A 57671-nucleotide genomic window follows, 5' to 3' on the forward strand; every position below is an offset into this window, starting at 1 on the left:
TTTGATGTTTGATACCATTAAAGATGCTGATAATCTGACCATTGACATGCAAAATCCTTCTCAATGGTTGATCCGTGTTGGTGGACGTTTAACAAAAGCCATTTCCACTGAAAACAGCCGTCCTATGTCTTTCTATGGAAAAGTAAATTTGATCAAAACCTTTGGTGATGATCAAGCAATCCATATTGATAAGGATTATAAACGAGACCCCTCAGGAACCTCTCTTGAAGGTGGCGTTGGTATCAATGCGCAATTGTCCGCTAACCTCTCCCTTCACGGTGATGTCAGCTATCAACAAAAGCTTCAAAAAACCGGTATAAGTGGTGCAAGTTTTTCAGGCGGAATACGCTATCAGTTTTAAATCAAGATTGTAAAAAACAGCCTATGCAATTTAATAAAAAGGCAGCAATATGCTGCCTTTTTGGCTTATTATAAGCTGTTTTTTTAAGCATTCTTTTAAAGAGAAACAAAAAAACACTTAAAGACTGTTATTGACAGGTGAAAAAGTTTTACAAAAAGTTTTTTATAAAGAGTAAAACTCAGAATTTTTTGATGAATAATACCTAACACTGTAAAAAAGAGAACAACTAAAAACAACATGGTATTGTAAAATAATAAGAAACTTTTCTAGAAAATACAGCATTACTCTCTTTTGTTATTTCTCACGAATTTAATGCTTAAAGTCCCAAAATAAAACTTTTGAATATAAAATGATAAGCAAAAAATAGTGCAACAATATCAAGAAAGGCTGTATGTTATAAATCACTCGTATATTTCACAAAGGGAGTTCTAATAGGATTTAAAATACTATAGCTCAAACACTGCTCAGCAAATTCATGACTAAAAAAAATCCTATTATTCCTTCCCCTTTTAACAATGCTGCCAAATATCTCCAGAAACTTCAAAACAAATAAAATTTCATTTTTTCTTTTGTAAAACTGATCACGCTCTTTGTTCTCTATGGACGATAGGCTCAATACTGGCTTCAAAAAACTCCTTTGTATACTCGTGTTGGGCATGGAGATTACGCAATTCATCATTGCTAAGCTCTTCAAGAATAATCCCTTTATGCATAATTCCAACACGTTCACAAATATGTGCAACAACAGCAAGATCATGGGATACCATCAAATAAGTAAGCTTTTTTCTCTCACGCAATGATTTCAACAAGTTTAAAATTTCAGCCTGTACCGATACATCCAATGCAGATGTTGGCTCATCAAGTAACAAAACTTCTGGCTCGATAATTAAAGCACGTGCAAGAGCAATACGCTGACGTTGTCCTCCAGACAACTCATGAGGATAACGATAAAGAAATGAAGAATCTAAACCAACGGAATCTAAAGCATCCTCCACCCGCTCTCTTTGATTATCCATACCATGGATTTTGAGCGATTCAGAAAGAACCGTATGGACCATTTTTCTTGGATGCAGCGAAGCATAAGGATCTTGAAAAACCATTTGAATACAACGTAAAAAATTCTTATTTCTTTTTTTCTCGACTTCTTGTCCATCAAAAAGAAACTTCCCACTATACTCTGGAATAAGCCCTACCAATGTATTCAAAATCGTTGATTTTCCGCATCCGGATTCACCAATCAAACCATAAGCTTCACCATGCTTAATATGAAAATTAACATTTTTAACAACGGTGACAGCCTTATGCCTATGGCCAAACGTTACAGATAAATTAGAAACATCAATAATATTCTCACAATTTGTCATGGAGAAACCTCCTCAACACCATTAACAATCGTAGGATTATACAACCAATCAGGATCACGCTTAGGAACAGCCAAAACATCAACAGGATTATCAAGCCGTGGCAAACTCGCCAGCAAAGCCTTTGTATAAGGATGACACGCGTGAGATAAGTCAGAAGCAGGTAACTCTTCTAAAACACGTCCCGCATACATCACCAAAATACGATCACAAAAATCAGCAATCATATTCAAATCATGACTAATGAAAATAAGCCCCGTTCCAGACTTTGTAACAAGTTCATCTAATACGGATAAAACTTGTCGTCTGACCGTAATATCAAGGGCAGATGTTGGTTCATCGGCAATAATCAAATCAGGTTTTGGAATGAGCATCATTGCAATCATCACACGCTGCCCCATCCCTCCAGATATTTCATGAGGAAAGAGACGCATCACATGTTCAGGATCGCGAATATGAACAGATTCTAACATAGATATGGTACGCTCCCGCGCTTCAGCTTTTGAAACACGATAATGAATACGGTAAGCCTCCATAATCTGTTCCCCAATCCGTATGAGTGGATTAAGTGAATATTTAGGATCCTGTAAAATCATTGAAATACGCTTACCGCGAATTTTTCTCATCTGAGGTTCACTTGCGGACAATAAATCGACATCCTCAAAACGCATTTTTTTAGCTTTAACAATAGCTGATTTTGGGCTCAGCTTTAGTATTGCGCGTCCAGTCATCGATTTACCAGATCCGGATTCACCAACAATGCCAATTTTTTCTTTTCCGACAGAAAAGCTAACACCGCGCACAACTTCTGAAATGCCGCGCGTTGTAGGAAAAGAAATACGTAAATCTTCTACTTCTAATAATTTATTACCCATTGCGTGGATCCAATACATCACGAAGACCATCACCTAAAAGGTTGAAAGCAAGGCTTGCAAATAATATTGCACAGCCTGGTATCGCCGCCAACCACCAATTTGTCATCATAAATTCCCGTCCTGAGGAAAGCATCGCCCCCCATTCAGGACTTGGAAGTTGTGCTCCCAACCCCAAAAATCCAAGACCAGCAGCTGTTAAAATAATTCCAGACATATCTAAAGTTAATCGTACAATCACTGAAGGAATACACATGGGCGCAACATGAAACAAAATAATCCGCAAAGGAGAAGCCCCCTGTAAGCGAACCACAGAAACATAATCTGAAGAACGTATTGTCAAAGTCTCAGCACGCGCTAAACGTGCGATTGGTGGCCATGCAGCAATTGAAATTGCAATAGAAGCATTTTCAATTCCTGGTCCCAATGCAGCTGAAAAGGCAAGAGCTAAAATTAACCCTGGGAAAGCAAGAAAAATATCGACAATGCGCATGAGCACAGTATCAACCCATCCCCCCATATAACCAGATACAGTTCCAACGATAAGCCCTATTGGACCTACAATAACTGTTGTGAGAAAAACAACATAAAGAGTAATACGAGAACCAAAAACAAGGCGACTAAAAATGTCACGTCCTAATTCATCTGTCCCAAAATAATGTGCCATAGAGGGGGGCTGTAACCGATTCCCTAGGTCATTGCTAAGAAAATCGTGCGTTGCAATCCAAGGAGCAAAAAGTGCACATATGATAATAATACAAATAATAAACAGACCGAATACAGCTGAAAAGTTATGAAAAAACTTCACCAGTGCATGATAAATTCTTTGTATGTTTGCTTGAATGATGGACCGTGGAACAGGGTCGTTTAACCAAAAGCTCAAAGAAGATGATGATTGCGATTTGTGATGATTACTGACTGTCATATTCAACGTGTCCTTGGATCAAAAATGCGATAAAGCAAATCAGAAAATAAATTAATGGCAACAAAGATAAATCCTACAAGTAAAGTACATCCTACAACTGCATTCATATCTCCAGCGAGAAGAGCATTTGTCAAATAATGCCCAAAACCAGGCCAAGCAAAAACTGTCTCCGTCAAAACAGCCCCTTCTAATAAAAAAGCATAAGAAAGTGCAACAACGGTAATAACCTGAACAGCAGCATTCCGAAAGGCATGCCCCCAAACGGTTCGCGCCCACGATAATCCCTTTACACGTGCCGTAATGATATATTCTTGATTAAGCTGCTCAATCATAAACCCCCGAGTCATACGACTAATATAAGCCATAGCACCGAAAGCTAAGATCAAAGCAGGCATAATAATGTGACTAAAGACATTCCCAAAAGCCTCCCATTGTCCTTGGCTCGCGGTATCCCAAAGAAAAAATCCTGTTTTGGGTTCAAAAGAATATTCATAAAGAAAATCGAGGCGCCCTGGACCACCAACCCAGCTAAGTTTAGCATAAAATATTAACAACGCCATGAGTCCAAGCCAAAATGTCGGTGTAGAATAACTCAAGAGTGTAAAAACACGAACAACATAATCAATAAATGAATCGCGGTACATTGCTGCAAAAACACCAAAGGGAATTCCAAGAGTTGTGCCAATAACAATAGCAACAGTTGCAAGCTCTAATGTTGCGGGAAAAACACGCATAATATCATCTAAAACAGGACGCCCAGACGTTAAAGAATCTCCAAAGTCAAATAAAAATACATTATGAAGATACTTCCAATATTGAACAATCAACGGCTTATCAAGACCCAGCTTATAATACATGGCATCATAAGCCTCCTGACTGATGTTATCACCAAGAATAGAGAGAACAGGATCGAGAGGAAGAAGATGACCAAGAAAAAAAGTAATTGTCACCAATCCAAGCAGTGTGATAAAAACTGAAATAAGAAGTTTTGATCCCTTGAACAAAAAATCCCACAAAAATAATTTTTTCTGCTTTTCTGATACAGCTCTTTCAGTCTCTGAAAGTGACAAAACCATTATAAAAATCCCCTCTGTAGCGATAAAACATAAAGCGAATACCTTTTTTTTATAAAACAAAACAACTTCTTATTAAGCATGTTCTGCAAGCCTTTTCCATAACATGCTTCTTTTTATTTTTCTGCTTCATTGTAGTAAAGTCTGTAACTATTCCAAACCCATTTTTTGACTGCAGGTCCCATACCAACGGTATAATATGTCTGAAATAAATAAACCATAGGACCATGCTCTAGCACATAATGCTGTAAAGTCCGATATTGCATAATACGCTTATTAGGGTCTTGCTCAAACAAAGCATCCATCACCATTTTATTAATATTTTCATCATAATATCCAGCACGCCAAGCCAAATACATATTATGTTTTTTTGTAAATGTTGGGTCAGGATTAAACACGTGATTCAATGAAGCAGGATGTCCATCAGGATCAGCGCTTCCCCACCCCATAAGTGCAGTATCATAATTTCCACCCCGTACACGACTTAACAGTTGATTTTGTGCCATTTTTTCAATTGTGAGCTCCACACCAATTTTGCGTGCATTGGCTTGAATAGACTGCGCAACAGATGACATATAACTAAGACTTCCAACGAGAAGGTTCGCTTTAAAACCGTTCGGATAACCAGCTTCAGTCATTAACTGTTTTGCTTTTTCAAAATCTAACTTAAAAGGCAGACCTTCTTTTTCATCCAAAGCACCTGGAACACCTAAAGACATATAAGTTGCCCGCGGAATAGCAATTCCCTTCAAAACAGTTTTTCCAAGACTTTCATAATCAACCAAATAACGAAGTGCTAATCTGACCTTTTCGTTCGCAAAAATTACGTTCTTATTGTTTAACGATAAATAAATAATCTGCGGACGCAAAACACGACTAATTTTGACTGGACCATCTTTTTTCTCAAGGTCTAAAATATCCTCTGAAGAAAGATCTCGCGCTATATCCACATCACCTTTTTCCAAAAGAAATCTTTGACTTGCTGAATCCGCCACATGACGCACAACGATTTGCTTAATTTTAGGCACCTTTCCCCAATAATGCTGTGTAGCCTCTAACACAACTTTATCCCCTGGAGACCAGCTTGCCAATTTATAAGGTCCAACACAAGCCGAATGTGTTGCTAAATATTTATTCCCCATATCACCATTGATACTCTGCGCTTCAATTGTTTTCCGATCAAGCAGAGCAGAAGCATAAGATTGTCCAATAACGGTCAAGATGAGCTGAATAGGATAGGGTCTATCTAATTTTAATTGTAAAGTCTTATCATCAAGAGCCTGAATATTTGTTTCAACATTCTCTTTGGTAAAACCATAATCCATTAAAGATTGAGCATAGCTCAAACCTAATTTAATAATCCGTTGCATCGACCATACGAGATCTTGCGCCGTTGCTGTTCTTCCATCATCAAACTTTAAATCATCACGAAGATGAAAAACTATTCTTTTACCATCATCTAAAACATCCCAAGATTGCGCCATAGCCGGACGAATTTTTGTAGGATCATGCTCATCATATTGTACGAGCGCACTGCAAATATTCGTCAATAACTCACTTGTTACAACCTCAACGGTTTGCGCTGGATCAAAACTACTCATTGAATCAATATTCCATGCCATCACCAATATATCTTTAGATGAAGCACTAAACGCTGATACGATAGCCCCGTTTAAAAAAAACATTGTACTTAATAAAACATAAATTCTTTTCAACATTCTTTTCTCCCCTATTTTATCTCTTTCTTTTGTATTCTTGTACCTTTTCACACAAAGTGATCGTAACTTTTGTCTTTCATCTTTTAAACAGCATGGTATCAAACATCAATCTCATTGAATTAAACTAAGCATCTATAAAGCAATTCTCTCATATATCAATTTATTATTTATCAATTTATTATTCATGATACTGAGAATCTGTAAGCATAAGCAAAAACCATCCCCAATATAACTTCCCATATTCATCCCCCCTTATAAATGACCTCAATCATATATGGCACACTCCCCCCACAATTTTATTCTCCTTTAAAAAACTGAAGATTTTCTATGTGGGAGAATATTTTCATCATGCAATAATGATCAAGCTCTTTTCATCTTTGACGATACGAAAAGACACGCTTATTTTTCAATTTCACTATAAAAAATACGCGGGGCACTATTCCAAACCCATTTTTTAACATCAGGTGTCATCGCGACAACGCTATATTGTTGATAGATAAACGCATAAGGTCCTTTCTGCATCAGTTCACGTTGTAAATCAACATAGAGTTGTGCCCGTTTTTTTGAATCTTTTTGAAACAACGCCTCTTCAACTTTTTGATTCATCTTGGCATCAAAATACCCATTTTTCCAACTAGGATAGGCTGTATTTTTTGCCTCAAACCGATTATCCGGATTATAAACAAGACGTGAAGCCATGGTATGAGGATCCGTAGACCCACTACTCCACCCAATAAAAGACGTATCAAAAGCTCGGGCATCCACCTTTGAAAACAATTGCATTCCTGCCATACGTTCAATTTTAAGATGCACCCCCGCCTGTGCAGCACTATCTTGGAGGGACTGAGCAAGAGCTGAAATATAAGGGGTATTTGCAACAAGAAAATTTGCCTCAAATCCGTTCGGATAACCCGCCTCTGCTAAAAGCTGTTTGGCTTTTTGAATATCAAGCCTAAAGGGCTGCCCTGCTTTTTCATCTAAAGCTCCAAAATTGCCAAGAGGAATAAAACTTGCCCGTGTTACACCGATATCTTTGAGAATCTTCTTGCCAAGACCTTCATAGTCTATGAGATAGCGCATCGCCAAGCGTACTTTTTCCTTAGCAAAAATGGGATTTGTCATGTTGAATCCCCAATACATCATGGTTGGTACCAACACCTTTTCAACTTTAATATTTATTTTTTTTTGTAGATCTAAGAGATCTTCATGGGTCAAATTACGAGCCACATCAATATCGTGCTTTTGCAACAACAAACGTTGTGTTCCAGGCTCTGCAACATGGCGAATGAGAATCTGCTTCAGTTTCGGAGCTTCTCCCCAATAATGCGAGCTTGCACGCAACAAAAGAGCTTCTCCAGGGCGCCAACTTTTCAACTGATAAGGACCAACACAAGCAGCATGCGTTTTTAAATACTGATTTCCTAGATCGCCATTTTTTTCATGCTTCATAATTATCTTACGATCAAGCAAAGCTGTCACGCGCGTTGCAACAATATTATTAAGAAGAAGCTTTGCTGGATAAGGCTTATCAAATTTCATCACCACCGTTTTTTCGTCAACGGCTTGCAAAGCATCATCAACATTTTGCTCTGTAATTCCATATTCATTAAACGTTGCCGCATCGGCCATTTTTAATTTGATAACCCGCCTCATCCCCCAAACAAGATCATTGGCGTTGGCTTCTCTACCATCATTAAACTTCAAACCATCACGCAAATGAAAAGTAATCACGGTACTGTGATCATCTCCAGAAACATCCCAATGCGTTGCTAATGCCGGAACTATTTTTGTTGGATCCTCTGCTGCTGTACTGACCAAATTATCACAAACATTGTAAATAATTTCAGTTGAATAAATATCATTGCTTTGTGCAGGATCAAAGATCCTGATGGCATCGAGATTCCAAGCCATGACAAGAGTATCGGTAGGTGTTTTTGCTGAAGCCTGTTGTGCAACCACTCCAAGTGCCATAAGAAAAGAAATAGGAAAGCTACTCCTTTTCAATCTTTTTTTCTTCAAGGTCATAAACTTTCCCCTTTATATTTTTTATCAATTAATAACACTGAAGTGACTTGGAAAATTTATAATCATAAAGGGCAAATCTATAATCATAAAGATTGAACAAAGACCTTCTCATCACCTATACAAAGTCGTCTACTTTTAAATTCATCCATTTTATCAATTCATTGTCTTACAGCTCAATCAAACCATAGCGAACAATAGAATATGTGTTTGCTCATCAGTATGACTTTCTTTTCATAGATATTTCTTTACACACGACAATAAACCCTATCCCCCCCAATTAATCATCAAAATGACAAGCTTTATAGCCCGTAAAAAAACAAACGTGTTAACAAAGATAAAGAGGAAAAATGAGAAGAACTATTCCTTCTAAATTCTATCTTTTGAGAGATAAAGTTTGTAATGAAAAAATACATACTAAAAGGCTCTTTCTCATTCATCAAAACAAAATTCATTATACAATTTTCCCTAAAGACATAACGAATATAAATCCTTCTAAACTTTAATTTGCATCATTGCTTTGCCGCTATAAAAATAAAACGGCAAACAACATGCTGTAACAAAATGTTTGGTTTCAAACAGCAACATACAGAGACTTAACGAAGCAATATAGTGAATACCCGTCTGTCTGAGCTTAAATATCTCCCCAAAACTGGAGCTCACACGCAGTAAACTTCCTCTCTAATGAAAGAAGGCTATCAGATAATAAAACTTAACACAAGCAGCTTGAGTTATTTAACGTCAATTTTCCTTGCTGCATTTTGTTTTGTATTCCTTAGGCATGTCTTGAACAATCGACCACCACACAAATAAACCAACGATCATACAGCCCAAGCAAAATATAACAATGCAACAAAAGCCCCCATCTAACAACCACTTTGCATTCATCAATAAACATGAATAGAATAATGATGACATTCATGTCATGAACAGAAATAAAAATACCTCTTCTAAACCATTTCAAATGCCAAGCGCTGTCGCAATATTTTAGAGCGGGCCGTGTGTGTGATAATATCGGCTCATTCCTTCATAAACGCCCATTCCTTCATAAACACAAGACGGTGATGCTCAATAACTTCCATCGTTATTCCATTTACGAGCCTCAATGCGAAATGGGCTTAAGAGCATTAAGAAATATTTTTTTAAGCAAGCCCGTGAATTGGCAACAGGGCGGCTTTCTATTTTACATACAAGATATCATCACTATCTAACGCTAGATACATGATAGTTAAGATATTACTCTTTTTTGCATTTGTTTTTTCATTCTCAAAAGTATACTTGTGTTGTTTTAATGACCAACAATAATAAAAAATCATCACTATTGGATCGTTTGTATGCTTTAATTATCTTATACAATAAAGTTGTATGACCTGCACGTTAACGAAACAATTCAATGACTTAATCATTGCCCTTATGACAGACATTTTACCAATTTACCGACAAAAACACCCTTCAAGATGATCATTAACAATCCCTACAGACTGCATAAAAGCATAACAAATCGTGGGACCAACAAACGTCCAGCCGCGCTTCTTTAAATCTTGAGAAAGACGAAGAGAAGCTGGAGTTATAGGATTTGCCAACAGTGTTTGAAAATCTATCTTTTCATAACGCTCCGATTGTGGTGGTTGAAAAGACCAAAAATAGTGAGACAAACTCCCCCACTCTGTTATAACTTCCTGTGCTCTCAGTGCATTATTAAGCACTGATCGAATTTTCCCCTGATGACGAACAATACCTTTATTCTGCATCAACATTTGCATCTTTAGCGCATCATAATGAGCGATCTTTTCAAAGTCAAAATCATCAAATGCAACACGAAAAGAAGAGCGTTTTTTTAAAATCGTAAACCAAGAAAGCCCAGCTTGGAAACCTTCAAGACAAATTTTTTCAAACAAAGGGATATCCTCCAAAATAGGTTTTCCCCATTCGTTATCATGATAAGCACAATAAAGTGGCTCCGTTCCAGCCCATGCACAACGAACTTTTCCATCCGCCCCCTTAAGAAGCCCCTGAGCAAGCATAATCTTCACCGTATTAAAAGAGAGTTCCTTGATCATCGCTTGGCGACTTTATCTTCTTGTGTTTTGAACGGATCGTGGAAACAGATTCTTGTGTTGCAACACGGATATCACCATCAAAAAAACGTAAATTTATTTGTCCACTTTCAGGAAACTGTGCCAACCGTTTAATAGGTTTATGATCTTGCCCCAAAGCCAAAACAAAACCTCGCTCTAAAATATTCTGATAAGAAGTACTTTTTAAAAGCCTACATGCCAACTCTAACGCTGCACGTTGTTTTTCTACACTGCGCATAAAAGCACGGTGAAGGCGCGCTGTATATTCCTTTGTATGGCGTTGTGCTTTTTCACTCTTTAACAAACGGGGCGAAAGACGGAGATGAAGAGCATGAAAAGAAAAACGTTTTTTATCATAACTCACACAAAGAGCACGCTGTAATCGGCTTGAAATTTCATCAAAACCACGCCGCGGTAGAGAAAAAAGTTGATCAGCAGTAGGCAGACCGCGTCTGGCTGCACGCAACTTTTGTTGGTGAGAATCAAAAGAACGTGCAAGTCCTTTACGCAAACGTGCCCCAAGTGACGCGACACTCACTTCAAGATCAAGCTTGACGGGAACAGCCTTTTCTGCGGCTCCCGTAGGGGTTGGGGCACGCCAATCAGCAACATAATCAATCAAAGTCCAATCTGTTTCATGCCCAACAGCAGAAATAATGGGCAGATCAGAAGCATAAACAGCACGAACAACAGCTTCGTCATTAAACCCCCACAAATCTTCTAAACTTCCTCCTCCCCGTGCAACAATAAGGAGATCAGGTTTTGGAATGGTCCCTCCTGAAGCAAGAGCATTAAAGCCTTCAACAGCAGCAGCCACTTCGCTCCCGCTTGTTTCCCCCTGAACACGGACAGGCCAAACCAAAACATGCAACGGAAAACGATCAGATATACGATGAATAATATCGCGAATAACGGCTCCCGTTGGTGATGTTACAACACCTATAATTCGAGGCATATAAGGCAAAGGCTTTTTCTTTGCTTCATCAAATAAGCCTTCTTCTGCAAACTTTTTCTTACGATTTTCAAGAAGAGTCATCAAAGCACCAACTCCTGTTGGCTCAAGAGCCTCAATGACAATTTGATATTTCGACGAGCCTGGATAAGTCGTAAGCTTACCGACAGCAACCACTTCCATCCCTTCTTCAGGAGGAAATTTGAGCTTTTCCATCACACCACGCCAAATAACAGCTTCCAACCGTGCCTTATCATCTTTTAAAGCAAAATAAGCATGTCCCGAAGCATGAGCTCCACGATAACCTGAGATCTCCCCACGCACCCGCACGTAGCCAAACTTTTCCTCAACAACACGCTTTAAAGCGCCTGCTATTTCGGAAACAGTAAATTCTGCAACATTCGTTGCACTTGTTTTTTCACTCAATAAATTGACCATTTTTCAATTCACGGAAGTTGAAATATTCAGTCTTAACATTCACACATCTTTAATGAAAATAACAGATCTCTTTAAAAAAGAATGTTTTAAAAGCACATTCTCTCTATAAGATATTCCTACATTTATCCATGATATCCACGCATTCCCTATGCGCTTCGACGTCTTGCAAAATCTTTAAATCCTTTGCAATACGTTGAAGATATCATGATTGCACTCTTTATTTTACAAGTAAAAAATTATTTTTCAATTTCACTATAAAAAACGTGGGGAGCGCTACTCCACACCCATTTTTTGACATCAGGTGTCATTGCTATCACATTATATTTCTGAAAGATAAACGCATAAGGACCTTTTTGCATCAGTTCACGTTGTAAATCAACATAGAGTTGTGCCCGTTTTTGTGAATCTTTTTGAAACAATGCCTCTTCAACTTTTTGATTCATTTTGGCATCAAAATACCCATGCTGCCAACTAGGATAAGCTGTATTTTTTGCCTCAAACCGATTATCCGGATTATAAACAAGACGTGAAGCCATGGTATGAGGATCCGTAGAGCCACTATTCCACCCGATAAAAGTCGTATCAAAAGCTCGGGCATCTACCTTTGAAAATAACTGTGTACCCGCCACACGTTCAATTTTAAGACGCACCCCCGCCTGAGCAGCATTATCTTGAAGGGATTGGGCAAGAGCTAAAGTAGAAGGGGCATTTGCAACAAGAAAACTCGCCTCAAAGCCATTCGGATAACCAGCTTCCGCTAAAAGTTGCTTGGCTTTTTGAATATCAAGCTTAAAGGGTTGCCCTTCTTTTTCATCCAAAGCTCCAAAATTGCCAAGAGGAATAAAACTTGCCCGTGGAACACCAATACCTTTGAGAAGTTTATTGCCAAAGCCTTCATAGTCTATGAGATAACGCATTGCCAAACGTACTTTTTCCTTAGCAAAAATGGGATTTGTCATATTAAATCCCCAATACATCATGCTTGGCACCAACACCTTTTCAACTTTAACATCTGTTGTTTTTTGCAAATCTGCAAGATCTTCAGGTGTCAAATCACGCGCAACATCAATATCATGCTTTTGCAACAACAAACGTTGTGTTCCAGGCTCTGCAACATGGCGAATGAGGATCTGCTTCAGTTTCGGGGCTTTTCCCCAATAATGGGCGCTTGCACGCAACAAAAGAGCTTCTCCAGGGCGCCAGCTTTTTAATTGATAAGGACCAACACAAGCAGCATGCGTTTTCAAATATTGATTTCCCAAATCACCATTTTTTTCGTGCTTCATAATTGTCTTACGATCAAGCAAAGCAGTGACATGATTTGCAACAATATTATTAAGAATAAGCTCCGCTGGATAAGGCTTATCAAATTTCATCACCACCGTTTTTTCATCAGGGGCTTGCAAAGCATTATCAACATTTTGTTCTGTAATCCCATATTCATTAAAAGTTGCCGCATCGGCCATTTTTAATTTGATAACCCGCTTCATCCCCCAAACAAGATCATTGGCGTTGGCTTCTCTACCATCATTAAACTTCAAACCATCACGCAAATGAAAAGTAATCACGGTACTGTGATCATCACCAGAAACATCCCAATGCGTTGCTAATGCTGGAACTATTTTTGTTGGATCCTCTGCTGCTGTACTGACCAAATTGTCACAAACATTTTCAATAATTTCACTTGCATAAACATCATTGCTTTGTGCAGGATCAAAACTACTGATGGCATCGAGATTCCAAGCCATCACAAGGGTATCAGCTGGTGTTTTTGCTGAAGCCTGTTGTGCAACCACTCCAAGTGCTATAAGAACACAAACAAGAGAGCTGCTCCTTTTTAATATTTTTCTTTTCAAATTCATAGATTTCTCCCTCTCAAGTTTATTGTGTAAATTTTCCATGCAGCAAAAATGTGCAAAATAATAAAACTAAGTAAATCACAGGTTTTGAAAGACAAAGTTCTAAATCTTCAAGAATAGCATCATTTGCCGACCATTTCTTCCGCTCCCCGCCTATAGACTTCCCCAAAACATACAAAGAAAAATAATCTGATAGACAATGAATAATCACCAATAACAAAAGCCACTTCATGATATCTTAATGCCTTTGATTGAAGACCATAAAAAGTTTCGTCTTTGCTTTGTTGGACAAGTTTATCTCTTCTTTCTTTGGACATTGGTTCTCTTCTAGCGTTTTTTAATGTCATCACAGCACTCTCCCCTATTGGTTTAAGGACACTAATAACAAAGAGCCTTCATAAGAATTTGATGTTTCGATAAAGTAGAAAAATTCGTCACCTTGCCAAGTGTAACAGCTTTTATCTCTTCTTCAAGAAAGGACTTTAATTTTTTCATTACTCTGTGAAACAGTACCCTCCCATTGCACCTTATCATCTTTCAAAGCAAAAGGAAACATGGGCATAAGCCCCCTAAAAATCTGATATTCCTCATATCCCCCATAAAAAAATTTTTCTTGCATAGTGCAAAATTTTTTCTTCTTTAGCAAGGCTCAATGATGCAACAGTTGTTGCACAGATTTTTTCAACCAATAAATTGACCTCCTTTCCATTCAGCGAAGTTGAAATGTTCAATTTTAACATCCATAAAGACCATCTTTAATGAGAATGAAAAACCTCTTTTAACAGATGTCTTGAAAAAGCATTCAACAATATATCCCCTTTATTCACGACCTTCATATCCCCTTTATTCACGACCTTCGACGTATTGCAAAGCTTGAAAACTTATACAATACGTTGAAGATATCATGATTGCACTTTTTATCTATTTAACAGCATTGAAGACACACTTATTTTTCAATGGCGGCATAAAAAATACGTGGTGCATCATTCCACACCCATTTTTTTACATCAGGTGTCATAGCGATAATATTATATGTCTGATAGATAAAAGCATAGGGGCCTTTTTTCATAAAATCACGCTGTAAATCAGCATACATTTTGGCCCGTTTCTGTGGATCTTTTTGAAACAAGGCATCTTTCACCTTCTTATTCATATCTTCATCCAAATAGCCATGGCACCAACTAGGATAACCTGTGTTTTTAGCCTCAAACCGATTATCCGGATTTAAAATAAAACGTGCAGCCATGGTATGAGGATCCGCAGAAGCATTATTCCACCCTATAAAAATTGTATCAAAGCTCCGTGCATAAAGTTTTGAAAACAACTGCGTGCCGATAAAATGTTCAATCTTAAAGTGCACACCTATCTTTTTTGCATTGTCTTGGATAGACTGAGCAATAGGCAAAGCAAAAGGATAAGGAGATTTTCCTGCAAAAATATTAGCCTCAAAACCGTTTGGATAACCTGCTTCTGTTAAAAGCTGCTTAGCTTTTTCAAGATCAAGTTTAAAGGGTTGCCCTTCTTTTTCATCCAAAGCCCCAAAATTACCAAGAGGAATAAAGCTTGACCGTGGAATGCCAACATCTTTAAGAAGAGTCTTTCCCAAAGTGTCATAATCGATCAAATAGCGCATTGCCAAACGCACCTTTTCATTGGCAAAAATAGGATTCGTTGTATTGAACCCCCATAATATCATGGATGGAACTAATACTTTTTCAATCTTAATATCTGTTGTTGCTTGGAGATCTGTTACATCTTCAGGCATCAAATTACGGGCCACATCAATATCGTGTTTTTCCAACAACAAACGTTGTGTTCCAGGCTCTGCAATATGACGAATTAAGATCTTCTTCAATTTAGGTGCCTCTCCCCAATAATTGGAACTTGCACGCAACAAAATCCCTTCTCCAGGACGCCAACTTTCTAACTGATAAGGACCAACACAAGCAGCGTGACTTGCCAAATAGCGATTTCCCATATCACCATCTTGTTCGTGTTTTATAAGTGTCTCACGATCAAGCAGAGCAACAGTACGATTCCTAGAAATATTGCTCAGAATAAGTTCTGCTGGATAAGGTTTATCAAATTTCATCACCACTGTTTTCTCATCAGGTGCTTGAAAAGCCTCATCAACATTTTGTTCTGTGATACCATATTCATTAAAAGTTGCCGCATTAGATAGCTTCAATTTGACAACCCGCCTCATCCCCCAAACAAGATCATGAGCACCAGCATGCCGACCATCGTTAAACTTCAAATCATCGCGCAAATGAAAAGTAATCACCGTACTCTGGTCATCGCTTGCAACATCCCAACTTTTTGCTAAAGAAGGAACGATTTTAGCTCCATCATTTTTAGCAGAATCAACCAAATTATCGCAAATATTGACAACAATTTCAGCTCCATACCGGTCATTGAGCTGCGCAGGATCAAAATTACTGATCGCATCAAGATCCCAAGCCATCACGAGGGTATCGGCAGGTGTTTTTGCTGAAACTTGTTGCACAAACATCCCAAAAGCAATAAGAGCATAAACAAAAGAACTGCTCCCTTTTAATATCTTTCTTTTTAAGTTCATAGATTTCTCCCTTTAACGTTTATTGTATAAATTTTCCTTGCAACAGGAATGTACAAAAATAAAAAGATCAGGCTTTTAAAACACACCACCTAAAGATAAAATACCAAACCTTTCCAATAGCGGGAGCAATCCCTTGGGCGATATTGGTCAACTAAAGCAAAAGAGGCAACGAAAAATGATCTAATAAACAATGAGCGATACCACAATGACAGCGCCTGTTGGTAATGTCACAGCACCTATAACTTTGACCATACAAACCAAAGATTTTCTTTATCGCATCAAACTAGGACTTCTTCTCTAAAAACCTTGTTGCGATTTTCTCAAAAGATTTCTCAAAGCAGCAACTTCAGTTACTTTAAAAGCCTCAATCATCCTTTGATATTTTGTCAATCCTTATAAGCATAGTATTTCTAGCCATAGTCACTCCTCTCCTTCCTCACAAGGAAATTTGAGCATTTCCATGAACCCAAGCCAAAGGACAATCCCAGCATCTCATCATTTTTTAAAGAAAAGTGGTGTAATTTGAAGCATCAGCTCCACAATAACCCCCCATTCCCCCAACGCACCTGCATATACTCAAATTTCTTCTCAATAGCACATTTTAAGATCCCCCGCTTTTTCTACAAAATACTAAACTCTGCTCATATTCATTATGCCCGTTTCTTTAACCGACAAATTTATTATTTTTTAACCTCACTTAAGATTGAAATCTCTAATCTTAATATCTAAGCATATGCGTTTTATAAAAATGCATAGTTCCTCTCTAAAGAAGAGTATCTTCGAGTGACTCTATAATGCATTTTACCGATAAACTTCGATATTTTGCAAAGCTTTTAAAGCCTATGCAAAACACCGAAGGTATCATTATTACATTAACTGTTGTATATTACAACATTTAAAAAGTGCTTATTTTTCAATGGCATTATAAAAAATACGTGGTGCACTATTCCACACCCATTTTTTTACATCAGGTGTCATAGCAATAATACTATATGTCTGATAGATAAAAGCATAAGGTCCTTTCTGCATAAAATCACGCTGTAAATCAGCATACATTTTGGCCCGTTTCTGTGGATCTTTTTGAAACAAGGCATCTTTCACCTTTTTATTCATATCTTCATCCAAATAGCCATGGCACCAACTAGGATAGCCTGTATTTTTAGCCTCAAACCGATTATCCGGATTATAAACAAGACGTGAAGCCATTGTATAAGGATCTGCAGAATCGTTATTCCATCCCATAAAAATTGTATCAAAGCTCCGTGCATAAAGTTTTGAAAACAACTGTGTCCCTACAAAATTTTCAATCTTAAAGTGTACACCTATTTTTTTTGCATTGTCTTGGATAGACTGAGCAATAGGCAAAGCAAAAGGATAAGGAGATTTTCCTGCAAAAATATTGGCTTCAAAACCGTTTGGATAACCTGCTTCTGTTAAAAGCTGCTTGGCTTTTTCAAGATCAAGTTTAAAGGGTTGCCCTTCTTTTTCATCCAAAGCCCCAAGATTACCAAGAGGAATAAAGCTTGATCGTAGAATACCAACATTTTTAAGAAGAGTCTTTCCCAAAGTGTCATAATCGATCAGATAGCGCATTGCCAAACGCACCTTTTCATTGGCAAAAATAGGATTTGTCGTATTGAACCCCCACATTATCACAGATGGAGCCAACACTTTTTCAATCTTAATATCTGTTGTTGCTTGAAGATCTGTTATATCTTCAGGCATCAAATTACGGGCCACATCAATATCGTGCCTTTCCAACAACAAACGTTGTGTTCCAGGCTCAGCAATATGGCGAATGAGAATCTGCTTCAATTTGGGTGCCTCTCCCCAATGATGGGAACTTGCACGCAACAAAATTGCTTCTCCAGAACGCCAACTTTCTAACTGATAAGGTCCAACACAAGCAGCGTGACTTGCCAAATAGCGATTTCCCATATCACCATCTTGTTCGTGTTTCATAATGGTCTCACGATCAAGTAAAGCAGCAACACGAGTCGTAAGAATATGCCCAAGGATGATCTCTGCTGGATAAAGCTTGTCAAATTTCATCACCACTGTTTTCTCATCGGGGGCTTGAAGAGTAGAATCAATATTTTGTTCTGTAATTCCATATTCGTTAAATATAGCCGCTGCAGACAACTTCAATTTGACAACCCGCTTCATCCCCCAAACAAGATCATGAGCACCAGCAGGCCGACCATCATTAAATTTCAAATCATCACGCAAATGAAAAGTAATAACTGTACCCCCGCCCTCATTTGAAACGTCCCAACTCTTTGCCAAAGAAGGCGCTATTTTAGCTGCATCATCTGTAGCGGAATCAATTAAGTTATCACAAATATTAGCAATAATTTCATTGCCATAACGTTCATTGATCTGCGCAGGATCAAAAGTCTCGATTGAATCAATATTCAATGCCATTACAAGGGTATCGGCAGGTGTTTTTGCAGCAACTTGTTGCACAAACATCCCAAAAGCCATAAGAGCAGCAACAAAAGAGCTGCTCCCTTTTAATATTTTTCTTTTTAAATTCATAGATTTCTCCCTTTAAAGTTTATTGTATAAATTCTCTATGCTGCAAAAACGGACAAAATAATAAAATAGGGCGAACCATAAGTTCCAAGAGATAAGTTATTAAAACCTTCACCCCCAAAACCTCTTGTCAATCATCCCTCCTGTCCACACTTATAAACCAAACCATACAAAGGAAAACACGCTGATATACGATAAACAACCACCAATAACAGAGCCATTCATGATATCTTAATGCCTAACTATTGAAGACTATAAGACTAAGTTTTCTTTTTTGCTGAGCAAGCTTGTCTCTTGTTTCTTCTAACATTTTTTGAATGTTATCAAAGGCTCCCTGTTGGCTCAAGTACCTTAATAAAAAAGAGCCTTCATAATAATTTGATGATTTGATAAAACAGGAAAATTCGTTGATTTGCCAAATGCAACGGCTTTTATTCCTTCTTCAAATTTTTTGCATCACTCCCTGTAAAACAATACCCCCTTGGCATCTCATCATTTTTTAAAGCAAAAGAAGACACGGGCACCATAAAAAAACTGAGATCCTTCACCGCCCCCAATATCCCCCTATGAAAAATTTTTCTTCAATATTGCAAAGTCTTTTATCCTTTAGCAATACTAACTTACGCTACGTTGTTGCACTCATTTTTTCAGAAAGTAAATTACCCCTTTTCAATTCAGAAAAGTTGAAATGTTCATTTTAATATCCACGCAAACACATCTTCAATGAGAATAAAAAATCTCTCTTAACAGAATATCTTGAAAAGACATTCAACAACACACGTATCGCTCACCTATAAATTCGACGCACTATAAAGCTCGAAAACTCATGCAAAACGTCGAATATATCATGGCTATGCTTTTTATCTATTTGACAGCTTTGAAGACACGCTATTTTTCAATTTTATTATAAAAAATCTGCGGCATACTATTCCAAACCCATTTTTTGACATCAGGTGTCATCGCGATAACAGTATATTTCTGATAGACAAACGCATAAGGACCTTTTTGCATCAATTCACGTTGTAAATCAGCATAGAGTTGTGCCCGTTTTTCTGAATCTTTTTGAAACAACGCCTCTTCAACTTTTTGATTCATCTTGGCATCAAAATACCCATGCTGCCAACTAGGATAAGCTGTATTTTTTGCCTCAAACCGATTATCCGGATTATAAACAAGACGTGAAGCCATGGTATGAGGATCCGCAGAATCATTATTCCATCCGACAAAAATCGTATCAAAAGCTCGTGCATACAGTTTGGAAAACAACTGTGTACCTGCCAAACGCTCAATTTTAAGATGCACCCCTGCCTGTGCAGCATTATCTTGAATGGACTGAGCAAGCAACAAAGTATAGGGGGAGGAACTTGAGACAAGAAAATTCGCCTCAAAGCCATTCGGATAACCAGCCTCCGCTAAAAGCTGCTTGGCTTTTTGAATATCAAGCTTAAAGGGTTGCCCTTCTTTTTCATCTAAAGCCCCAAGATTGCCAAGAGGAATAAAACTTGCCCGTGGAATACCAACACCTTTGAGAAGTTTCTTGCCAAGACCTTCATAATCTATGAGATAGCGCATCGCCAAGCGTACTTTTTCCTTAGCAAAAATGGGGTTTGTCATGTTGAAGCCCCAATACATCATGGAGGGTTCTAAGACTTCTTCGATTTTAACATCTGTTGTTTTTTTGAGATCCGCAAGATCTTCAGGGGTCAAATTACGCGCAACATCAACATCGTGCTTTTGCAATAATAAACGTTGTGTTCCAGGCTCTGCAACATGGCGAATGAGAATCTGCTTCAATTTTGGGGCTTCTCCCCAATAATGAGCGCTTGCACGCAACAAAAGAGCATCTCCAGGGCGCCAACTTTTCAACTGATAAGGACCAACACAAGCAGCATGCGTTTTTAAATATTGATTTCCCAAATCGCCATTTTTTTCGTGCTTCATAATTGTCTTACGATCAAGCAAAGCTGTCGCAGGGCTTGCAACAATATTATTGAGAATAAGCTCTGCTGGATAAGGCTTATCAAATTTCATCACCATCGTTTTTTCATCAACGGCTTGCAAAGCATCATCAACATTTTTCTCTGTAATTCCATATTCATTAAAAATGGCGGCATTCCCCATTTTTAACTTGACAACTCGCTTCATCCCCCAAACAAGGTCATTGGCATTGGCTGCTCTGCCATCATTAAATTTCAAACCATCACGCAAATGAAAAGTAATGACCGTACTGTGATCATCCCCTGAAATATCCCAATGTATTGCCAAAGATGGAACCATTTTAGCAGGATTATCTGTAGCTCCAATCACCAAATTATCACAAACATTGCGAACAATTTCACTTCCATAAACATCCGTAAGCTGTGCGGGATCAAATGTAGCAATTCCATCAATATTCCAAGCCATCACAAGGGTATCAGCGGGTGTTTTTGCTGAAGCCTGTTGTGCCACAACTCCAAGTACCATAAGAACAGAAACAAGAGAGCCGCTACTTTTCAATATTTTTCTTTTCAAGTTCATAGACTTTTCCTTTTAACGTTTATTGTATAAATTCCCCACGCAACAAGAACGTGCAAAATAACAAGTTTAGATGAACCATAGGCTCCAAGAGATAAAGGTTTAAAACCTTCAAACAACACGACTTACCAACCACTCCTCCTACCCTACTTATAAACTACCGCTCCAATATGCACAGAAAAACAATTTAATATATCATAAATGGTATAACCGATAACAAAATCTACCGATAATATCACAACGTCTATCATTGAAGACTATAGGACAAAGATTTTATCTCTCTCGTCGAGTAAGGTTGTCGAGTAAAGTTACTCCTTCTTTCTTCTAGCATTTTTAACATTATCAAAGGCCCCCGTTAGCACAAGCGCCTTAATAACCCTTAAAAACAAAAAGCCTTAACAATGGTTTGAGCTTTCAACAAAACAAGAAATTTATCCATTTTCCGGCACCAACCACCTCTCCCCCTTGCAAAGAGAGTTTTGAATTTTTCTATACTTTCTCACTAAATAATAAGCCTCTCATGACATCTTATTTCAAAACAAAAAGAGCATGAGCACCACACCACCTTGATATGCGCTTACGTATTCGTACAGAACAACACTTTTTGCAACATCCTATTTTAATACCTTTGCTCCTTTAACAACACTCAATTCATTGCTTGCATTTTTCAGCAAAAAATATCTTTTCAATTCACTAAGGTTGAAATATCTAAATATATTGCCTATATAAGCATACCCTTATTAGAATAGATAGTCTTTTTTTAAGTAAACGGCCTTGAAATATTATTTTTATACATGAGACAATAATAAATCCATTATGAAATCTTTAACGGCCAAGAACTTTCATCGTGATGGAGAAGATTAAAACGTTATAAAAATTTTCTTATAACCTCTTAGAAAAAAAAGAAAAATCTTCACTTCAATAAAAAGAAATGCCATGAAAATATTGCAAAAAACACAATAGAATACGCGTATATTTAAATAACCATCTCTGATGTTACACCAGTAATAAAGTGGTGAAAAAATAAGAAAATGTTTTTTCTTTAAGATAATAACAACCACTGCACGACGATAATGCATAAAAAACACAAGAGATTCGAAAGTTTATTAAAATGAACAGAAAGAAAAAATTGTCAAATTCTTATCATACATTTCTTGGAGGAACATCCATTCGTGTCAGTTTAAAATTGCTCATCCTTTCATTCTTCATCGGTGTCGTAATGAATTTTTTTGGATGGACACCTCGAAATCTTATACAAAAAATAATAAATTTTCTTCACTCTTTATGGGAAACAGGATTTATAACGCTGAAAAACTTCTTCCATATAACCATGATGGGCGCTATTATTGTTGTACCTATTTTTCTTGTCTTACGCATTTTGCATAAAAAATAAATGCCTTAAATATTTTTCTTGCGCTAATCTTTTCGAAAAATAAAACGACATAAAAACCCTGTGGTAACAGCAATAATCACCGCAACAATACCATATAGAAAACGATATTTATGTGCTGCGTAAAAGATTGTATAAGCGATATGTGCTTTAACAATTTCAAGAGTCGTTGTTGCACTATCGATAAACTGCCCATCACGAAAAAGATAAGCACGGACCTTATAGTGTCCAACAGGAATATTGGCCGGTAAACGAAAATGTGCTGTGAAAAGTTTATCAGAACCAAAACGAACACCGCCTACTTCTTCATAATAAAGACTTTTAGCTTTTTGCAGTTTTATAAGTTCATCATGAAAGATTTGTATTTTTTTCTGATCTTTCTCATCCGTCTGCAATGGCAAATAGAGTAATCCTAATCCCAAACGTTTATAATCCTCAATGCAGGTAATATCATCGATTTCACGCGTTGTAACCATAGAGTAAAAAAGAGGGACATTTTTAAAAATAAGGGAATCTGTATTAACCCATACACCAGCATTGCGTTTTTTTTCCCGCATGACCATTGTCCGGTTTTGTCCTTCCAAACTTACAACAACATCATAACGGTTCTGTCGAGAATATAATGGATCAACATTTTCCAAGACACCAGCAATATAAAGATCACGACCAGCAAAATTTGTATCCACGGTAATGATATTCGTTGTGACGATAATTTGGACAGTTTCGTGATCAACTTGATCAATGAATGTTTCTGTCGTCCCAACATGCGACCATGTAGAAAAAGAAATAAAATAAAAGCACCCTGCAATGAGGCATAAAGAAAATAATCTACCCATTTTTATCTCATAAGAATATCCAGAGAGAAAAGATTATCAGGGCGTACAAATAATTGAAAAGCAAGGCGCATACACACAATCAACACCAAACATGCAAGTGCCATACGCAATTGTTCAGCCTTTAACTTCCGTCCCGCTCGTGTTCCATATTGTGCGCCAATACTTCCTCCAAGCATTAACAAAAAAGCCAAGACAATATCAACAGACTGATGAGTCATACTTTGCAAAACTGTCGTGAAAGAAGACACAAATGTAATCTGAAAAAGTGAAGTCCCTATCACGACATTGGTTGGAACACGCAGCAGATAAATCAATGCGGGAATCATAAAGAATCCCCCCCCAATTCCCATAATAGAAGACAACAACCCCACAATGAGACCAATTCCTAACACTGGAATAATGCTGACATAGATCATAGATGCTCGGAAACGCATTTTTAACGGTAAGCGATGAATCCAGTTATGTTTATGTCGACCTGCAAGACGAACATGAGCTTTTTCTACCTTACGCTTGCGCATCATATCATACCAACTTTCAACAATCATCAAGCTTCCTATACTTCCCAGAAGAATCACATAAAGAAGCGAAATCATTAAGTCCAATTGGCCTAACTTTTTAAAAACAGAAAAAATCTGAATCCCGATTAACGAACCAGCCCCTCCTCCAATCGCCAAAAGAATACCAAGTTTAATATCAAGGGTACGTCGTCTAAAATGTGTAATCGCCCCCGTTACGGATGATGCAATCATCTGATTAGCACCTGTTCCAACAGCAATAGCAGGAGGAATATTATAAAAAATCAATAAAGGCGTGATGAGAAAACCACCACCAATGCCGAAAAGACCTGAAAAAAAACCAGCAACGACTCCCATACCAATCAAGATCAGCATATTGAGTGACATTTCAGCAATTGGTAAATAAATACTCACTGACAGAACCTTTAAGATAATTTGAGGCTTTTAAAACAATTGGAGAGCCTTTCTCCAACTATCCCCTTTTCCAATAATCTCTGTTGCGTATTTAAAAGGATAATTTTAATTGCACAGTCCCCGCACAACGACGCATGGCAATACATTTCATATCTATTAACATCAACATCATAAAAATTAAAAAAAACGAGCTCCTTTTAAAAAGCTATAAAAACATAACGTTATCGCGACCATAAATGCAACGGTTAAAAAATAAAGAAGACTTTTTTTTACAAAATAAGATAAAAATGAGACATGTCCCCGAGACTGCGCCTTTAAGGCAGGAAAAAAATCATCCTCAATGCCATGATGAGATATTGGGGAATGGTTAGATGTTGGTTTCCCCATCGCCTTTTCTTCTATCACTGTACGCTCCACGGCCTCTTCAGTCTTTTTTAAAGAAGATTTCAAAGCATCACTTGGCAAAAATGCATCCTTAGGCAAAAGTGTATCCTTACTATCCTTAGGCAAAAGTGTATCACTGGGCAAAGAGCTTTTATTTTCTCGCTGCAACGCATTTTCAACATTTGTTTGGAGCGGCATTATACTGTTTTGTCCTGAAAAATTTTGCACCTTTTGAAGGAATAAGCGTTCTTGATTTTCCTCACATTCCATATGAGCAAGTTTTTGCACAACGGAATCAGATAATTTTGGATGAGGTATCCGTCGTGCTGCCGCTGCTTCTTCTTTTAAGCTTCTTTTTTCACTCTGTAAATTTTGAACAAGTGATTTAATCTGCTCTAAAGACTCAAAAAGCCTTTTTTCTCTTTGACGACGGATATAATATTCAGCCAAAATAGCGCGACTAATATCATCCAAATAAGATTTAAAATGCTCTTCGACAGAATCCTGCTGATTCAAAGGACGAGGCAAACGCTTCATTTTCATTTGAGCATAAACAGTGCGTAATTTTTGAGCAATGTCTGACATTGTTACTTCCACAGGCGTCTCCATTCTCTCCTTTTGCTCAATAAAAGGAGAAAATTGATCACCCCGAACCTGATTGGTTGCCTGGTCGATCGTATGACCCTTCGTATTCACAAACGCCTACCCCTCATTAACCTTTTTGAAAAGAATCGTAAGAAATGATAAGAAAGTGTACTCTATTTTAGTAAATAGAGCTTTAAGAACGCCCAAAAACTTTTTTGTTAGAAATATTTTTCCCCAATCTTCATCTAAAATGTTTTTATATTCATTCCAGATATTTGAAAGAAAGATCTTTAATTTTTCTACCCTCAAGATTTGTAAGAGTACAATTATTCCCCGATTTTTATTTTTCACTTATTTTTCATTGCATAAAATCCCTATAGCCCCATCATAAACAGAGCATATAAAATGAAAAAAGGATATTATCGCAAGACAGTGTGATTTTTTTACTTTTTATTCAAGCAAATAAGGCAATTATGGCGATACAAAAAAATGAAGATTGAAAATAACGACAAGAAAGTACAAGTAAACATAAAAAAGCTTATATACAAGAAAACACAAGTTATAAATGAGAATCCATCCTAAACAATTTGGTTTCTTATGATTATTGCTATAAACTTGTGATCGTACAAACAAAGAGGATCATCATGAAGATAATTGTCGCTGTCAAACGTGTTGTTGATTATAACATCAAGATACGCGTCAAACCCGATAGCACAGGTGTTGATCTGTCTCACGTAAAAATGTCTATGAATCCTTTTGATGAAATAGCCGTTGAGGAAGCAATTCGCCAGAAAGAATCTGGTAAAATTTCAGAAGTTGTTCTTGTTTCGATTGGACCAGAAGCCGCCCAAGAAACTTTACGAACAGGACTTGCAATGGGGGCTGATCGCGCACTTCTTGTCACAACAGATCAAACGCTTGAACCCTTAAGCATCGCTAAAATTCTCAAAGCCATTGTTGATGAAGAAAAACCCGATATGGTCTTTTTAGGAAAACAAGCGATTGATGACGATAGCAACCAAACAGGACAGATGCTTGCGGCTCTTCTTGGTTGGGGACAGGCAACGTTTGCCTCACATCTTCATATAGAAAATGGGCATGCTACAGTTACCCGTGAAGTCGATAATGGAACACAAACCCTTCGCCTTCCTCTTCCCATGGTTATGACTGCCGATCTCCGGCTCAATGAACCGCGTTACACCTCTCTGCCCAATATCATGAAAGCAAAAAAGAAAAACATTGAACAAAAAGCGCTTGCTGATCTTGGTATTAATACAAAAGCACGCCTCACAATTTTAAGTGTTGAAGAGCCAAAACCCCGTCAATCTGGCATTAAAGTTTCTAATGTGGCAGAGCTTGTCAGTGCACTAAAACAAAAAAACTGCATTTAATATTCTCGAGAGTAAAAGCAATACGCATATAAAAGGGCAAAAAATTTATGGCAATTCTTTTATTGGCTGATCATAATACAGAAGAAACCGCAAAAGCACTCACGGCTGCGCGCGCACTCAGTAACGATATCGATATTTTAGTTTGCGGAGAAAAAATCGAAACAATAGCAGAACACAGTGCTAAACTTGATGGTGTGCGTCAAGTTCTTATTGCAAAAGCAGACTATTTAGCCCATCACCTCGCCGAACCTATCGCCGATACAATCATCACGTTAGCCAATGATTATGATGTGATCATGGCCCCATCCAGCAGCACTGGGAAAAATGTGATGCCGCGCGTAGCCGCTCTTCTTGATCTTATGCAAATTTCAGATATTACCGCCGTTCTTTCACCCGATACCTTTAAACGCCCCATTTATGCGGGTAATGCACTTGAAACTGTCCGCAGCAATGACCCCAAAAAAATTATAACCGTTCGCACCGCCTCTTTCACACCAACACCTTCCCGAAATAATTCAGCGCCCATCAAAACAATAACACCAGCTCTCAATCCTCATCTTTCTTCTTTCGTAAAAGCAGAAACCAACAAAAATGATCGTCCTGATCTTATCTCAGCACGTGTTATTATATCAGGCGGACGTGGTCTTGGTTCACAAGAACAATTTATGGCCCTTCTTCTTCCTCTTGCAAGCAAATTAAATGCGGCTTTAGGTGCGAGCCGCGCAGCAGTTGACGCAGGCTATGCGCCCAATGATTGGCAAATTGGACAAACAGGAAAAGTCGTTGCCCCTCAACTCTATATCGCCGTTGGCATTTCCGGTGCAATCCAACATTTAGCCGGTATAATGGACGCACAAATTATTGTTGCCATTAATAAAGATGAAGAAGCACCCATCATGCAAATTGCCGATTATGCCCTTGTCGGTGATCTCCACCAAATTATTCCAGAATTGGAGAAAGCTTTATAAGCGATGAAAGTACCTCTGCATCTTCAACACGAAAAGAAGAAATTTAACAAAATCTTTAACAAAGTCATTGTTAAAACAGAGCCAATACCAATAGAACTTTTCGCCATACAAATCGTTGTTTCACCTCTCGTGGGGAATCCACGTCAAACTGTTCCAGAATTGGAGAAAGCTTTATAAGCCATGAAAGCACCTCTGCATGATCAGCGTGAAAGTATGGAGTTTGACATCGTCATTGTCGGGGCGGGTCCCGCAGGGCTTTCTGCTGCCATTCGTCTCAAACAAATTAATCCTGAACTTTCTGTCACAATTGTTGAAAAAGGGACCGAAGTGGGGGCTCATATTCTTTCTGGTGCCGTTGTTGACCCTATCGGTATCGATACACTCTTACCAGAATGGAGAAACGACAACGACCATCCCTTCACAACCCCTGTTACCCGTGACCAGTTTTTTTTTCTAAAGCCTCAAAAAGCGACGCTATTGCCCAATATTTTACATCCCAAAATTTTATCCAATGACGGCTGTTATATCGTTTCACTTGGGAGCGTTTGCCGCTGGCTAAGCAAAAAAGCCGAAGCGCTAGGTGTTGAAATTTATCCCGGTTTTGCCGCAACAGAACCCATCCAGAATGAGAACGGAGCCATCATTGGTGTTCTCACCAGTGATATGGGACTTAACAAAGATGGAACTCCTGGAAAAAATTATGTGCCTGGTATGGCGTTATTGGCAAAATATACTCTGATTGCGGAAGGAGCACGCGGCTCAATCGCACAGCAACTGATACAAACTTTCAACCTCAGCAAAAATCGTGATCCCCAAAAATTTGGTCTTGGTCTCAAAGAACTCTGGGAAATTGAACCGCAAAAACACCAACGCGGTTTAGTGCAACATTTCACCGGTTGGCCCTTAGACAATTATACCGGTGGAGGCGGTTTTCTCTATCATCAAGAAAACAATGTCATTTCTGTCGGTTTTGTTGTGCACTTAGATTACAAAAATCCTTATCTTTCTCCCTTTGAAGAGTTTCAACGTTTTAAAACACATCCAAAACTCTATGAAATCTTCAAAGGAGCAAAGCGTCTTTCCTATGGCGCACGTGTTATCAGTGAAGGAGGGTGGCAATCTGTACCAAAACTCACCTTTCCTGGTGGCGCGCTTATTGGCTGTTCTGCTGGCTTTGTCAATGTTCCTCGTATCAAAGGATCACACAATGCCATCTTATCTGGCATCTTAGCCGCCGATAAAATTACTGCCGCTCTTGTGCAAGGTCGTGCCCATGATGAAGTCAAAGAAATCGAAGAACAATGGCGAAAAGGACCCATTGGCACAGATCTTTATAAAGTGCGAAATGCCAAACCACTTTGGGCAAAATATGGGACAAAATATGGAATTAAACTAGCCGGTTTTGATATATGGTGGCAACAATTGTTCGGATTTTCCTTATTTAAAACACTCTCCCATGGCAAGGAAGATTATGCCTGTCTTGAACCAGCAGAAAAATTTCAACCTATTTCTTACCCAAAACCCGATGGGGTTGTAACCTTTGATCGCCTTACAAGTGTTGCCCTTTCCAATACGCAGCATGAAGAAAATCAACCTTGTCATTTAAAAATAGCCTCGTTAGAAAAACAAAAAGACTCCGAATATGCAATCTATGGAGGACCTTCCACACGCTACTGCCCTGCCGCTGTCTACGAATGGCTAGAGTATAATGATCATCTGACTTATACGATCAACGCTTCAAATTGCATACATTGTAAAACGTGCGACATTAAAGATCCAAACCAAAACATCACTTGGATCTGTCCGCAAGGCAGCGAGGGGCCCTTCTATCCCAATATGTAAGGCTTCCCCTCATCACTGTTTGTTCTCCCAAAATTGGAATATATAAAACACCATGGATAAAAATATTTCCCTCAGATCAGAAATCTATCAATCACCTTCATACGGAAGCTCTTTCACGATATAAAAAGTTATCCAATTGTGAAGTGACCAACGATTTAAGCAAGCAAGCCTGAGTAAATAAGCCGTTGTAATGATAAAAATGTCCTGATAAAAATTAAGCAAAAATAGCCTATGAGTATGGATAAAATCTTGATAAGATCTTTAGATAAGGGGTGTTTGATGAAGAGAAAAAGGCATGTGTGAGAATGCATATTTTATAGGTGCGCATGCTTATTCAGCCCCCGTCATAGAGCCAGGGCTTTATCTTGTGGCAACACCGATCGGAAATCTTGCAGATATTACACTTCGTGCTTTGCAAGTGCTGGCAGGCGTTGATATTTTAGCGTGTGAGGATACACGGGTAACACGTGTTTTATTAGATCGTTACGGTATTCGAAAAAAAACTTTTCTCTATCATGAATATAATGCGCAAAAAGCAGGTCCGAAGCTCTTAGCGGCTTTGGCGGAAAACAAAACGGTAGCGCTTGTTTCAGATGCGGGAACCCCTCTTATTTCTGACCCTGGATTTCGACTAGTCGAAGAAGCCCGTAAGGAAGGTCATAAAATTGTTCCGATCCCCGGAGCATCAGCTCTTTTAGCAGCTCTGATACCAACAGGGCTTCCTACGGACAGCTTTTTCTTTGCAGGTTTTTTGAGTGCACGCAAGGCACAGCGTCAAAAACGATTAGAACAATTAAAAGAGATTCCAGCAACTTTGATTTTTTATGAATCACCACATCGTCTTGTTGAAACTTTACAGGATATGGTTACTCTTTTTTCGGCAAACCGACCTGCCGCAATTTGTCGTGAATTAACAAAAAAATTTGAAACCGTAGACGTTTCCAATTTGGGAAGTTTGTTGGAAAGTTATAGAAAACAGACACAGATTCGAGGGGAAATCGTTGTGCTTGTAGGAGAATCATCATCTTCTTCTTTATATGCCATGAGTGATCAAGAAGTTGATGAAATGTTATTAGAATGCGCACGGACATATTCCGCTGCTCAAGCAGCAGCTTTGGTTGCAAAAAAGACCGGTTTGAAAAAGCAAAAACTTTTCCAGCGGTTGATTTTTCTAAAAAATGTGGAAAAGAATGCATAAGACAATACAAAAAAAACGAAGACAAAAGTCTTTTTATCGAGGCGTTCGTGCAGAAAAATTGGCCGCTTGGTGGTTACGTTTCAAAGGGTTTCATATTGCTGAAATGCGTTTTAAAACAAAGTGTGGGGAAATTGATCTCATTGCACGGCGTGGAAATTTAGTGTTAATCGTTGAAGTTAAAGCACGTTCAACGTTGGCTGAAGCAATGGAAGCGGTTTCCCGAATAAATGAAAGACGAATTGAGGCAGCAGCCGATATTTGGCTCGCACGGCAAAAAGATTATGAACTTTTATCCGTACGATTTGATTTGATTGCAATTTTACCTTGGCGTTGGCCACAGCATATCCCTGCATTTTTTACCTCTGATCGATAAGAGGAAGCACCCATTTTAACCATTCTCAAGAAAAAACGTTTCGTTTTTATATGCATATGCGTTAAAAAGTCTATAACCGTTTAAGCGCTATAAGGAGCAAAATATGGATGATTATGAAAAATTTGCAACAGGTTTGCTCATTGTTTTTGGAGCGCTGATTATTGGTGGTTTAATGGCAATGCATATTGTACTGATGAATAAACCAGGTTTTTTATTTGCATTAGCCGCAGCGATTGTTGGTTGGTTTTCTGCTTTTGCCGTTCTGTTTGACAAACCAAAAATCTATTTGGGCTTGATTATTCTTGCTATTTTATGTGTTGCTTCCTCAATTAGCGCTTATGTTAGTTAAAACATCTAAGGTGTTGATTGAGATTCCTTTTAAAAAATAAAACTGAGGAATAGAAATGAAACTTGGCTTTTTGGGAACAGGCACAATCAGTGCTTCGATGGTGAATGGCATCATGACAAGCGCCTTTAATGTTTCTTCTATTATTGTTTCACCGCGTAATGCACAAACAGCAGAACATCTTTCACGCACTTATGATAAAGTTATAATTGCTGAAAATAATCAAGCGTTGCTTGATGTGAGTGATTGTGTTTTTCTTTGCCTGCCCAACCAAATTGCAGAAGGCATTTTGCGTTCTCTTCATTTTCGTCCAGAACAGCTGGTTATTTCCGTTCTTGCCATGGCAAAAGCAGCAGAAGTAGAAGCGTGGATCAACCATAAAGTTTATCGTGCTGTTCCATTACCTTTTGTCGCAGAATGCAAAAATTTGACCCCCATTTATCCCGATCATCCCTTTTTACGAACTTTATTTGATGCATTGGGGGGCACATTGGTGCTCGATAAGGAAGAACAGTTTAATCTTTTTATGACGGCGGGTTCTCTTATGGGCGTATATTTTAATTTTATCGAAACAGCCCATCAATGGTTTATAACACAAGGATTAAATAAACAGCAATCAGCAGAGTTTCTTACCATGATGTTTGGAAATCTTACGGATGAAATGCGTAAAATTATAGCAATGGATCATTCTACCTCTCTTAATTTTGCACTGCTTGAAAAAGAGTTTTCAACAAAGGGGGGAACAAATGAATTTTTGTCAAATTATTTTTCTCATCAAGGGGGAAGATGTGCTTTAACAACAGCTCTTGAGGCGACTTTACAAAAAATGAACGCTTCTAAAAAGACTTAAGCAACATTTTTTCTCATCTCAAGTAAGAGAGAATGATGGATCTATTGATTGAGCTCTTTATCAATATAGATTGATAATTGTCTGCTATAGATCTTTTAAAAGGAGGATAAACGGGCTTTTTAAATGCCTATCTCTTCAATTTGACATGAATAGAAATAAATCTTTCGATGAATCCTCAAGCTATTTTCATAGCACAAAATCATTTATAGGAAGATAATTTATCCTTTAATATTTGAAATAAGAATACTGACAAAATTTTTTCCCATTTTACATTCTCTTGTCACGAAATAAAAAATGTTTGTTTATCTATTAAAAAAGGAAACAACATTGAGATAAAATCGTTCAAAAAGAGCGTAAATAGACTGGCCAACTTTATGCAAAAAGAGAGAAAACTTTGAGAAAGCAAAGAGCATAATGAATACGGCTTATCTCTTTTTATTTAAGGAGAAATACTATGAAATCTATACACTTCATAGGCGTTTTTAGGTTGTATCCTTCACAGGTACTCTCGTGAAATGGATGAACCCCATTGAAAACTGTTCTCTTTTAAAACAAGCACTTGCATAATAAACATAAATGTATTCTTGAAATTTTTTTTGTTGTGTAAAAAGCATATACTCATAAAAACCGCGAAAAATAAAAACATGAAAGAATGCATCATCTCCATTTTTTTAAAGAGCTTTCTTTCAATGCTTTTGAACGTAGAAAAACCGAATGAAAAGATGGTGATAGAAAATTATTTTCTCCGGATTAGAATTCATATTCCCCTTCTAAAAAAGCAACTATTTTTAATATCTTTTATAAGTGTGTTTTAGCAAGAGCTCTCTTAAACAAACATACATTTAAAAGAGTTTATTTTTTATTTGATCAACAATTGTACGGTACAATTGAGCGTGCTCGCCATCAGGCTGAGAAACAAAAATGGGGTTCCCCTCATCTGAAGAACATCGTAAAGCTGCATCAAGCGGTATTTCTGCTAAGAAGGGGACCTCTCGACGTTCTGCTTCTTCCCGCGCACCACCATGACCAAAAATATCGTAGCGTTTTCCTGTATCAGGAGCAATGAAATAACTCATATTCTCAATCAGTCCTAAAATCGGAACATTGACTTTCATGAACATTTCTATCGCTTTCCGTGCATCAACTAAAGCAAGATCCTGAGGTGTAGAAACAACCAACGCGCCCGTTAATTGTACCTGTTGCGCAAGTGTTAATTGTGCATCCCCTGTACCCGGCGGCATATCCACGACTAAAACATCCAAAGGTCGCCATACAACATCTCGTAACAATTGCGTTACAGCAGCCATAACCATAGGACCACGCCATACCACCGGCTTTTCTTCTTCAACCAAAAATCCCATCGACATCAATTTAAGGTTGAATTTTTCAAGAGGCTGAATCTTTTTTCCGCCCATAAGTTGTGGTTTTTGGTTAACGAGTCCTGTCAAACGTGGCAAAGATGGACCATAAATATCTGCATCCATCAGCCCTGTTTTGAAACCAGCATCTTGTAAAGCTAAGGCAATATTGATCGCCATCGTCGATTTTCCCACCCCTCCTTTTCCAGAAGCAACAGCAATGACGTGCCTCACACCTTCTATAGGCATTTTCACAGGCAAGAGATGTGCTCTGCGTTGAGGCACTCCCCTTGTTGTTTTTTCTGCTGTAAGCGTGACAACAACAGATTCCACTCCCTCTAAAGCGCACACCAGCTCTTCAGCAGAACGACGCAATGATTCCCATTCTTGCACACGTCCATCGGGAACTGTAATGGAAAAGAAAACCTTACCATGAGCGATTAATATTTCTGAAAGAAGCCCCAACGATACAATATCGCTTTCAAGATCTGGTCCTTTGATTTGACGTAACACGTTGCGGACAATCTCACTTGTGATAGGATCCACGCTCTTTCCTCTCTATAAAACACCAACAAATACAAGCATAAAAACGAAAAATACGGACAGGTTCCTCACCTAAAATTTTTGACTTTACTTAAGGATTATAAAGTATAAATATGACTTATATTTTATCTCTTTAAAAATACGAAACCACCCTTAAATAAAGAAATTTAAGCATAAAATCTGCTATAAAAGCTTATCAAGCGCGTTTGTGCAACAAGCACTGAATATTCTGATCAGGGTTTTGTAAAAAACAAAACTGAGAAAAGCTCTTAATATCAAAGCATTTTTTAAATTGAGCATACGCTAATCCATCATGCTTTCTTTGAATTCTTTAAAGCCCTAGTCATTTATTTTCTCTAGACTCAATGGTCTTTTTCTGACATTTTTAAAGTATCATAAAAAAAGTGTCACAAACAGGTATAAGGTTCTTGATATTTTTTCAAGCAAGAGAAAGCCAAACTAAGATTGACTTTTTTTATATTTTTTCTTATGGGTTAGCAGTCGTCTGATAGGATAGAATTGTTCATCTCGCGCATCATTGCTCATAAAACGAAGATTTAAGAAGGGCCGCACTCCGCGGTATTTAAATAAATGAAACGTACTTACCAACCCTCTAAACTTGTCCGTAAACGCCGCCATGGGTTTCGTGCCCGTATGGCCACAGCTGGAGGACGTAAAGTTATTGCTGCAAGACGTGCTCGTGGACGTAAGCGGCTCTCTGCTTAACTATTTAAATTTTCACATCAGCATTTCCTCGTTGTGAAACTTTTGTTATGAACCTCTGATGCCTCATTGCAGGACTTTAATGAAATTGCGAAACGTTCTTTTATGAAGAAAAAACATCCCTGCCGCATTCGCAAAAGAGCAGATTTTTTGGCTGTCCGTACAGGAGAAAAACGACGGGGTCCTTTGTTTTTACTCGAAGTTAAATCTCGTGAACAAACAACAGAAAGGAAATCTTCTCTTGTTGCGCGTGTAGGCTTTACTGTCACCCGTAAAAACGGTAATGCTGTGAAACGTAATCGTATCAAAAGGCGCTTGCGTGAAGCCGTAAGGGTTGGTGTCATAAACCATATGGAAGCAGGAACAGACTATGTCATTGTAGCGTATCGTGATGCGTTACATGCGCCTTTCACATCTTTGATTAGTGAATTAAATCGGCGAATAAAACCAAAAACAAAACATCAGCAACGACAACAAGGGTGTACGAATGGAATATAACCGCAATTTCTTTATCGCTATTGGCTTATCTTTCCTAGTGCTCGTCGCATGGCAGTTCCTTCATGTTGCTCCCAAACAAGCAAAGTTACAAAAACAACAAATCATCGCACAGCAACAGCAATTGTCAAAACAACAATCAGCCCTTTCTACTACTACAGCGGATTTTTCTGACGATCCCTCAGCCCATCAAGCGGCATCGATCATCGAACAGCCAATGACTCCTGAAATCCGCAAAGCTGTATTAGCCAAAACAGAGCGTGTCGCAATCAAAACCGATGAACTGGAAGGCTCTATCAATCTTGTTGGTGCACAATTTGATGATCTTCACCTTAAGAGATATCGTGTAACAGTCGATAAAAAATCACCGGAAATTGATTTGCTCAATCCTAAAGGATTCAAAACGACCTACCTTGCTGAATTCGGTTTTACAAGTGCATCTTTGCCAGCAAAAGCCTTGCCACAACCTGATACACAATGGCAAATAGAGGGAAATAATACAACCCTTACCCCTTCAACACCCATCACTTTGATTTATAATAATGGACAGGGGCAAATCTTCCGCCGTACCCTTTCTGTTGATGATCATTACATGTTTACCATTGAAGATTCTATCAGCAATGAAAGTGATCAACCAATATATCTCTCATCCTATGCCCGCGTTGCCCGTGCAGCACCACCAGAACATACCAATGCAACCTATTTGCTTCATGAGGGAATGATTGGTATTGCAGGAGATTCGCTCAAAACTGAAAAATATAAGACCTTAGCAGAGCTTGATCCAAATCCTGATAATGGACAAAAGAGCATGACTTTTTCCAAAGTGACAGGAGGCTGGATTGGTATTACCGATAAATATTGGGCTGTAGCGGTTATTCCGCAACAAGATAAAGAATATACAAGCCGTTTTATTTATTTTGATCGTTTACAAACGCATTATCAATCTGACTTGCTCGGATCGCCTTTAACGATTGCCCCCAATGAAACAAAAAGCGTTACAAATCGTCTTTTTGCTGGCGCCAAACAAGTTGAAATCATTAATCACTATCAAAACGACCTAAAAATCAACAAGTTTGCTCTTTTAATTGATTGGGGGTGGTTTGATTTCATCACAAAACCGATGTTTGCCCTCATTGACATTCTTTATAAGCAAACAGGAAATTTTGGTGTCGCCATCCTTCTTGTTACAGTGCTCTTAAAAACACTTCTTTTCCCTCTCGCCAATAAGTCTTATAAATCTATGGCGCGCATGAAGCTGTTACAACCACGGTTGCTAGAAATAAAAGAAAAATATCCCGATGACAAAAACAAACAACAACAAGCAATCATAGAACTGTATAAAACCGAGAAAATTAATCCCCTTGCCGGCTGTTGGCCAATGTTGGTTCAATTTCCAATATTCTTTGCTCTTTATAAAGTTCTCTATATTACCATTGAAATGCGCCATGCACCTTTCTTTGGCTGGATTCAAGATTTAGCTGCTCCCGACCCAACGTCTCTTTTCAACTTATTTGGTCTCTTGCCCTATGCAACGCCAGCATTTCTTATGATTGGTGCATGGCCTTTGATTATGGGGATAACGATGTTTTTACAAATGCGTATGAATCCTGCTCCTCAAGACCAAACTCAAGCGATGATCTTTGCATGGATGCCTGTCGTCTTTACTTTTATGCTTGCCTCTTTCCCTGTTGGTCTTGTCATCTATTGGGCATGGAACAATATATTGTCAATCATTCAGCAAGGTATCATGATGAAGCGCCAAGGAGCCAAAATTGAGCTTTTTGATAATTTGAAAGCCATGTGGAGAAAATCACCCAAAAAAGAAGCGCAAGAATGACAAAAGATTCTTCCCTTTCTGAAATTTTTTCTCGCAATTGGGTTTTTATTCGTGGTGTTCCTGCAATACGCTTTCTTCCCCCTGAAGGACCAGCAGAAATCGCATTTGCGGGACGTTCCAATGTTGGAAAATCATCTTTAATCAACGCACTTGTCCAGCAAAAAGGTTTAGCACGGACCTCAAATACACCAGGACGGACTCAAGAGCTTAATTATTTTGTCCCCGATGGTTTCAGTGGACAAAGAGAAGATCTTCCCCCTTTCGCAGTCGTCGATATGCCTGGTTATGGTTTTGCTGCTGCTCCGAAAAATCTGGTTGATGCTTGGACAAATTTGATTTTTAGCTATTTACGAGGACGCTCAACACTAAAACGTGTATATCTGTTGATTGATTCACGGCATGGAATTAAAAATAATGATGAAGATGTTCTTGCACTCCTTGATAAAGCAGCCGTTTCTTACCAAATTGTTTTGACAAAAAGTGATAAAATCAAATCAAATGCCTTGGAAAAATTAATGATGACAACCCAAACAAAACTTCTCAAACACCCAGCAGCTTATCCTGAGATTCTCGCAACCTCTTCAGAAAAAGCGTACGGTTTGGAAGAATTACGTGCTGCCATTTTGCAAACCATTGCATAAGAGAACACATTCATATTATTAACAATTTATTAAGCATAATTGCCAACCGCTGCTAATGATCTTGTACTTCTAGTCAAGCATCTTTATAAAAAAGATGGCTTGAAGGAATTTTTATCAACTCTATTTGATAGTGTAAATTATGCTGACACTTTTTCACTCTCCCCTATCCACTGCTTCGCGCTTCGTACGCCTTATTCTTGGGGAATATGGTATAGCCACGCAACTGATTGAAGAATATGAATGGGCTAGAAGACATGAATTTCTCGCTCTCAATCCTGCCGGTCATGTTCCTGTTTTTCTTGATGAACACGAAGTTCCCCTATCAGGTCCCTTCGTTATCTGCGAATATTTAGATGAAACCCATGGAAGTTTACGACAAGAAAATAAACTCTTTCCGGAAAATCCTTTAAATCGTGCGGAAGTACGCCGCCTCAATGACTGGTTTTTAAATAAATTTGAAAATGAAGCAACACGCCATATTGTCCGAGAGCGAATCCATAAACGTGAAATGCCCCTCGCCATTGGCGGTGGAGCGCCCAATTCACAAATTTTACGCAATGCACGAGCCAATATTCCCCCCCATATGAACTATCTCAATTGGCTGTGTGCCTCTCGCGATAGCTTGGTGGGGTCTACCTTATCCTATGCTGATCTAGCAGCCGCTGCTGCTGTTTCCGTACTTGATTTTCTAGGGGAAATTGACTGGGAACAGTCCCCGGCAGCTAAAGATTGGTATATGCGGATTAAATCACGTCCTTCTTTTCGTTCTCTTTTAGCAGATCGTGTCCGCGGCATTGTTGCAAGTGCTCACTACGCTGATCTTGATTTCTAGCTTCCTCTTATAAACAAAAATAAGAACCCATTATATCTCTTATTTCATTTAAATATCTCTTATTTCAAGCCTCTTATAATGCACCCCAAAAATCTTTTTTTTTGCCGTATTACAAAAAAGATCAGTATAGAGATAAAGACATTTAACAAAGGGTTTTAAAGCCTCTCTTTCGATACAAGAGCTGTAGCACTATCGGAAAGCTAGGCAAATAAAATAATCATACTTAACGCATATTATTCTCCATACTTCCCGATATATGAAAAAACGCATTTAATAGCATACATAACTATGTACTCTTAATAGGAAAACGCTCTATCATGCGTTTTTACAAGATAACAATTTTTTCAACGAGCTTCCCTAAAAGATAGAAAATCCAACCAACGCTCGTGTGTCAACAATTCAACTTTTCAGGCATCTTCCTGTTTCTTCTCCTTTTATTTGTTTTCATAGATAACAAATTGATTCAAAATGTTAAATTTTTAAATTGAATCATGAAATTCAAATACTTTTCACGCATGATCCTCCTCACTTGAATCAATTAAAATCTTTTTCTTCCGACATCATGCACGGTATTGGTGTGTGAAAAAATTGGATAAGAAAAGAATAAAATACCTATGAATCATTTCAAGTATCAGGGTTTGCAAAGACTGGCAAAGCGATGATAGTGCCAATTTGCGCTTTTATAAAGCGTAGCGGTACAAAATAGATTTTATATTATTCATTGGAAACTTTCTCGTTATACTCTTCAGGTGTACCATCATAAAACGAACTTAAGAGCATTGAGGCATCGTTTTTTCAGATGAGTGCGTGAATTGGCAACATACCTGTATTTTGTTTGAAGTGTTCTATTTTACATAAGGAACATGCCCCTATCAAAGAACGCAAGAAATAAAAACACCAAGCAATACGCAATCTCCATTAGGTTTTGCAAGCAAGCCTCGCCCTATTCATCGCACACTTTAACAAAAAACATCTCTCTATAAATTTATAAATCTTATATCGCTTACCCTCAACGATAGAATTTTACAGTACAAAAGGATAAATGACAGGAGGAAATTTTGTTCTATAAAGAAAAAGAACGGTTGGAAAAAGGGCAAGAATTTGCCTATACTACGAGGCAGTAAAGTTATTATAAGGAGATAAAAATGCGCCTTACAGTTGTCGGAGCAAATGGAAAAATGGGGCGTGAACTCATTACAGCAATCCGGCAAAGGAAAGATGTAGAGCTTTGCGCTGTTCTTGTCCGCAAAGGCTCGTCTTTTGTAGGAAAAGATGCCAGTGCATTAATTGGCTCAGATTCTCTTGGAATTGGTATCACTGATGATCCTGAAAATGCCTTTTCAAACACAGAAGGTATTTTAGATTTTTCACAACCCCAAGCCAGTATTCTTTATGCGGATTATGCTGCTCAAAAAGGTCTTGTTCATATTATTGGCACCACAGGATTTAGCAAAACAGAAGAAGAAACAATCGCGAATTTTGCTAAATATACAACAATTGTCAAATCCGGCAATATGAGTCTTGGAATAAATCTTTTAGCCAACCTAGTAAAGAAAGCTGCTAAAACGTTAGAAACCGATGATTTTGATATCGAAATTTATGAAATGCATCACGCTAATAAAGTTGATGCCCCTTCTGGAACCGCTCTTCTTCTTGGGCAAGCAGCTGCTGAGGGTCGCAATGTTATGTTGCAAGATGTGCATGCTAACGAACGCAATGGCTATACAGGTAAACGCAAAAAAGGCACCATTGGCTTTTCCTGTTCACGGGGTGGAACGGTTGTTGGCGAACATAGTGTCATTTTTGCCGGCTCCCATGAGCGCATTGTTCTTTCACATATAGCGCAAGAACGCTCCATCTTTGCCAATGGCGCGTTAAAAGCAGCTTTGTGGGCAAAAAACCATGAAAATGGTCTTTATTCAATGTTTGATGTCTTGGGATTAAACGATCAATTTTAAACAATCAATAGAGGCAATTCATCATGGGACGCATACTTGTACTCATCCGTCACGGACAAAGCGAATGGAATCTCAAAAATCTTTTTACGGGTTGGAAAGACCCTGACTTAACAGAAAAAGGGCATGCAGAAGCGATAGTAGCAGGAAAAAAACTGAAAGAATCTGGTTTAGAATTTGATATCGCTTATACATCTGCCTTACAGCGTGCCCAAAAAACGGCTCAGCACATTTTAGAGCAAATGGGACAATCAAATTTAGAAGTGATCAAAACCCCCGCATTGAATGAACGTAATTATGGTGATCTTTCTGGTTTAAATAAAGATGAAGTACGCCAACAATGGGGGCAAGAGCAAGTACAAATATGGCGCCGTTCCTATACAATTGCGCCGCCTAATGGAGAAAGCCTACGTGATACCGGTGCACGCATTTGGCCTTATTATCTTTACCATATCCAGCCTCATATTTTGCGCTCTCAAACTGTTTTGATCGCAGCGCATGGAAACTCTCTTCGTGCTCTGATCATGGCGCTTGAAGGTCTAAACGGCGAAGAAATTGTATCTCAAGAATTAGCGACCGGCATTCCTATTATTTATACCTTTAATCCCGATTCAACCATTTACTCAAAAACAATCATCACCCCTTAAACTTTCAAAACCATGACGCTCCCTTCAAGTTTAATCCAATCATTTTAAACAGAGAAAATAAATTCTATAATTTTAATTGACAGAATTGCTTCACACGCTTAGATGATTTTTATAAGCCCAGATGGCGGAATTGGTAGACGCGCAGGTTTCAGGTACCTGTGCCGCAAGGCGTGGAGGTTCGAGTCCTCTTCCGGGCACCATTCAATTTTGTACCAATAGTAACTTATTGGTTTTCTAAGTGTTTTTTGAAGTGAGGGCTTCCAGAATAAAAATTGGGAAATAGGATTTTCTAACATATCTCTTACTTCTTATGAATCGAGATTTCTTTTCGAGATATTTTTTTGCCATCCTTAATGCCCAAAGGGGCGCCCCTTTTAAAAATAAAAATCTAAAAAATCTCTTTCATGACAAGTATTCAATCTCAAAATAGGCTGAGCCGTGGATATTGAAAAAACCTCTCTTTAAAATCCTAAGGAAAAATTTAACTTCCCCACAAAACCTGTCAAATCAAGACAGAAGTCTCTCGATCATAAAGTCTAATGATCATTACCTCACTCCTCCAACAAAGAAACAATCCTTAAATGTACTTATGTATCATAGTTGACCACCAATATCATGATCTATGAGAGAAAAAATTTTACGCTCTGTTATTTATAATTCAATAAAACACCCTAACCCACTAAACTTCAAATCCAATCAAATTGGAAAATCAGCCCAAAATGGTGAACCATAAAAGTTAAAAGAAAATGGATTATACAGATTATAAAGAACAAGAAAAATTCCCTTCTCTGCAATTACTTGTCAAAAAAAACAGAAATATAGCGTGTACAATTATCCGTTATGAGAAAAAATTTTTTAATCACACATCTAAGTTCTGTTTTTTGAGCCTTCTTTTCTTGTTTTATCTAAAACATGAAACGGTATATTCAATTATCAGGATTACACATCTCCATGATTTAAAACGAGTTCCATAAAAAATTCAAAGCATTGTGCCGCTTTTATTGTTCTTTCTCCAATAACCCCTCGATTGCCGCATCTTGTTCTTTAATCACTTTTTCTAATTCTGCAACGACCTTTTTATACAATTTCGAACGCTTAGCAAAAGAATAATAAAGCGTAATAATCGCTATATTGAAAACACAACCAATAATGGTCTTTATAAAAACAAACAATATCATAAGAGCCGTCATTTTTCTCTCTATTTTTGTGCTGCAAGAGCTTTATCTCGCTGCTGAAGAGTGTCCTCTAATTGCTGAAATGTTTTTTTCAATTTCTTCGTCAATCGTATGTGTAAAATTAAAATAATCGGGAGTGCCATAAAACAACAGACCAAAATAAATAAGCTCAAAACACATATAAAAGTGAGAATATCAGACTCTCTGACCCCATCCAATATTTGGATAATGGCCTCATCAAATATCTGGGTAATAACCTCATCCAACGTCTGGATAACAGAGTCCACTGCCAAACTGATAACAAACATACAGAGGATTATTTTAATAGTCCTTCGATGAAAGTGCCATAGCTTCTTTAAACGCTAAAACTTTAGATTCTCTGTCAAATGCCGAAGAGACTCCACAAATCTTATTATTTGGGTTTTGAAGTGGCTCATGCAATGGTTGTGTTTCTTGTTTTGTCATATTGTGATCTCATTCTTTTCCTTCATTTTCGGAACCTTTTTTTCGTGCTTCTCCATATCTTTTCCATCTCTCTCTTTCCGCTCTTTCACAGTTTCTGTTACACAAAAAACAAAGAGTTCCTATAATAACCGTAACGGATATGATGAGTACTATTGCAAATCCCACCGTTCATTCCTTTTTCAATGAAATCGTTGTTCATCATCGCATGCATTCTTGCTCATTTGCATCAATGAACAACTTTCTGTTTCCTTATCGAGATATTTTCTTCAAATTTTGAAGCCTGTTGTTTAAACGATTAACTTCGTGATTGAGCCTTTCAAGTTCTTTATTGAGTCCATCAACATGTCCATGATGTTTAGAAATTACTTCTAAAATATGTAATGACTGAGACTGATCCTTAAGTTTATTGATTTTGTCTAACTCTCGAAAAGCTTCTGTTCTTTTCTTAACATGTTCAAATAGGGTAAAAAACACCCCGATCCGCTCAAAAATTGCAGCATTTCGCTTTTGAGTTATCTCATGCTTATAAGTAATTTGTTTATTGTTTGGCATATTCTTTAGCAATGTCAAATAGAGTTCCTGCTGTTCAAGAGCTATTCTCTTCAAATCCTCTACTGCAACCCCTAATAACTTCATTGTATCGTTCCATCCCCGCTCCGCATTTTCTTTTTCAAATTTTTCTGAATCTAACATCTGAACAGCATCATCCCGTTCCTTAACCACTTTGGAGCAGAATAATTTATCGACCCCGCTATAGCTATATGAGGCGGACACAAGATAGGCGTGCAAAAATATGATAAGCAATAAGCCTTCTCTCAACAGAATTTTTTTTGTAAACATTTTTCTATTTTCTCGTACAAAATATCTTAAAAATAAATACCTAAATCCTCATCAAAAGACTCGGATTAAAATTTATTCAATCTATTGAGAATAATCTACAATAAAAATGGATAAATTATACACCAATGAAACATCATAAAAATAAAATAGAGCTACAAAAAATAATTTATTCAAAAGATTAGTCATAAACCCTCTTGTTTAGCTCTATATCTCTATGGGAGAAATTTAATTACTTTATACGTGAATTAAAAATAATTTAATACAACATTGAAAGTAAATCAAAAATATTATTTTGATTAATAAGTATACTCTCTCTCATGAAATGAGGCATACACAAAAACGGATAAAAACATCAATGGTATTGAATGGTATAAAGGTTACTTTTAATATAGCGTTTTCTATCAGCAGCAGTAAAAAATTTTTCGTTTTTTACAAAAATTGAAATTTATTCATTTTTTACAGTATATTTTATGTTATCCTTCTGATAACTAATTAAAAGATCATAGAATATTAAACTGATAAAGTGCTCTTTTCTCTCAATGCATGTTTATCAATACTTTTTATAAAAATATTCACTTTACATCATAAAAGTCATGGACAATGATTATTTTTTATGTATCCTTATTCTTTCACATAAGTAATGAATATAAATAAAAAAAGGGGAGGGGATCATGGATCATTTAGAATGTAACTAATGACTAAAGAAAGTTCTTTTCCCTAGAATTATTTTCTAGGGAAAAGTTGGTTTGATCTACAGGTGGGGAGGATAAATGAAACAACAATATATTTTAGGAAAATACACACGTGTTGTTGTTCGTGAAGAGGGTGCTATTTTTGGTGCGGGTTCAAAGCAGTTTATTATCAATGATAAAAATTTTTGGGAGAACTTAGTACTTATTGCAGCACAATGGATAAAAAGAAAGTCTGCAGATGAAGTCTACAATTCACTATCGTCGATCATGTTAAAAAAAAATTTTAACCGTGCGTTTGATTTTCTTGTTTCTAATCACTTTCTTGTCAAAGCTGAAACATCAGACAATATTCTCAATAATCGGTATTCCAGAAGTCATCTCCATTATCAAAGCTATGGTATGCACCCAACCTCCGTTCAGCATACTCTTTTGCAAAAAAGCGTCGTCATTTTAGGGTGTGGCGGGATTGGTAATCATGTATCAACAATGCTTGCATCCTCTGGTGTTGGGAAATTGACTCTTGTTGACAATGATATAATTGAGATGACCAATCTTACGAGGCAAATTCTTTTTACTGAAGAAGATATAGGTCTTCCGAAAACAACAGTTCTTAAACGTGAACTGATACGGAGAAACAGCCAAATTGAAGTTCACGAATTACAAATGTTGATTACTGAAAAAGAGGACATAAACAAATTACCCAAAGCTGATTTATGGATCATTTCTGCTGATTCACCTGACCAGCTAAGACTCTGGATCAATGAATGGTGCGTAAAAAACAAACAAGCCTATATAAATTCCGGTTATGTTAATGATATAGCTGTCTTTGGTCCATTTTATATACCTGGACAAACTGGTTGTTACGCATGTAGTTCATCTATAGGCAATCTTCCAGCAAGAAACGACCATCTTATTTATGATGCTTGTGTTATGATTAATAATAACTTCAAAGTTGCTACATTTCCTCCTGTTAATGCTCTTTCAGCCGCCATGTGTGCCAATGATGCTCTTAAATTTTTGGGTGGTTATGGAAGCCTTCTTTCTACTGATCGCCGCGTAGGAATATGGAGCAGCCAGCTCTTCATAGAAGAACGTTCTCTCAAGAAAAATCCTCACTGTAAGGTTTGTGGAATAACACAATGAACAGAGCACGCACCCTTGCTCTTACCTATGGCGCTTATAATGCAGTCCGCATGCTCATTGGTGTGTACCATGCGATTTTTTTAATGTCTATGGGGGTCAGTCTAGCGCAATTAGCCCTGCTTCAAATTGTCTTTTCCACAACTATTCTGCTGCTTGATTTTCCTTGCGCTGTTTTAGCTGACAGATATCGGCGTAAATATTCCGTTATAGCTGGCGTCTTTATGACAGGAGTGTTTTATCTTCTCTGCCTTCAAGCTCCCAATATGACAGCGCTTATTATTGCGCAAATTCTCTATGCAGCGGGCATCTGCATCATTGTCAGCGCCATTGACGGATGGATTTACCATTCTCTTGGTGATAAACACGATCACTTTTCGCATTATGCGCATCTTTATCACCAAGTTAATTCTTTCGGGAGTATTTTCAGTGGGATTATCGGCATTGGAACAATTTATTACTCTGGGCAATATTTTATGGGATATATTATCTCATGCCTCATGATGAGTGCTATTTTTTTAATATTCCTTATTGTTCCTGAAGAAAAGAAATCGGTGATTGAAACACCCAAAACAAAAACAATCTTGCACAATGCTAAAGAAACACTGTGGATCTTTCAAAATACCATGGGAGGCGTGTGGTTTATTTCCCTCATGTGTCTTTTTAGCGCTGGTATTCAAATTATTTATCATTTCTGGCAACCGATCATACTTTCAGGTGGAAAAATTAATCACCTCAACGGTTCACAAATGTTTGTTTTGATGTGCTGTCATATTGGAGCCTTTTCAGCGCAATATTTTTCGAATTTACTGATGTCGAAGTATCATGTTCTTGATAGAAAATATAAGAATTCCATAAAATATTTTTCCTTCTTTTCTGCCCTGATGTGCATAGCACTCTATTTTTTAGTCCATAGCCATAAAACGGCTGCATCGGTCATTGCCTTCTCTTTAATCCATGGATTTATTTGCACTGTACCCATAGGGGCAAAAAGCTTATTTTTCTCAGAACTAAACCAAACACAAACGCAACATATTTCCGGTGTTGTCGGTGCTGTATCTTTTAGCGGAAGAATATTTTCAATTACCGTATTAAGTATTATTTCTTTTCTTCCTGCAAAAATTCCACCATCTTATTACCTCATCCTACCAACTCTTACTTTTTTCATGTGTGGTTTGATCATCATGAAATGGATGAAGAACTCTCAAAAGTTTTTATGAGAGGAGAACAATAAAATTATCACCTACAATTTTTTCTAAAAGGGAATCTAGGCGTCTTTAGATCATTGACACATTACGCTTTCAACAAACAACCTATCCATAAAGCAATAGTTGAATTTATAATGATCATCTATCGAACTCAAATATCGTAAGATTTTTTTCAAGTCTGTTTCATCTTGAATCAACCAAGATCATTTTCTTGCACGTCATAAGCAGAAAGAGCCATATAGGTAAAATGGTTTAGAAAAGAAAGAGACCCCTTATGAAGACTCATAGTCAAGAACTACAGCAAGATAGGCTTCAAATTTCCGAACTCTCACACAATGCATTCATTTTGTTGAAAATGGACACTCACTTTATTGAAAATGGCGGAGAGGAAGAGATTCGAACTCTCGAGAGCCTTTTGAGCCCTACTCCCTTAGCAGGGGAGCGCCTTCGACCACTCGGCCACCTCTCCAAGGAGAGGCATAAATGGTATCGATAGAAAGTTCAAGACATTTTCGATTTTTTTTCCACATATCTCAATTTTTTCCTTTGTTGACTCCATAGGAAGCCAAAATGAACAAAATAAAATTTGTGTCTTTTTTGCCACATCATATCGAATAGTATACGTATACATTACAAAAAGTTCATTTCATATTTGAAACTCTAAAAAGATTCGTATAGCTAGAATGAATAAGTACCGTGTATATGTTAATGTATCTTTGTCTTTAATGAGTTAGGCAAGTGATACGCTTTAGAAAAAGATTAAACGGACCTCGGAGATCCCATATGAATATTAAATCCCTCTTTTTAAGCTCTACAGCAACTTTTTTAGCTGTTTCTGGAGCTCATGCCGCCTCAACACCTATTGCCGAACCTGAACCTGTAGAATATATTCGCGTTTGTGATGCCTACGGAAAAGGATATTTCTATATCCCAGGAACAGAAACCTGCATGCGTTTGTCAGGAAGTGTTCGTACTGATTTCATCGGTGGTGGTAATGTTGATGCAACCACTGAAACTGAGCTGAACCAAAAAAGAAAGACCTATGACGCATCATCACAGCTCACTCTTGTTTTTCAAGCCGCTTCTGAAACAGAAATGGGAACCCTTCGTTCATATGCGAGAATTTCCTCAGGCTGGGGTAATGGTAAGTATAAAGCTGGTGGAAGAATTGCAGCCGCTTACATTGAACTGGGTGGTTTTCGTGTAGGTCTTGACGATACCATTTTCAACAGCTGGACTGGTGGTTATGGCAATGTTTTAAATGATGACACTGTAGCGCCTGCCGGTACAACACGCACCAATTTTATTTCCTACACCTTTAATGGTGATGCTGGCTTTTCTGCTATTATCGGAGTTGAATTAGGCAATAATGCAGATGAGCTTCCTGGAGTAGCAGTGCAAAAAACTTTGCAACGCTCTTATATTGAGAAAGATGGGAAACTTATTCCTATAACGGCAGATACTCTTCCAAGTAAAGCAATTAAAAATTATACCCCCAATGTGGTTTTGGGTATAAAGTTTATGCAAAAGTGGGGTGGTTTTTCAGCCGTTGCTGCATATGATGCTTACTACAAAAAGTGGGCTGGAAAAGTCCGTGCAGATTTCAATGTTAACGATCGTTTCAACCTATGGGTAATGGCTGGCTATAAAAATGGTGTTGATTACTACATAGAAAATGAAGAGGCAGAGTTGTCACGACAAAGCACAACGATCTATGCAAACTGGGGCGGTAAATGGGCAGCTTGGGCAGGTGCTACTTACAAACTCACACCAAAGGCAAATTTAAACGCCCAAGTTTCTTATAGTGCTGTCAAAACTTTTGCAACGTCTGTCAATATTGCATACACGCTGGTTCCAGGGTTTGTGATTACACCTGAATTAACCTATGTGTCTTGGAATGATGACCGCGTTCTAAAGGATGCAAATAATAATGAAAAACATGTACTCCATGGAAAAAGTGCTTTCCAAGGTATGATTCGTTTACAACGTTCATTCTAATTCTATTCAGCTACAGATTTGAAAAACTGGCAACATGCGTTGCCAGTTTTTATTTTTGAAATCAAATATCATGAGCTGCCTTTTCTGATACGTATTTTCTTATCTTTCTGACAAAAAACGACTGAGTTTCACAAAAATATTCTCAAGAAAAGTTAACCTTATGAGCTTTGATAAAATGACTTTGCACGGGTGTTCCCCATCAATTCAAACATCTCTTCCCTGCTCTTTAAAGTTTACCGCTATTGCTTTATGATCCTACTGATCTTTCTTGATAATTGATATCTAATCTTTGTCATTTAAAACACAATCTTCTCAAGTAAGTTCTACCCTGAATATTCAGTTTAACGGCATTGACCAAGAGCCCCATCCCTCTTAAAAGGATAAAGATTCCTACTCGCATCAGTTTGTAAACAATCTAATTGCTCTAGAGTAGAGCATTTGGCTGAATTCCTTATGATTGATTTGCACAAGGCTCTACAGACAAGTCTCATTATAAATATTTGCCATTCTCTATTTTTATTAAAATGCTTAAATTAAATGTTGTATTCTTTATATCCCTAGATCACCATCTCCAATGACAGTGTTTTACAGCATAAGAGCATAAAACACTGAACCAAGACAAAACATTAATTCATAAAGATAATTCATCGTTGTTAAACTTAAATTAGAAACCTGAATACCTAAGATTCTCTTATTTCAAAGCTCTTCATGTAATCAATCAAAAAGAAAATCAAAGCGCAAAACGATCACCTCTTAAATCTTCACGTCTTACAGACAAAATAGTTGTTCCTATTATCAAATTGAGAAATATAGGGCACCAACTATCCCTTCACAGTGAACCCTCAACCATCATGCAATCGACATAAAAGTATAAGGGAAAAGTTTTATGAAGTCTTTACAGCAATTTATGACCAGATAACTGAACAGCATATATTCGCAATCAATGCTTCACGGACACATATTTTTTAATAAAATTTGCAAAGCTTTTCTGTCAATAACGCTGCTTCTTGTGTTTTCATAACATCTCTTTCTGTTTTACAAAGAATATCGATGATTTACAACGCTCAAAGCACATAGCGCCTCTGGATTTCTTTCATAGGCTCTTTATGAAAGATAACATTTTAATTTATAAATGATCATTAATTTTTTTTGCATGTTGGATAGAAGATCTGGATACAGTCAAATTTTTTTTATCTTAAATCCTCTTATATTGCATTAATCAAAGCCATTCATTTGCACATCAAAAACAGAAATTAAGGTATAGATAAAAAACACTGAAACAAGGAGTAAAAAATACTTCTCATATTAAACAAAAACAATATGTTATATGCATATATCTTATCCTCCTATCTAAATAGTCAAATCCACTACCGCATTGGGCACTAGAAAAAGTGACACCACAAAAATCCAACCAAGTATACAGATCTTCAGTATTTTTGCTGATAACACAAAAATGAAAAGACCGCTGAAAATCAATGAGGTATCTTACGGGACACCTATCAGCAAGTAGACCTAATTTTTGGCACAACGGAAGAACAGGAAAAAGATATAAAGATTGCTGCTCTTTTAAATGGGGGAAAATTCTTTTGCTGCTTCTCCTTGATTTGTTACAGCACCAAGCAAAAAAATATTGCATTCAATAATTTTTTACCAAACCGCTTGAGGAAGACAATCCCCTTCTTGTTTCCAACATTCCCACTCCATATCATCATAAGTGAATTCAATGGGCAACTGTCATGGTCTCTAAGATCTTCAACACTCCCGCACAGCTTTCTAATCCCAGCCCATCACTCAGATAGCACAAGAATTTTCTTTTTTCATAATCCCTCCATCCATTCGCTAACGATTGCATTCGTCATAACAGGATTATCATCCCATAAACGCGTCCCAGCTCCAGAAATTATTTGATACTGATGATTAACACATTGGCTTTTTGTTTGATTATCAACCGTTGCAAGCTGCGATTTTTCACCCACCAACGCTAAAAATTTGTCCTTATATTTGATAATCTCATCGCGAGCATCCAATGCCAATAAGAGTTTAAATCCTCTTGTCATCCGTTCAATGGCCATGCTTGTTTGATCTTGTGGAATTTCCAAAGCAACTCTTTTTTTTACAACGCCAGAAGGATTCACAAAACCATTGAGTGTTTCTAAAGCACCTAACAAATCATTATTTTCTAAGTGAATCAAAATATCTCCAATGCGCCGTTTCAAAAGCGGATCTGGATAACCAGGTGCATTGACAGCAAGTACCGCTTGAACATTGGGAAGCCGTGCGGCCAATATTTGTACCAACATTCCAGCCATAGAAAATCCCACAAGTACCGCAGGCTCTTTAAAATAATTTTCCAATTTTTCTCTTATAAAAGATAAAGTTTCTTCAGCAGAATGATTGAGAAAATGAGTACTCTTAGGAAAAAGCGAGAGTGTATCCAGCAGCGTCACTTGCCCCCCTTTTGTCGCGCATAGCTTTGTCAATGGAGAACAAAAAGCCCCCCCATCCCAAATGGGCATGACAGGAGAAAGAATAACAACAGGAAGTCTCATTGATCCATTCCTCCTCTTTCTTCAAAAACATGCATGACAGGAAAAAATCTTTCCCCGAAATGTCATGAAAATACGGATATGTTGAAACTCTACGCCCACAAAATCTCACCCATAGCAACCAATTTGTTAAACTCAAACTAAGCTTATGATTAAAGCTTATGATTAATTTTAACCCCTCTCAATCAAACAACTGAATAAAAAAATCATTTAATAAGAGAATTCCCATTCGGGTAAAACATCAGAAATATTTTCTGTATAATGCTCTCTTTTTATCATTTCACTCAGCCGATTTCTGAAATCATAAAATGACGCGCTTTTTGAATATAAATAACAAAGCCAATCATGCAACACACGGCTAACAAAGTTGCCATAGCCCGTGGACTATGACCAGAGATTTTTCCGATAACCGCTGCACTGAGTGCCGCACTTCCCAATTGCAAAGAACCCATCACCCCAGAAGCCGCCCCCGCAGCTTTGGGATGCGATGAAATAGCCAACGCTGTGCCTAACGGCAATAAAAAACCATTGCCAAAAGTAAGAACAGCAATAGCCATAAAACTTGTCACAAGAGGCCATGGACTTAGATACATTTGCAAAGCAAACAACACGCCGCCTATCACAAAAATAATATACCCTCTCCCCACAGTCTTTTCCATAGACTCGCGTTCAAAAAACCATCGCGCCAAAAAATTTCCTAAAATATAAGGCAACGATACACCAATATAGCTATAACTAATGTGTATCGGCGATAAACCCAAAGTCGTAAGTAAAAAAGGCGACTCCACAATATAAGCAAAATAGGCAGCATAAGAAAAACATGGAATAAGTGCATAAAAAATAAATTGTTTATTTTTAAGAACACCCCAATATCCCTTCATAAAGCCTACCGGAGAAAAATGCTGTCGCTTTTGGGGAGGAAGAGTTTCAGTTAGCACAAAACAACATAGCAAAATGGTCAAAAATATAAAAAAGCTTAAAAAGATAAAAGTTGCCTGCCAATGAAACGCTTGGATCAACATTCCACCAATAAAAGGTGCAAGTGCTGGTGACATTCCAATAAAAGGGAAAACAATCAAATAAAGTTTTCCTGCTGCTTTTTTATCTAATAAATCATTGACAATCGCACGACTTAAGACAAGCCCCGCACAAGCTCCAAGCCCTTGCAAAAAACGTAAGACAAGAAAAGCCTGAATATGAACTGTATAAATCACCCCAATTGTCGTGAATAACCACAAGAATAAACCGAATAGAAGTGTTTTTTTACGTCCAAAATTATCACTCAGTGGTCCATAAATAAGCTGTCCAAGGGCTAATGCAAACAAAAAAACGGCCACAGCACTTTGAATTTGAGATTGCGTCACTTGATAATATTGACGCATATCGCCCAGTGCCGGTAGAAAAATATCCGTAGAGATCAATCCCCCTGTTGATAAACATACAATAAGGATAATAAATTGCAAAGTATATTTACGATTCATAAATAAAATCACACTTTTAAATTTATAAATTGAATATAATTAATTAAAAATAACAAATATAATTATATTTTTTCTTATACAGATAAATAAATACGATTAAAAGTGTTATTATTTTAATTATTAAACTAAATTTTTATTATTATTTTAATAAATAAAACTCTATTTTAAATGCTTCACATGTAAAAATTCACCCCATGAATAAGCTTTCCTTTACACACACTTTGCTATAATTTTTCTCTGCTTTTTTATGGCTATCATAAGCAAAAGCATATATTCTCTCCACAAGCAACAATCCCCTTCTATACACTCTCCATCAAAGTTGATCGATAAAACGCACAGCAGAAAAAATCTCTGACGCCTCTCCTTCAAAATCACTATGGTATAAACACAACGCATAACACAATAATATCCCAAGGGTCCTATCAATATAAATCATTATTGTAAAGCGTTTAGATCTAGCAAACCATAGAGTATAATAACTCTTCTGCAAAACACCCCAAAATCTAATATATTTTTCTCCCAATATATTTTTCTCATTCCATAAAACTTTTTACTTAAGACAAACATCATAAAAAATTATCGTCTAATTGATTGGCAAATATTATAGAATAAAAAGTTTAAATGCTTTTTTATTTAACTTAATCCGTGAGCTCTTATAATATTTTAATTTAATATTTATTTTTGCCCTAACGCCTGATTTTCCGACTCTATTTTATACAATATTCCTCACATAAAGAACCGTACTCTTTTTAGGAGATATTCCCTTCACTTTATAAGCTAGGATCCCATAAACGATAGCATTTGTGTTTTCAAATTTATTCTCTCCCGTGTAAGATGCGTTGATAATATACATCATCGGAAGAAACACGTCTTTCTTCAGGAATAAATGAGATCTTTAGAATTGTGTCGTTTAATATTTTCCTTTCATCACAAATGTTTTTCATAACAAATCTAAAGTACTTTTCTATCCATTTTTAGCGGCTATCCGCCTATTTTGGAACATAATTGGCAAAAAGGCATTGTATCTCCAGCATCAGTAAAGGAGATAAAAATATGGAAACTCGCATTCCAGAAGACACACCCATAAATACACATTTTCTAGGTGAAACATCCCTTGAGACAGAATATCCTTTTTTTCAAACCCCCATTTCATGGTCGGCAATTTTTGCCGGACTTGTAACGGCTCTTGCCACCTCAATCTGTTTATCTTTTCTGGTAGCAGCATTAGGATTGAGCCAAATAGATTTCACCTCTTCAAGCCCTTTTGAAGGCTCTTTCTTTTCCTTTGGCACGGGCTCTCTTATCGTTATGCTGATAAGCCTTGCTTTAGGAGGTTTTGTCGCTGGGCGTTTTGCTGAATCCTCAGGAATCCTGCATGGATTTCTCACTTGGGCTCTCATAACACTGCTGATGACCCTCCAAGCCATCCATGTAGTTTCAAGCACAGCAAAAATAGGTGCTAAAGGAGCTAAAGCCGCCCTAGAAAATAGCTCCATGATCGAAAAGACCATAGACAATTTCAAAACAAATATTTCCCCCTTGTTTACAAAATTAAACAGTGAAAACTTTGCAAATTTTTTGACAAACAACAGCGACAGTAACATCAATTTTGACCAGCTTGGCAGTGAGTTGCGCTCCCTTCTTAATAAAAGCAACATTCCCGCCCTCAACCCTGAGCGCTTAAAAACATCCTATCAGGCAGCGCTCAGCGATATTGGTTCTGCGATAACCGCTTTTAAAAATGACCCTTCTCACTACCGCACCACACTGAAAAATCTTGGTGAACATCTTTCTGATCGTGTAGAAGATATCGCAACAAAATTTAATCGAAGCGATATCATCAATGCTCTCATAAAAGATGGCATGCCCCGTGCGGATGCACAAACAGCAGCCAACCGTGCTGTTCAACTCTATCAAAGTGCAGAGAAAAAAACCGAAAAAGCAATAAAAGCACTTGAAGAACGGGCTGAAACCCTCTCTGACAATCTTGAAGATACCATCAAGGATGCAAAACATACAGCCACGAAAGTCACGAACACAGCCTCCAATATGGGATGGTGGGGCTTTTTAGGAAGCCTAATAGGCGCCATAATCTCCAGTGTTTGTGGTTATTATGGTTACAAAAGCCGTAAGGATACTTTCAAGTTTTAAAACTTCTACCTTCTAAAGCAACCCGAGAAAAAGCTGTACAGAATGTGCAGCTTTTTTTACACTTATTTGAAAAGCTTTTTGTATAACATGGCAGCTAACACACTGCTTTACAAATACCAGAAAAAGTTTTTCGAAGCTCAAACATGAAAACAGAACACTTGAAATGAGCTATAATATATTCATCTCCCCCTAAAAATCAAAAAGTCTCGAAGAAAACAGCCTATCTTTTAATCAAAATGTATAGAGCTCTTCATGAGACAACGTATTCCTTCAAAGGGCATAGCAAAGAATTAGGCCTCTCTTTGTGGTTAAGAAAAAAGCAAATACCATCTCTGTGATATGGCTAAAAAACTTTTCAAAACAACAATGAACGCCTCATTGCTGCAAATGGGCATTGTGCCAATTTCGAGTATAGCTCTCATGTAGAGAGCTTCCTTTCCCAACTTTCATCAGGAAAAAAATTAGATCTAGCAAAATTAAATGATAAATCCTATAGATATGCGCAGGAAGAAATTTTAAAAACCGTAAAAGCTTTAGCATCTTGGGGAGCATTGTGACAAAGAAAAAATCCATGATTTTCGCCCAAATAGGACTTTTCCTTGTTTTGGGCTTAAGCAGCTTTGCTGATGAAACGGCTCAAGTCACTTTTGCTTTACACTTAGCAGAAAGTACAGCCTCCATTTCAATGCTGCTTTTTGCAGGGCTTGTAGGAGGAATTTGTGCAGGCCCCATTGCCCCGCGTCTTTTGCATCGCTTCCAGCCAGCACATACAGTGACTGTTGTTTTATTGTTTGAAGCACTTTTCATAGCCACAGCCGCAATCGCCAACCAGTTTTGGTTTTATATTGCTCTTTCTTTCGCACTGGGGTGTGCAGGTTCACTCTTTTGGTCTGCTATTCTTGTTGCAGTACCCGACTTCGCAAAAAATGATCAGCAATTAGACCGGATCAACCGCATTATTCAAACAGTCCGTAATCTTGGCTATATTGCCGGACCACTGTTGGGTGGTGTCTTGTATGGTCTATCAAACGGGCAAAAAGGGCTCTTTGCACTATCAATCATGGTTCTCTGTGCAGCCTTGATCACCACATACTGTTTTAAAAGTTTAAAAATGCATGTGCCAACAAAAACCACAACACAGCAGACTAAAAAGGGACTAGATTTAAGAGGGCTCTTGCATAAAAAAATGTTGTCTCTGCTCTTGCTCCACTTATCATCACCATCATCCTCACCTCAGCTCTCAATGTGTTGTCGATTGTCCGCATCCGCACCGAGCTACACTTTGGTGCAGAAACCTATGGAATAATCAGCAGCATGATAAGTCTTGGCCTTGTGGTTGGCCCTCTCTGCTTCTCCAGCCTTTTCCACCGTCTTGGCAATGCCGCCGGTGCATCACTGGCTGCCGCAACCATTGGCTTGGCCATTTTCTGTTTTTCCTTAACACCGCTCATATGGCTCATGATGCTGTCATTTTTTATCCTTGGGAGTGCCAACGGTGTGCAAAATGCACTCATAGCAAGTTTTATGATGAAAGCTATCCCAAAAGAACAACGAAACAGTCAAATGCCCGCCTATATCTTCATCATACAAACAGCCGTATGCATTGGTTTTCTCAGTGCAGGTTTTGTAAAAGTGCATCACACCCAATACACACTCCTTATCATCAGTATTGCCACCATGATCACAGGCATCTTAGGTTTTATCATAAACAGCGCTATGCAAAAAAAAGAATGGGAGAATGCTTAACAAACTTTATCATCTTGTCTCTAAAAAAAAGTTATGCCCTAGAAATTGCATGACGATCATCATCCCATCAAATCATCCAACTCTATAACAACCAATGTAATTTTAATAAACCCCTCTCGTATGAAGGAACGAACAACCCCAGCGAACAACCATTGCCAAAACTTGATATTTTAAAGAAAAAACCGATAACATCATGCAACAAGATCCTATAGGTTTAAATTTTTACCATGAAACAGGCGGTTATGTATGGCAATTAGCAGAAATCCTGCACCATGACTTGAATGAAAACATCCACACCCTTGCCTTACAAAAACCCACACCACCCATAGCAATCAATTCTTTTGCCGTTTACCCCCGCAAATTAGACTCCCTAGCACAGGTTCAATGGGCAAAGGATGTACAGGTAATAAAAAACAAACCAGCACTCATTGGCAAACGTCAAATACAACCTATCACCGTTGTTTCCACAAAAAGCTTCACCTTTGGTGGATTTGATTTTCTAACATTTACAGCACTTCACGAGGGCTGTTCTGTCCAATCCTTGAAAGAAATCAAACTCAATGGTTGCCTTTTTGACGCAGACAATCTTTTGATATCACTACTACGACACAGTCTCATTCAAACAGACCAACAAACCTTTTCACAAGATCATGCAATAGCGCTTTTACGAGAGCCAACGTGTCGTATTGTCAATTCTCCTCTTGGATCCCTTGCCATTAATCAACTTAATGGACGCACAATCAGACTGAATGACAAAACCAAACCTCTCTTGCTACAAGCTGAAACAACAATGCATCTTCAACACCCGATAGAAGAAACA

44 protein-coding genes, 2 tRNA genes and 1 pseudogene (1 of these 47 running past the window's edge) are annotated in these 57671 nt (G+C 37.7%); 24 read left to right on the forward strand and 23 right to left on the reverse strand.

The window, feature by feature from the left end; all coding sequences use genetic code 11:
- On the forward strand, positions 1 to 361 hold a 361-nt coding region (locus B5V81_RS07180), incomplete at its 5' end, for an autotransporter outer membrane beta-barrel domain-containing protein (protein WP_212112772.1).
- 581 nt (positions 362 to 942) lie between these two features.
- On the opposite strand, the gene B5V81_RS07185 is transcribed toward B5V81_RS07180, so the two are convergent.
- The 13 genes from B5V81_RS07185 to B5V81_RS07245 all read right to left on the reverse strand — a co-directional run bounded on the left by B5V81_RS07185 (position 943) and on the right by B5V81_RS07245 (position 21289).
- Entirely contained in the window at positions 943 to 1725 is a 783-nt protein-coding gene (locus B5V81_RS07185; RefSeq protein WP_212112862.1) for an ABC transporter ATP-binding protein, read from the reverse strand.
- The gene (locus tag B5V81_RS07190) at positions 1722 to 2597 is read right to left on the reverse strand and encodes an ABC transporter ATP-binding protein (RefSeq protein ID WP_212112863.1); all 876 of its coding nucleotides are present in this window, start codon (positions 2595 to 2597) and stop codon (positions 1722 to 1724) included. Before B5V81_RS07190 ends, B5V81_RS07185 begins: the two co-directional genes overlap by 4 nt.
- A complete protein-coding gene (locus tag B5V81_RS07195) occupies positions 2590 to 3519 on the reverse strand; it encodes an ABC transporter permease (protein ID WP_005775176.1) in 930 nt (309 codons plus the stop codon). The genes B5V81_RS07190 and B5V81_RS07195 overlap by 8 nt, the downstream gene beginning before the upstream one ends.
- Positions 3520 to 3521: 2 nt before the next feature.
- Entirely contained in the window at positions 3522 to 4595 is a 1074-nt protein-coding gene (locus tag B5V81_RS07200; RefSeq protein ID WP_212112864.1) for an ABC transporter permease, read from the reverse strand.
- 113 nt (positions 4596 to 4708) lie between these two features.
- On the reverse strand, positions 4709 to 6325 hold the full coding sequence (locus tag B5V81_RS07205) for an ABC transporter substrate-binding protein (RefSeq protein WP_212112899.1): 1617 nt from the start codon (positions 6323 to 6325) through the stop codon (positions 4709 to 4711).
- 384 nt (positions 6326 to 6709) lie between these two features.
- A complete protein-coding gene (locus B5V81_RS07210; protein WP_212112865.1) occupies positions 6710 to 8335 on the reverse strand; it encodes an ABC transporter substrate-binding protein in 1626 nt (541 codons plus the stop codon).
- Between the two features lie 1430 nt (positions 8336 to 9765).
- Positions 9766 to 10392, reverse strand: coding sequence for a DNA-3-methyladenine glycosylase I (locus B5V81_RS07215; protein ID WP_212112866.1), 627 nt, complete (start codon positions 10390 to 10392; stop codon positions 9766 to 9768).
- Positions 10370 to 11800: an exodeoxyribonuclease VII large subunit gene (gene xseA / locus B5V81_RS07220; protein ID WP_212112867.1), complete on the reverse strand. Its 1431-nt coding sequence runs from the start codon at positions 11798 to 11800 to the stop codon at positions 10370 to 10372. The genes B5V81_RS07215 and xseA overlap by 23 nt, the downstream gene beginning before the upstream one ends.
- Positions 11801 to 12036: 236 nt before the next feature.
- Complete coding sequence (locus B5V81_RS07225; protein WP_212112868.1) at positions 12037 to 13662, reverse strand: ABC transporter substrate-binding protein; 1626 nt, start codon at positions 13660 to 13662, stop codon at positions 12037 to 12039.
- A 119-nt stretch (positions 13663 to 13781) separates the two neighbouring features.
- Positions 13782 to 14006, reverse strand: a complete 225-nt coding sequence (locus B5V81_RS07230) for a hypothetical protein (protein WP_212112869.1) — start codon at positions 14004 to 14006, stop codon at positions 13782 to 13784.
- 599 nt (positions 14007 to 14605) lie between these two features.
- Positions 14606 to 16237, reverse strand: coding sequence for an ABC transporter substrate-binding protein (locus B5V81_RS07235; RefSeq protein ID WP_212112870.1), 1632 nt, complete (start codon positions 16235 to 16237; stop codon positions 14606 to 14608).
- 906 nt (positions 16238 to 17143) lie between these two features.
- Positions 17144 to 18775 (reverse strand): ABC transporter substrate-binding protein, encoded by a 1632-nt coding sequence (locus B5V81_RS07240; protein WP_212112871.1) that lies wholly within the window; start codon positions 18773 to 18775, stop codon positions 17144 to 17146.
- A gap of 885 nt (positions 18776 to 19660) precedes the next feature.
- On the reverse strand, positions 19661 to 21289 hold the full coding sequence (locus B5V81_RS07245; protein WP_212112872.1) for an ABC transporter substrate-binding protein: 1629 nt from the start codon (positions 21287 to 21289) through the stop codon (positions 19661 to 19663).
- A 1108-nt stretch (positions 21290 to 22397) separates the two neighbouring features.
- Between B5V81_RS07245 and B5V81_RS08940 the strand changes: the two genes are divergently transcribed.
- Positions 22398 to 22679, forward strand: a complete 282-nt coding sequence (locus B5V81_RS08940) for a DUF6460 domain-containing protein (protein WP_244979436.1) — start codon at positions 22398 to 22400, stop codon at positions 22677 to 22679.
- Positions 22680 to 22702: 23 nt separating this feature from the next.
- On the opposite strand, the gene B5V81_RS07250 is transcribed toward B5V81_RS08940, so the two are convergent.
- The 3 genes from B5V81_RS07250 to B5V81_RS07260 form a co-directional block, all read right to left on the reverse strand.
- Positions 22703 to 23512: a TIGR02186 family protein gene (locus B5V81_RS07250; RefSeq protein ID WP_212112873.1), complete on the reverse strand. Its 810-nt coding sequence runs from the start codon at positions 23510 to 23512 to the stop codon at positions 22703 to 22705.
- 2 nt (positions 23513 to 23514) lie between these two features.
- Positions 23515 to 24441 (reverse strand): sulfite exporter TauE/SafE family protein, encoded by a 927-nt coding sequence (locus B5V81_RS07255; protein ID WP_212112874.1) that lies wholly within the window; start codon positions 24439 to 24441, stop codon positions 23515 to 23517.
- A 177-nt stretch (positions 24442 to 24618) separates the two neighbouring features.
- Positions 24619 to 25521 carry a hypothetical protein gene (locus B5V81_RS07260; protein WP_212112875.1) on the reverse strand — a complete coding sequence of 301 codons (903 nt, stop codon included), beginning with the start codon at positions 25519 to 25521 and terminating at the stop codon, positions 24619 to 24621.
- Positions 25522 to 26054: 533 nt separating this feature from the next.
- Between B5V81_RS07260 and B5V81_RS07265 the strand changes: the two genes are divergently transcribed.
- From B5V81_RS07265 to B5V81_RS07300, 8 genes are all read left to right on the forward strand, one after another.
- The gene (locus B5V81_RS07265; protein WP_212112876.1) at positions 26055 to 26801 is read left to right on the forward strand and encodes an electron transfer flavoprotein subunit beta/FixA family protein; all 747 of its coding nucleotides are present in this window, start codon (positions 26055 to 26057) and stop codon (positions 26799 to 26801) included.
- 47 nt (positions 26802 to 26848) lie between these two features.
- On the forward strand, positions 26849 to 27769 hold the full coding sequence (locus B5V81_RS07270) for an electron transfer flavoprotein subunit alpha/FixB family protein (RefSeq protein ID WP_212112877.1): 921 nt from the start codon (positions 26849 to 26851) through the stop codon (positions 27767 to 27769).
- Positions 27770 to 27772: 3 nt separating this feature from the next.
- Complete coding sequence (locus B5V81_RS07275) at positions 27773 to 27946, forward strand: hypothetical protein (protein ID WP_212112878.1); 174 nt, start codon at positions 27773 to 27775, stop codon at positions 27944 to 27946.
- Between the two features lie 3 nt (positions 27947 to 27949).
- On the forward strand, positions 27950 to 29611 hold the full coding sequence (locus B5V81_RS07280) for an electron transfer flavoprotein-ubiquinone oxidoreductase (protein WP_212112879.1): 1662 nt from the start codon (positions 27950 to 27952) through the stop codon (positions 29609 to 29611).
- Between the two features lie 295 nt (positions 29612 to 29906).
- Positions 29907 to 30809 carry a 16S rRNA (cytidine(1402)-2'-O)-methyltransferase gene (gene rsmI, locus B5V81_RS07285; RefSeq protein ID WP_212112880.1) on the forward strand — a complete coding sequence of 301 codons (903 nt, stop codon included), beginning with the start codon at positions 29907 to 29909 and terminating at the stop codon, positions 30807 to 30809.
- 4 nt (positions 30810 to 30813) lie between these two features.
- Positions 30814 to 31182 (forward strand): YraN family protein, encoded by a 369-nt coding sequence (locus tag B5V81_RS07290; RefSeq protein ID WP_212112900.1) that lies wholly within the window; start codon positions 30814 to 30816, stop codon positions 31180 to 31182.
- A gap of 103 nt (positions 31183 to 31285) precedes the next feature.
- Entirely contained in the window at positions 31286 to 31531 is a 246-nt protein-coding gene (locus B5V81_RS07295) for a hypothetical protein (RefSeq protein WP_039759601.1), read from the forward strand.
- Between the two features lie 55 nt (positions 31532 to 31586).
- Positions 31587 to 32378: a pyrroline-5-carboxylate reductase gene (locus B5V81_RS07300; RefSeq protein WP_212112881.1), complete on the forward strand. Its 792-nt coding sequence runs from the start codon at positions 31587 to 31589 to the stop codon at positions 32376 to 32378.
- Positions 32379 to 33220: 842 nt separating this feature from the next.
- Here the strand turns inward: B5V81_RS07300 and B5V81_RS07305 are convergent.
- Positions 33221 to 34282 (reverse strand): Mrp/NBP35 family ATP-binding protein, encoded by a 1062-nt coding sequence (locus tag B5V81_RS07305; RefSeq protein ID WP_212112882.1) that lies wholly within the window; start codon positions 34280 to 34282, stop codon positions 33221 to 33223.
- Between the two features lie 588 nt (positions 34283 to 34870).
- On the opposite strand from B5V81_RS07305, the gene rpmH reads away from it, so the two are divergent.
- The 8 genes from rpmH (at position 34871) to B5V81_RS07345 (ending at position 41609) form a co-directional block, all read left to right on the forward strand.
- Complete coding sequence (gene rpmH, locus B5V81_RS07310) at positions 34871 to 35005, forward strand: 50S ribosomal protein L34 (RefSeq protein WP_005864709.1); 135 nt, start codon at positions 34871 to 34873, stop codon at positions 35003 to 35005.
- 102 nt (positions 35006 to 35107) lie between these two features.
- Entirely contained in the window at positions 35108 to 35500 is a 393-nt protein-coding gene (gene rnpA / locus B5V81_RS07315) for a ribonuclease P protein component (RefSeq protein ID WP_212112883.1), read from the forward strand.
- A complete protein-coding gene (gene yidC, locus B5V81_RS07320) occupies positions 35490 to 37334 on the forward strand; it encodes a membrane protein insertase YidC (RefSeq protein ID WP_212112884.1) in 1845 nt (614 codons plus the stop codon). The genes rnpA and yidC overlap by 11 nt, the downstream gene beginning before the upstream one ends.
- The gene (gene yihA, locus B5V81_RS07325) at positions 37331 to 37975 is read left to right on the forward strand and encodes a ribosome biogenesis GTP-binding protein YihA/YsxC (protein ID WP_212112885.1); all 645 of its coding nucleotides are present in this window, start codon (positions 37331 to 37333) and stop codon (positions 37973 to 37975) included. Before yidC ends, yihA begins: the two co-directional genes overlap by 4 nt.
- A gap of 139 nt (positions 37976 to 38114) precedes the next feature.
- Complete coding sequence (locus B5V81_RS07330; RefSeq protein WP_212112886.1) at positions 38115 to 38807, forward strand: glutathione S-transferase family protein; 693 nt, start codon at positions 38115 to 38117, stop codon at positions 38805 to 38807.
- A 1145-nt stretch (positions 38808 to 39952) separates the two neighbouring features.
- Positions 39953 to 40765: a 4-hydroxy-tetrahydrodipicolinate reductase gene (gene dapB / locus B5V81_RS07335; RefSeq protein ID WP_212112887.1), complete on the forward strand. Its 813-nt coding sequence runs from the start codon at positions 39953 to 39955 to the stop codon at positions 40763 to 40765.
- Positions 40766 to 40788: 23 nt separating this feature from the next.
- The gene (locus B5V81_RS07340) at positions 40789 to 41409 is read left to right on the forward strand and encodes a 2,3-bisphosphoglycerate-dependent phosphoglycerate mutase (RefSeq protein ID WP_212112888.1); all 621 of its coding nucleotides are present in this window, start codon (positions 40789 to 40791) and stop codon (positions 41407 to 41409) included.
- 115 nt (positions 41410 to 41524) lie between these two features.
- Positions 41525 to 41609: transfer RNA gene (locus B5V81_RS07345), tRNA-Leu, on the forward strand.
- 798 nt (positions 41610 to 42407) lie between these two features.
- On the opposite strand, the gene B5V81_RS07350 is transcribed toward B5V81_RS07345, so the two are convergent.
- From B5V81_RS07350 to B5V81_RS07360, 3 genes are all read right to left on the reverse strand, one after another.
- Entirely contained in the window at positions 42408 to 42599 is a 192-nt protein-coding gene (locus tag B5V81_RS07350; protein ID WP_212112889.1) for a hypothetical protein, read from the reverse strand.
- Positions 42600 to 42905: 306 nt separating this feature from the next.
- The gene (locus tag B5V81_RS07355) at positions 42906 to 43049 is read right to left on the reverse strand and encodes a hypothetical protein (protein WP_212112890.1); all 144 of its coding nucleotides are present in this window, start codon (positions 43047 to 43049) and stop codon (positions 42906 to 42908) included.
- Positions 43050 to 43298: 249 nt separating this feature from the next.
- On the reverse strand, positions 43299 to 43889 hold the full coding sequence (locus tag B5V81_RS07360; RefSeq protein ID WP_212112891.1) for a hypothetical protein: 591 nt from the start codon (positions 43887 to 43889) through the stop codon (positions 43299 to 43301).
- Positions 43890 to 44659: 770 nt separating this feature from the next.
- Between B5V81_RS07360 and B5V81_RS07365 the strand changes: the two genes are divergently transcribed.
- Positions 44660 to 45724 (forward strand): HesA/MoeB/ThiF family protein, encoded by a 1065-nt coding sequence (locus B5V81_RS07365; protein ID WP_212112892.1) that lies wholly within the window; start codon positions 44660 to 44662, stop codon positions 45722 to 45724.
- Positions 45721 to 46941 (forward strand): MFS transporter, encoded by a 1221-nt coding sequence (locus tag B5V81_RS07370; RefSeq protein WP_212112893.1) that lies wholly within the window; start codon positions 45721 to 45723, stop codon positions 46939 to 46941. The genes B5V81_RS07365 and B5V81_RS07370 overlap by 4 nt, the downstream gene beginning before the upstream one ends.
- A gap of 366 nt (positions 46942 to 47307) precedes the next feature.
- On the opposite strand, the gene B5V81_RS07375 is transcribed toward B5V81_RS07370, so the two are convergent.
- Positions 47308 to 47398 (reverse strand) — tRNA-Ser (locus B5V81_RS07375).
- A 314-nt stretch (positions 47399 to 47712) separates the two neighbouring features.
- Here B5V81_RS07375 and B5V81_RS07380 point away from each other — a divergent pair.
- Entirely contained in the window at positions 47713 to 48927 is a 1215-nt protein-coding gene (locus B5V81_RS07380) for a porin (RefSeq protein WP_212112894.1), read from the forward strand.
- Positions 48928 to 50744: 1817 nt separating this feature from the next.
- Here the strand turns inward: B5V81_RS07380 and B5V81_RS07385 are convergent.
- Together B5V81_RS07385 and B5V81_RS07390 are read right to left on the reverse strand one after the other, a co-directional pair.
- Positions 50745 to 51476, reverse strand: a complete 732-nt coding sequence (locus B5V81_RS07385; RefSeq protein WP_212112895.1) for an alpha/beta fold hydrolase — start codon at positions 51474 to 51476, stop codon at positions 50745 to 50747.
- A gap of 281 nt (positions 51477 to 51757) precedes the next feature.
- Positions 51758 to 52954: a multidrug effflux MFS transporter gene (locus tag B5V81_RS07390; RefSeq protein WP_212112896.1), complete on the reverse strand. Its 1197-nt coding sequence runs from the start codon at positions 52952 to 52954 to the stop codon at positions 51758 to 51760.
- Positions 52955 to 54007: 1053 nt separating this feature from the next.
- Here B5V81_RS07390 and B5V81_RS07395 point away from each other — a divergent pair.
- The 3 genes and pseudogenes from B5V81_RS07395 to B5V81_RS07405 all read left to right on the forward strand — a co-directional run.
- Positions 54008 to 55105 carry a TIGR04086 family membrane protein gene (locus B5V81_RS07395; protein WP_212112897.1) on the forward strand — a complete coding sequence of 366 codons (1098 nt, stop codon included), beginning with the start codon at positions 54008 to 54010 and terminating at the stop codon, positions 55103 to 55105.
- Positions 55106 to 55658: 553 nt separating this feature from the next.
- Positions 55659 to 56851 (forward strand): annotated as a pseudogene (locus B5V81_RS07400) (MFS transporter).
- Positions 56852 to 57044: 193 nt separating this feature from the next.
- Positions 57045 to 57671, forward strand: partial view of a hypothetical protein gene (locus B5V81_RS07405; RefSeq protein ID WP_212112898.1) — the 5' portion only. It continues 45 nt past the right edge of the window; 627 of the gene's 672 nt are visible here — the first part of the coding sequence; it begins with the start codon at positions 57045 to 57047; the stop codon falls past the right edge of the window.

The organism is Bartonella queenslandensis (assembly GCF_018155095.1).
Lineage (GTDB): Bacteria > Pseudomonadota > Alphaproteobacteria > Rhizobiales > Rhizobiaceae > Bartonella > Bartonella queenslandensis_B.

Coding starts and splice junctions, on each gene's coding strand:
- B5V81_RS07185 (WP_212112862.1), bottom strand. CDS start 1,725: ATGACAAATTGTGAGAATATTATTGATGTTTCTAATTTATCTGTAACG.
- B5V81_RS07190 (WP_212112863.1), bottom strand. CDS start 2,597: ATGGGTAATAAATTATTAGAAGTAGAAGATTTACGTATTTCTTTTCCT.
- B5V81_RS07195 (WP_005775176.1), bottom strand. CDS start 3,519: ATGACAGTCAGTAATCATCACAAATCGCAATCATCATCTTCTTTGAGC.
- B5V81_RS07200 (WP_212112864.1), bottom strand. CDS start 4,595: ATGGTTTTGTCACTTTCAGAGACTGAAAGAGCTGTATCAGAAAAGCAG.
- B5V81_RS07210 (WP_212112865.1), bottom strand. CDS start 8,335: ATGACCTTGAAGAAAAAAAGATTGAAAAGGAGTAGCTTTCCTATTTCT.
- B5V81_RS07215 (WP_212112866.1), bottom strand. CDS start 10,392: ATGATCAAGGAACTCTCTTTTAATACGGTGAAGATTATGCTTGCTCAG.
- xseA (WP_212112867.1), bottom strand. CDS start 11,800: ATGGTCAATTTATTGAGTGAAAAAACAAGTGCAACGAATGTTGCAGAA.
- B5V81_RS07225 (WP_212112868.1), bottom strand. CDS start 13,662: ATGAATTTGAAAAGAAAAATATTAAAAAGGAGCAGCTCTCTTGTTTGT.
- B5V81_RS07230 (WP_212112869.1), bottom strand. CDS start 14,006: ATGACATTAAAAAACGCTAGAAGAGAACCAATGTCCAAAGAAAGAAGA.
- B5V81_RS07235 (WP_212112870.1), bottom strand. CDS start 16,237: ATGAACTTAAAAAGAAAGATATTAAAAGGGAGCAGTTCTTTTGTTTAT.
- B5V81_RS07240 (WP_212112871.1), bottom strand. CDS start 18,775: ATGAATTTAAAAAGAAAAATATTAAAAGGGAGCAGCTCTTTTGTTGCT.
- B5V81_RS07245 (WP_212112872.1), bottom strand. CDS start 21,289: ATGAACTTGAAAAGAAAAATATTGAAAAGTAGCGGCTCTCTTGTTTCT.
- B5V81_RS08940 (WP_244979436.1), top strand. CDS start 22,398: ATGAACAGAAAGAAAAAATTGTCAAATTCTTATCATACATTTCTTGGA.
- B5V81_RS07250 (WP_212112873.1), bottom strand. CDS start 23,512: ATGGGTAGATTATTTTCTTTATGCCTCATTGCAGGGTGCTTTTATTTT.
- B5V81_RS07265 (WP_212112876.1), top strand. CDS start 26,055: ATGAAGATAATTGTCGCTGTCAAACGTGTTGTTGATTATAACATCAAG.
- B5V81_RS07270 (WP_212112877.1), top strand. CDS start 26,849: ATGGCAATTCTTTTATTGGCTGATCATAATACAGAAGAAACCGCAAAA.
- B5V81_RS07275 (WP_212112878.1), top strand. CDS start 27,773: ATGAAAGTACCTCTGCATCTTCAACACGAAAAGAAGAAATTTAACAAA.
- B5V81_RS07280 (WP_212112879.1), top strand. CDS start 27,950: ATGAAAGCACCTCTGCATGATCAGCGTGAAAGTATGGAGTTTGACATC.
- rsmI (WP_212112880.1), top strand. CDS start 29,907: ATGTGTGAGAATGCATATTTTATAGGTGCGCATGCTTATTCAGCCCCC.
- B5V81_RS07295 (WP_039759601.1), top strand. CDS start 31,286: ATGGATGATTATGAAAAATTTGCAACAGGTTTGCTCATTGTTTTTGGA.
- B5V81_RS07300 (WP_212112881.1), top strand. CDS start 31,587: ATGAAACTTGGCTTTTTGGGAACAGGCACAATCAGTGCTTCGATGGTG.
- rpmH (WP_005864709.1), top strand. CDS start 34,871: ATGAAACGTACTTACCAACCCTCTAAACTTGTCCGTAAACGCCGCCAT.
- rnpA (WP_212112883.1), top strand. CDS start 35,108: ATGAAGAAAAAACATCCCTGCCGCATTCGCAAAAGAGCAGATTTTTTG.
- yidC (WP_212112884.1), top strand. CDS start 35,490: ATGGAATATAACCGCAATTTCTTTATCGCTATTGGCTTATCTTTCCTA.
- yihA (WP_212112885.1), top strand. CDS start 37,331: ATGACAAAAGATTCTTCCCTTTCTGAAATTTTTTCTCGCAATTGGGTT.
- B5V81_RS07330 (WP_212112886.1), top strand. CDS start 38,115: ATGCTGACACTTTTTCACTCTCCCCTATCCACTGCTTCGCGCTTCGTA.
- dapB (WP_212112887.1), top strand. CDS start 39,953: ATGCGCCTTACAGTTGTCGGAGCAAATGGAAAAATGGGGCGTGAACTC.
- B5V81_RS07340 (WP_212112888.1), top strand. CDS start 40,789: ATGGGACGCATACTTGTACTCATCCGTCACGGACAAAGCGAATGGAAT.
- B5V81_RS07350 (WP_212112889.1), bottom strand. CDS start 42,599: ATGACGGCTCTTATGATATTGTTTGTTTTTATAAAGACCATTATTGGT.
- B5V81_RS07355 (WP_212112890.1), bottom strand. CDS start 43,049: ATGACAAAACAAGAAACACAACCATTGCATGAGCCACTTCAAAACCCA.
- B5V81_RS07360 (WP_212112891.1), bottom strand. CDS start 43,889: ATGTTTACAAAAAAAATTCTGTTGAGAGAAGGCTTATTGCTTATCATA.
- B5V81_RS07365 (WP_212112892.1), top strand. CDS start 44,660: ATGAAACAACAATATATTTTAGGAAAATACACACGTGTTGTTGTTCGT.
- B5V81_RS07370 (WP_212112893.1), top strand. CDS start 45,721: ATGAACAGAGCACGCACCCTTGCTCTTACCTATGGCGCTTATAATGCA.
- B5V81_RS07380 (WP_212112894.1), top strand. CDS start 47,713: ATGAATATTAAATCCCTCTTTTTAAGCTCTACAGCAACTTTTTTAGCT.
- B5V81_RS07385 (WP_212112895.1), bottom strand. CDS start 51,476: ATGAGACTTCCTGTTGTTATTCTTTCTCCTGTCATGCCCATTTGGGAT.
- B5V81_RS07390 (WP_212112896.1), bottom strand. CDS start 52,954: ATGAATCGTAAATATACTTTGCAATTTATTATCCTTATTGTATGTTTA.
- B5V81_RS07395 (WP_212112897.1), top strand. CDS start 54,008: ATGGAAACTCGCATTCCAGAAGACACACCCATAAATACACATTTTCTA.